This window comes from Mycobacterium sp. IDUB_37 (assembly GCF_055419245.1).
In genome coordinates this window covers 1-57,671 of the sequence record NZ_JBVAXG010000008.1, presented here as the reverse complement: position 1 = coordinate 57,671, position 57,671 = coordinate 1, and the positions used below count along the sequence as shown (strand labels likewise).

Annotated in this window: 50 protein-coding genes and 1 pseudogene (1 of these 51 running past the window's edge); 24 read left to right on the top strand and 27 right to left on the bottom strand. The window is 64.9% G+C overall.

Translation table 11 applies throughout. The features are described 5' to 3' along the window. The 6 genes from ACZY1I_RS23815 to ACZY1I_RS23790 all read right to left on the bottom strand — a co-directional run. A protein-coding gene (locus tag ACZY1I_RS23815) for a GntR family transcriptional regulator (protein ID WP_463758104.1) crosses the window boundary here: on the bottom strand, positions 1–126 show its 5' end (the start). It extends 588 nt beyond the left edge of the window; the window shows 126 of its 714 coding nt (coding positions 1–126); it begins with the start codon at positions 124–126; its stop codon lies beyond the left edge, outside the window. 111 nt (positions 127–237) lie between these two features. After that, on the bottom strand, positions 238–1,050 hold the full coding sequence (locus ACZY1I_RS23810; RefSeq protein WP_463758102.1) for an LLM class F420-dependent oxidoreductase: 813 nt from the start codon (positions 1,048–1,050) through the stop codon (positions 238–240). 16 nt (positions 1,051–1,066) lie between these two features. Beyond that, positions 1,067–1,969, bottom strand: coding sequence for an alpha/beta fold hydrolase (locus ACZY1I_RS23805; RefSeq protein WP_463758099.1), 903 nt, complete (start codon positions 1,967–1,969; stop codon positions 1,067–1,069). A gap of 57 nt (positions 1,970–2,026) precedes the next feature. Then, complete coding sequence (locus ACZY1I_RS23800; RefSeq protein WP_463758097.1) at positions 2,027–3,151, bottom strand: inositol-3-phosphate synthase; 1,125 nt, start codon at positions 3,149–3,151, stop codon at positions 2,027–2,029. 76 nt (positions 3,152–3,227) lie between these two features. Then, positions 3,228–3,770: a PadR family transcriptional regulator gene (locus ACZY1I_RS23795; protein WP_463758093.1), complete on the bottom strand. Its 543-nt coding sequence runs from the start codon at positions 3,768–3,770 to the stop codon at positions 3,228–3,230. Positions 3,771–3,955: 185 nt separating this feature from the next. Beyond that, positions 3,956–4,834: a DUF1707 SHOCT-like domain-containing protein gene (locus ACZY1I_RS23790; protein ID WP_463758091.1), complete on the bottom strand. Its 879-nt coding sequence runs from the start codon at positions 4,832–4,834 to the stop codon at positions 3,956–3,958. 136 nt (positions 4,835–4,970) lie between these two features. On the opposite strand from ACZY1I_RS23790, the gene ACZY1I_RS23785 reads away from it, so the two are divergent. From ACZY1I_RS23785 to ACZY1I_RS23740, 10 genes are all read left to right on the top strand, one after another. Further along, the gene (locus ACZY1I_RS23785; protein ID WP_463758089.1) at positions 4,971–5,405 is read left to right on the top strand and encodes a DUF5318 family protein; all 435 of its coding nucleotides are present in this window, start codon (positions 4,971–4,973) and stop codon (positions 5,403–5,405) included. After that, positions 5,398–7,920: a transglycosylase domain-containing protein gene (locus ACZY1I_RS23780; protein ID WP_463758087.1), complete on the top strand. Its 2,523-nt coding sequence runs from the start codon at positions 5,398–5,400 to the stop codon at positions 7,918–7,920. Before ACZY1I_RS23785 ends, ACZY1I_RS23780 begins: the two co-directional genes overlap by 8 nt. Beyond that, on the top strand, positions 7,917–9,578 hold the full coding sequence (locus tag ACZY1I_RS23775; RefSeq protein ID WP_463758084.1) for a glycosyltransferase family 87 protein: 1,662 nt from the start codon (positions 7,917–7,919) through the stop codon (positions 9,576–9,578). The genes ACZY1I_RS23780 and ACZY1I_RS23775 overlap by 4 nt, the downstream gene beginning before the upstream one ends. Continuing rightward, positions 9,575–10,216: a DJ-1/PfpI family protein gene (locus tag ACZY1I_RS23770; RefSeq protein ID WP_463758081.1), complete on the top strand. Its 642-nt coding sequence runs from the start codon at positions 9,575–9,577 to the stop codon at positions 10,214–10,216. Before ACZY1I_RS23775 ends, ACZY1I_RS23770 begins: the two co-directional genes overlap by 4 nt. Positions 10,217–10,327: 111 nt before the next feature. Next, positions 10,328–10,618, top strand: coding sequence for a 30S ribosomal protein S6 (gene rpsF, locus ACZY1I_RS23765; RefSeq protein ID WP_463758078.1), 291 nt, complete (start codon positions 10,328–10,330; stop codon positions 10,616–10,618). A 64-nt stretch (positions 10,619–10,682) separates the two neighbouring features. Continuing rightward, complete coding sequence (locus tag ACZY1I_RS23760; RefSeq protein WP_463758075.1) at positions 10,683–11,204, top strand: single-stranded DNA-binding protein; 522 nt, start codon at positions 10,683–10,685, stop codon at positions 11,202–11,204. Positions 11,205–11,245: 41 nt separating this feature from the next. Continuing rightward, complete coding sequence (rpsR, locus tag ACZY1I_RS23755) at positions 11,246–11,500, top strand: 30S ribosomal protein S18 (protein WP_463758072.1); 255 nt, start codon at positions 11,246–11,248, stop codon at positions 11,498–11,500. Positions 11,501–11,531: 31 nt separating this feature from the next. After that, complete coding sequence (rplI, locus tag ACZY1I_RS23750; protein WP_463758069.1) at positions 11,532–11,990, top strand: 50S ribosomal protein L9; 459 nt, start codon at positions 11,532–11,534, stop codon at positions 11,988–11,990. Between the two features lie 550 nt (positions 11,991–12,540). Further along, positions 12,541–15,171 (top strand): replicative DNA helicase, encoded by a 2,631-nt coding sequence (dnaB, locus tag ACZY1I_RS23745; protein ID WP_463758067.1) that lies wholly within the window; start codon positions 12,541–12,543, stop codon positions 15,169–15,171. Between the two features lie 17 nt (positions 15,172–15,188). After that, positions 15,189–15,548 (top strand): BTAD domain-containing putative transcriptional regulator, encoded by a 360-nt coding sequence (locus ACZY1I_RS23740; protein ID WP_463758570.1) that lies wholly within the window; start codon positions 15,189–15,191, stop codon positions 15,546–15,548. A 211-nt stretch (positions 15,549–15,759) separates the two neighbouring features. Here the strand turns inward: ACZY1I_RS23740 and ACZY1I_RS23735 are convergent, their stop codons facing one another. The 5 genes from ACZY1I_RS23735 to ACZY1I_RS23715 all read right to left on the bottom strand — a co-directional run bounded on the left by ACZY1I_RS23735 (position 15,760) and on the right by ACZY1I_RS23715 (position 20,170). Then, positions 15,760–16,395, bottom strand: coding sequence for a C39 family peptidase (locus ACZY1I_RS23735; RefSeq protein WP_463758064.1), 636 nt, complete (start codon positions 16,393–16,395; stop codon positions 15,760–15,762). A gap of 747 nt (positions 16,396–17,142) precedes the next feature. Continuing rightward, positions 17,143–17,511 (bottom strand): hypothetical protein, encoded by a 369-nt coding sequence (locus ACZY1I_RS23730; protein ID WP_463758061.1) that lies wholly within the window; start codon positions 17,509–17,511, stop codon positions 17,143–17,145. A gap of 857 nt (positions 17,512–18,368) precedes the next feature. After that, positions 18,369–18,689 (bottom strand): hypothetical protein, encoded by a 321-nt coding sequence (locus tag ACZY1I_RS23725; RefSeq protein WP_463758059.1) that lies wholly within the window; start codon positions 18,687–18,689, stop codon positions 18,369–18,371. Positions 18,690–18,726: 37 nt separating this feature from the next. Then, positions 18,727–19,146, bottom strand: coding sequence for an Hsp20/alpha crystallin family protein (locus ACZY1I_RS23720; RefSeq protein WP_463758056.1), 420 nt, complete (start codon positions 19,144–19,146; stop codon positions 18,727–18,729). A gap of 580 nt (positions 19,147–19,726) precedes the next feature. After that, a complete protein-coding gene (locus ACZY1I_RS23715) occupies positions 19,727–20,170 on the bottom strand; it encodes a DUF5990 family protein (protein WP_463758053.1) in 444 nt (147 codons plus the stop codon). 552 nt (positions 20,171–20,722) lie between these two features. Between ACZY1I_RS23715 and msrA the strand changes: the two genes are divergently transcribed. From msrA to ACZY1I_RS23700, 3 genes are all read left to right on the top strand, one after another. Further along, complete coding sequence (gene msrA, locus ACZY1I_RS23710) at positions 20,723–21,331, top strand: peptide-methionine (S)-S-oxide reductase MsrA (protein WP_463758049.1); 609 nt, start codon at positions 20,723–20,725, stop codon at positions 21,329–21,331. 395 nt (positions 21,332–21,726) lie between these two features. Beyond that, on the top strand, positions 21,727–24,327 hold the full coding sequence (locus ACZY1I_RS23705; protein ID WP_463758046.1) for a PE family protein: 2,601 nt from the start codon (positions 21,727–21,729) through the stop codon (positions 24,325–24,327). A gap of 248 nt (positions 24,328–24,575) precedes the next feature. Then, positions 24,576–25,436, top strand: a complete 861-nt coding sequence (locus tag ACZY1I_RS23700; RefSeq protein WP_463758044.1) for an ANTAR domain-containing protein — start codon at positions 24,576–24,578, stop codon at positions 25,434–25,436. A 62-nt stretch (positions 25,437–25,498) separates the two neighbouring features. Here the strand turns inward: ACZY1I_RS23700 and ACZY1I_RS23695 are convergent, their stop codons facing one another. From ACZY1I_RS23695 to ACZY1I_RS23685, 3 genes are all read right to left on the bottom strand, one after another. Beyond that, positions 25,499–26,260 (bottom strand): GAF and ANTAR domain-containing protein, encoded by a 762-nt coding sequence (locus tag ACZY1I_RS23695; RefSeq protein ID WP_463758042.1) that lies wholly within the window; start codon positions 26,258–26,260, stop codon positions 25,499–25,501. 263 nt (positions 26,261–26,523) lie between these two features. Further along, positions 26,524–27,204 carry a GAF and ANTAR domain-containing protein gene (locus ACZY1I_RS23690; RefSeq protein ID WP_463758040.1) on the bottom strand — a complete coding sequence of 227 codons (681 nt, stop codon included), beginning with the start codon at positions 27,202–27,204 and terminating at the stop codon, positions 26,524–26,526. A gap of 710 nt (positions 27,205–27,914) precedes the next feature. Next, entirely contained in the window at positions 27,915–28,694 is a 780-nt protein-coding gene (locus ACZY1I_RS23685; protein ID WP_463758037.1) for an alpha/beta fold hydrolase, read from the bottom strand. Positions 28,695–28,784: 90 nt separating this feature from the next. Here ACZY1I_RS23685 and ACZY1I_RS23680 point away from each other — a divergent pair, with 90 nt between their 5' ends. Beyond that, positions 28,785–30,551, top strand: a complete 1,767-nt coding sequence (locus ACZY1I_RS23680) for a GNAT family N-acetyltransferase (protein WP_463758034.1) — start codon at positions 28,785–28,787, stop codon at positions 30,549–30,551. An 82-nt stretch (positions 30,552–30,633) separates the two neighbouring features. Here the strand turns inward: ACZY1I_RS23680 and ACZY1I_RS23675 are convergent, their stop codons facing one another. Beyond that, positions 30,634–32,352 (bottom strand): CocE/NonD family hydrolase, encoded by a 1,719-nt coding sequence (locus ACZY1I_RS23675; protein WP_463758031.1) that lies wholly within the window; start codon positions 32,350–32,352, stop codon positions 30,634–30,636. Between the two features lie 62 nt (positions 32,353–32,414). Between ACZY1I_RS23675 and ACZY1I_RS23670 the strand changes: the two genes are divergently transcribed. Together ACZY1I_RS23670 and ACZY1I_RS23665 are read left to right on the top strand one after the other, a co-directional pair. After that, positions 32,415–33,056, top strand: coding sequence for a TetR/AcrR family transcriptional regulator (locus tag ACZY1I_RS23670; RefSeq protein WP_463758029.1), 642 nt, complete (start codon positions 32,415–32,417; stop codon positions 33,054–33,056). A gap of 109 nt (positions 33,057–33,165) precedes the next feature. After that, the gene (locus ACZY1I_RS23665) at positions 33,166–34,710 is read left to right on the top strand and encodes a phospholipase C (RefSeq protein ID WP_463758027.1); all 1,545 of its coding nucleotides are present in this window, start codon (positions 33,166–33,168) and stop codon (positions 34,708–34,710) included. Between the two features lie 6 nt (positions 34,711–34,716). Here the strand turns inward: ACZY1I_RS23665 and ACZY1I_RS23660 are convergent, their stop codons facing one another. Next, on the bottom strand, positions 34,717–35,415 hold the full coding sequence (locus ACZY1I_RS23660; RefSeq protein WP_463758025.1) for a FadR/GntR family transcriptional regulator: 699 nt from the start codon (positions 35,413–35,415) through the stop codon (positions 34,717–34,719). Between the two features lie 82 nt (positions 35,416–35,497). On the opposite strand from ACZY1I_RS23660, the gene ACZY1I_RS23655 reads away from it, so the two are divergent. The 3 genes from ACZY1I_RS23655 (at position 35,498) to ACZY1I_RS23645 (ending at position 41,176) form a co-directional block, all read left to right on the top strand. Beyond that, positions 35,498–36,373: a sterol desaturase family protein gene (locus ACZY1I_RS23655; protein ID WP_463758021.1), complete on the top strand. Its 876-nt coding sequence runs from the start codon at positions 35,498–35,500 to the stop codon at positions 36,371–36,373. A gap of 83 nt (positions 36,374–36,456) precedes the next feature. After that, positions 36,457–37,407 (top strand): alpha/beta fold hydrolase, encoded by a 951-nt coding sequence (locus ACZY1I_RS23650; protein WP_463758019.1) that lies wholly within the window; start codon positions 36,457–36,459, stop codon positions 37,405–37,407. A 271-nt stretch (positions 37,408–37,678) separates the two neighbouring features. Beyond that, positions 37,679–41,176 carry a PE family protein gene (locus ACZY1I_RS23645; RefSeq protein WP_463758015.1) on the top strand — a complete coding sequence of 1,166 codons (3,498 nt, stop codon included), beginning with the start codon at positions 37,679–37,681 and terminating at the stop codon, positions 41,174–41,176. Between the two features lie 553 nt (positions 41,177–41,729). Here the strand turns inward: ACZY1I_RS23645 and ACZY1I_RS23640 are convergent. Further along, positions 41,730–42,062, bottom strand: a complete 333-nt coding sequence (locus tag ACZY1I_RS23640; protein WP_463758012.1) for a hypothetical protein — start codon at positions 42,060–42,062, stop codon at positions 41,730–41,732. Positions 42,063–42,319: 257 nt separating this feature from the next. Between ACZY1I_RS23640 and ACZY1I_RS23635 the strand changes: the two genes are divergently transcribed. Together ACZY1I_RS23635 and ACZY1I_RS23630 are read left to right on the top strand one after the other, a co-directional pair. Next, the gene (locus tag ACZY1I_RS23635) at positions 42,320–42,442 is read left to right on the top strand and encodes a PE family protein (RefSeq protein WP_463758566.1); all 123 of its coding nucleotides are present in this window, start codon (positions 42,320–42,322) and stop codon (positions 42,440–42,442) included. Positions 42,443–42,624: 182 nt separating this feature from the next. Further along, entirely contained in the window at positions 42,625–43,845 is a 1,221-nt protein-coding gene (locus ACZY1I_RS23630; RefSeq protein WP_463758009.1) for a cytochrome P450, read from the top strand. Between the two features lie 27 nt (positions 43,846–43,872). On the opposite strand, the gene ACZY1I_RS23625 is transcribed toward ACZY1I_RS23630, so the two are convergent. The 4 genes from ACZY1I_RS23625 to ACZY1I_RS23610 form a co-directional block, all read right to left on the bottom strand. After that, complete coding sequence (locus ACZY1I_RS23625; protein ID WP_463758006.1) at positions 43,873–44,655, bottom strand: PE family protein; 783 nt, start codon at positions 44,653–44,655, stop codon at positions 43,873–43,875. Between the two features lie 112 nt (positions 44,656–44,767). Continuing rightward, complete coding sequence (locus ACZY1I_RS23620) at positions 44,768–46,918, bottom strand: DNA gyrase subunit A (RefSeq protein WP_463758004.1); 2,151 nt, start codon at positions 46,916–46,918, stop codon at positions 44,768–44,770. A gap of 10 nt (positions 46,919–46,928) precedes the next feature. Then, complete coding sequence (locus ACZY1I_RS23615) at positions 46,929–48,962, bottom strand: toprim domain-containing protein (RefSeq protein WP_463758002.1); 2,034 nt, start codon at positions 48,960–48,962, stop codon at positions 46,929–46,931. A 270-nt stretch (positions 48,963–49,232) separates the two neighbouring features. After that, positions 49,233–49,505 (bottom strand): hypothetical protein, encoded by a 273-nt coding sequence (locus ACZY1I_RS23610; RefSeq protein WP_463758000.1) that lies wholly within the window; start codon positions 49,503–49,505, stop codon positions 49,233–49,235. A gap of 119 nt (positions 49,506–49,624) precedes the next feature. Here ACZY1I_RS23610 and ACZY1I_RS23605 point away from each other — a divergent pair, with 119 nt between their 5' ends. Then, positions 49,625–50,152 carry a gamma carbonic anhydrase family protein gene (locus ACZY1I_RS23605; RefSeq protein ID WP_463757996.1) on the top strand — a complete coding sequence of 176 codons (528 nt, stop codon included), beginning with the start codon at positions 49,625–49,627 and terminating at the stop codon, positions 50,150–50,152. 16 nt (positions 50,153–50,168) lie between these two features. Here ACZY1I_RS23605 and ACZY1I_RS23600 read toward each other — a convergent pair whose 3' ends face one another. Then, positions 50,169–50,339 (bottom strand): hypothetical protein, encoded by a 171-nt coding sequence (locus ACZY1I_RS23600; RefSeq protein WP_463757994.1) that lies wholly within the window; start codon positions 50,337–50,339, stop codon positions 50,169–50,171. 247 nt (positions 50,340–50,586) lie between these two features. On the opposite strand from ACZY1I_RS23600, the gene ACZY1I_RS23595 reads away from it, so the two are divergent. Further along, a complete protein-coding gene (locus tag ACZY1I_RS23595) occupies positions 50,587–52,143 on the top strand; it encodes an MFS transporter (protein ID WP_463757992.1) in 1,557 nt (518 codons plus the stop codon). On the opposite strand, the gene ACZY1I_RS23590 is transcribed toward ACZY1I_RS23595, so the two are convergent. The 3 genes from ACZY1I_RS23590 to ACZY1I_RS23580 all read right to left on the bottom strand — a co-directional run bounded on the left by ACZY1I_RS23590 (position 52,136) and on the right by ACZY1I_RS23580 (position 54,056). Continuing rightward, positions 52,136–53,107, bottom strand: a complete 972-nt coding sequence (locus ACZY1I_RS23590; RefSeq protein ID WP_463758563.1) for a carbon-nitrogen hydrolase family protein — start codon at positions 53,105–53,107, stop codon at positions 52,136–52,138. The genes ACZY1I_RS23595 and ACZY1I_RS23590 overlap by 8 nt on opposite strands. A gap of 39 nt (positions 53,108–53,146) precedes the next feature. Continuing rightward, complete coding sequence (locus ACZY1I_RS23585; protein ID WP_463757990.1) at positions 53,147–53,398, bottom strand: hypothetical protein; 252 nt, start codon at positions 53,396–53,398, stop codon at positions 53,147–53,149. Between the two features lie 187 nt (positions 53,399–53,585). Continuing rightward, positions 53,586–54,056, bottom strand: a complete 471-nt coding sequence (locus tag ACZY1I_RS23580; RefSeq protein ID WP_463757987.1) for an amidase family protein — start codon at positions 54,054–54,056, stop codon at positions 53,586–53,588. Between the two features lie 72 nt (positions 54,057–54,128). On the opposite strand from ACZY1I_RS23580, the gene ACZY1I_RS23575 reads away from it, so the two are divergent. Next, positions 54,129–54,875, top strand: a complete 747-nt coding sequence (locus ACZY1I_RS23575) for a hypothetical protein (protein WP_463757985.1) — start codon at positions 54,129–54,131, stop codon at positions 54,873–54,875. Between the two features lie 234 nt (positions 54,876–55,109). Here the strand turns inward: ACZY1I_RS23575 and ACZY1I_RS23570 are convergent, their stop codons facing one another. Next, positions 55,110–56,354: an EspA/EspE family type VII secretion system effector gene (locus tag ACZY1I_RS23570; RefSeq protein ID WP_463757982.1), complete on the bottom strand. Its 1,245-nt coding sequence runs from the start codon at positions 56,352–56,354 to the stop codon at positions 55,110–55,112. Between the two features lie 905 nt (positions 56,355–57,259). Further along, positions 57,260–57,671, bottom strand: a pseudogene (locus tag ACZY1I_RS23565) (hypothetical protein); the annotation flags it as partial.

The window sequence follows — 57,671 nt, the reverse complement described above, 5'->3', positions numbered from 1 at the left end:
CCCGAGGCTCTGCGCAATCTCGTTGCGATCGACACGATCACCGCTGCGCAGTTTCCCCGTTAGCACCAGGTTGAGAATGTGCGTGACAACCTGGTCCTTCTCTTTGATCCCGTACTTCTTAGGCATCAGTTTATTGACGTCTCTTTCAGCCATCCCGAGTTGGCTCTAAGCGGCAAGTTTCTCATGCCTGACGGGCGCGTGAATACGTTTCTCGATGGATCGGAAACGGATATGAATCTAGTGGGCGTCCCGCCAACGACAGAGCGCTTCTGCGTCGGTGAGGTCGTAGTCGGGGCCGTCGCAGCCGACGGTCAGCAGCGTGACTCCGAGGCCGGTGAGAGCTTCGGCGTTGGCGATCAACTCGGCCCCGTTGCCGGCTGATGCCGACCGTTCAATCGTGGCGGGGTCGCGCCCGACTGCCTCGCAGTGGTTGCTGAGAATCGCGGACTTCGCCGGGAATTCGTCGGCCGAACTGAAGCTGTGCCAAATGTTGGCGTGCTCGGCGACCAGGCGCAGCGTCTTACGTTCGCCACCGCCGCCGATCAGTACCGGGATGTCGCGGGTCGGTGCCGGGTTCAGCTTGGCCAGCCGCGACTTGATCCGGGGCAGCGCGCCGGCCAGGTCGTCGAGCCGTCCCCCGGCGGTGCCGAATTCGTACCCGTACTCGTCGTAGTCCTTCTGCTTCCAGCCCGAGCCGATGCCCAGGATGAGCCGGCCGTCGGAGATGTGGTCCACGGTGCGGGTCATGTCGGCCAGGAGTTCGGGGTTGCGGTAGGAATTGCAGGTCACCAGGGCGCCGATCTGGATGCGGGACGTTTGTTCGGCCCAGGCCGCGAGCATGGTCCAGCATTCGAAATGTGCGCCGTCAGGATCACCGTAAAGCGGGAAGAAGTGGTCCCAGTTGAACGCGACGTCGACACCGATGTCTTCGCACCGGCGGACCGCGTCGCGAATTTGACCGTAGACGGGGGCCTGCTGTGGTTGCAGTTGCACGCCGATGCGGATGGGGAAATCGGGGAGCACTGGGTCAGGGAGTCCGGGAGAAGTCATACCACCACGGTAGGCGTCAGCCGGCGTTGACGACCCCCCGCAGCAGCTCGACCAGTGCGAGCGGCTGGTCACTCTGCACCGAGTGTCCGGAATTCTCGACCACGTGCGCACCTCGGAAATGCGTTGCGCGCCTGCTGAGTTCGGCTACGTCGTCGTCATTGACGAAGCCGGAGTTGCCGCCGCGTACCAGCGTCAGCGGGGCGGACAGCGCGTCGACGTCATCCCATAGGGTGCTGAAATCGGGGAAGACGCGGATGGCGTCGTAACGCCACGTCCAGTTGCCGTTGTCCAACTGCCGGGAGTTGTGGAACACCCCGCGGCGCAGCGCCTTCACCTCGCGGTGCGGTGCCGCGGCGATGGTGAGGTCGAGCATGGCCTGGAAGCTGGGGAACTCCCGTTCGCCCTGCATCAGGTCCACGGTGCCGCGTTGTTCCTTGGTCATCTCGGAGTGCCGCGCCAGCGCCGACGGCGTGACGTCGACCAGCACCAGGTCATTGACCAATTCGGGTGCCAAGGCACCCAACCGGATGCCCGTCAGCCCGCCGAGTGACATCCCGACCACGAACTCGGCGTTGGGGGCCAGTTCGCGAAGTACCGGCGCCAGGGCATCGGCGTTGTGCTGCGGTGAGTAGTCGCCGTCCTCACGCCAGGAAGAGTGACCGTGCCCGGGAAGATCGACGGCCAATGCCGGCTCGCCGAGGCCGACGATCACCGTGTCCCAGGTGTGCGCGTTCTGCCCACCGCCATGGAAGAAGATGACCCGCGGCTGCGAACCGCCCCAGCGCAATGCGCTGATTTCACCCGCGTGCACTCGCTCCACGGCAGGCAGTGGACCGGAAACACCGGCCTGCTCGACGTTCTCGGACAGCAGGTCGAACTCGGAGAGTCCAGTTAGTTCGTCATTGGAGTTCTCGGTCACCTATGTGACTTTACGAGCCGCTCCCGACGGGCTCTGCCTTAGCGCTGGCGATCTCGACTAGTCGGCGCCGATGATGAACTCTTCGAGCTGGGTGCGCGCGATGTCATCGGCGATCTGCTCGGGCGGGCTCTTCATCAGGTAGGCCGACGCCGGGATGACCGGTCCGCCGATACCGCGGTCCTTGGCGATCTTGGCCGCACGCACCGCGTCGATGATGATGCCGGCCGAGTTCGGTGAGTCCCAGACCTCGAGCTTGTACTCCAGGTTCAGCGGCACGTCACCGAAGGCGCGGCCTTCGAGGCGCACGTAGGCCCACTTGCGGTCGTCGAGCCACGCGACGTGGTCGGACGGGCCGATGTGGACGTTCTTGTCCTCGACCTTTCCGGCGAGCGAGCCGGTGAGGTTGGACGTCACGGCCTGGGTCTTGGAGACCTTCTTGGATTCCAGCCGCTCGCGCTCGAGCATGTTCTTGAAGTCCATGTTGCCGCCGACGTTCAGCTGGAAGGTGCGGTCCAGCGTGACACCGCGGTCCTCGAACAGCTTGGCCATCACGCGGTGGGTGATGGTGGCGCCCACCTGGCTCTTGATGTCATCACCGATGATCGGCACGCCGGCATCCTTGAACTTCTTGGCCCACACCGGGTCGGAGGCGATGAACACCGGCAGCGCGTTCACGAACGCGACGCCCGCGTCGATGCAGCACTGCGCGTAGAACTTGTCGGCCTCTTCGGAGCCCACCGGCAGGTAGGACACGAGCACGTCGACGTTGTTGTCCCGCAGAATCTTCACGACGTCGACCGGGTCGTCATCGGACAGCTCGATGGTGTCGGCGTAGTACTTGCCGATGCCGTCGAGGGTCGGGCCGCGCTGCACGACCACGTTGGTCGGCGGCACGTCGGCGATCTTGATGGTGTTGTTCTCCGAGGCGAAGATCGCGTCCGAGAGGTCGAAGCCGACCTTCTTGGCGTCCACGTCGAAGGCGGCCACAAACTTCACGTCGCGGACGTGGTACGGGCCGAACTTCACGTGCATCAGACCGGGGACACCCGAAGTCTCGTCGGCGTTGTAGTAATACTCGACGCCTTGGACCAGCGAGGATGCGCAGTTGCCGACGCCGACAATGGCGACCCGTACTTCAGTCGACGGCGCCTCGGGCGTTCCGGACGGCTGGTACTCACTCATTGGGCGTTTCTCCTTACCTCGTAAATCTGGGGGTGTCTCTGGTGTTCAGTTCTGCTGCGCGGGGATTTTGGGATAACTACATCTGCTCGACGGGATTGGGCGCTGCCCGTTCCGCGGCGATGAGCTCGTTGAGCCACTTGACCTCGCGCTCACTGGACTCAAGCCCGAGTTGATGCAGTTGGCGGGTGTAGCGATCGAACGAGCTACTGGCCCGCGCCACCGCTTCGCGCAGACCTTCCCGGCGTTCCTCGACCTGGCGGCGGCGACCCTCCAGGATGCGCATCCGCGCCTCCGCTGGAGTGCGGTTGAAAAACGCCAGGTGCACTCCGAAGCCGTCATCGGTGTAGTTGTGCGGGCCGGTGTCGGCGACCAACTCGCCGAAACGCTGGCGGCCCTCGTCGGTCAATTGGTAGACCCGGCGGGCCCGACGCACCGGCGTCCCCGCGGGAGCGGCGTTCTCGGCGATCAGACCTTCGGCTTGCATCCGCCTCAATGCCGGGTACAACGAACCGTACGAAAACGCGCGAAACGCACCAAGCAGGCCGGTCAGCCGCTTGCGCAGTTCGTAGCCGTGCATCGGCGACTCGATGAGAAGTCCTAGGATCGCAAGCTCCAGCATCCAGTCACCTCCTTTGCTCGGCTGGTTAGGTCAGTCGGTTACATCACTCGCTACGAAGTCCCGACGCGTCGGGCAATAGTATCGCGCCGATATATTAGCGACAACACGACTGCCGTTAATGCGCTGTTGATCACACGTTCGCCCAGTAGCGCGGACGAGAACTGCGGTTGAAGCGCAGGTGGCGCTCAGCTCACGTAATTGACCCGCTTGACGGTGCCGTCGCCGGCCAGTTCTACCTGGCCACTGCCGTAATCGCTCGAGACGTAGATAGTCAGAGACAGCGCCCCCGGCGTGGTCGGATCCTTGGCCGGATCCACGATCAAATAGATCGATTTGACGTCTTTTGTCTTGATGCCGACGGTTTCTGGCGCGCCTCGCAGGATGCCGACCACCGTCTTGACGTCGAACTTGCCCAGGTCGACGACGGCGGTGTCGGTGCTGCTGTTCCGCGCGCTACTTCTCGGGTCATCCCAGCCGCCGCGATAGGTGTAGTCCAGTACCCGGCGTTCGTCGGTGGGGTCCTTGCGGTCCATCGAGGCGTAGTCGGGATAGACCAGCAAGCGGTAGCCCAGGGTGTCACCGAACCGCTTGCGGGTCTGCTCCAGCAGGCCAGTGAGTCCGCCGAGGGACTGCAGCTGCTTGGGCGGGGTCAGCACCACGGGCGCGATGCCGTCGGACTTCGCCCCCGGGTCCGAGGTGAAGTCCAGTGGTGAAGTGGTGTTGCCATAGAGGCCCCAGCCGATGCCGACACCGAGCAGCACGGTCACCACGAAGGCCGCGATCGCCAGGCCGATCCCATTGTTCTTGAGCTGCTGGGACCGCAGCTTGGGCGTTTTCGGCTCGAGGGTTTGCAGGGGCAGGCTGTTGTGCTGCAGATCTGCCACCAGGTCCTGTAGGTCGCCGAGGGTCACAGCCAGGGTTGCCAAGCCGACCCGGTCGCGATGCTCCTCCATGGACAGCTCGCCGTCGTTGAGAGCGGTGTCGAGAATCCGGCACGCCTCCTGCCGGTCGGTGTCCTTGGCCCGGGTCGTCGCCGACCCGCCGCGAGCTTGCCATTTCGCCACCGCACGATCGTAGAAGTCCGCCGCCCGGCGTGACCACTCAATACCCCGCTACGCGCACGATCCCTACCCCAGTGCCTGCGCGACAACAGCCTCGGGTGCGTGTCGGTGCGGGCAGTCGCGACGTACTCTGGTCAGCGTGCGACTGCAGCGACAGGTAGTTGACTACGCGCTCCGGCGGCGATCACTGCTGGCCGAGGTGTACTCCGGACGCACCGGTGTGTCCGAGGTGTGCGACGCGAATCCTTATTTGCTGCGCGCGGCAAAGTTTCACGGGAAACAAAGCCAGACGATGTGTCCGATTTGCCGCAAGGAACAACTGACCATCGTTTCCTGGGTTTTTGGCGAGCACTTGGGTGCGGTTTCGGGCTCAGCGCGCACCGCAGAAGAGTTAGTGCTGCTGGCAACCCGGTTCTCCGAGTTTGCTGTCCACGTGGTGGAGGTGTGTCGGACCTGCAGCTGGAACCACCTGGTCAAGTCGTACGTCCTAGGTGCGGCACGGCCCGTCCGCCCACCGGGTGGGTCGGGCGGATCGCGGACGGCGCGCAAGGGCGCCCGCACGGCCAGTGAATAACGAAGGGCGCCATCACCAGTCGTCCAGCGACGAACCGGGAAAGTCGACGACTGCAGGCGGCAACCATCCTGGCGGTCAGACCGGCAGCAACGCACCAACGCCCCCGCGGCGTCCGGTAGGGCCCGACGACCGCAAGACCACCATCATCCCGACGGTGGCCGACGAGCGCGCGCCCCGCCAGGCCAGCCCCATCGATGAGGTCAAAGCGGCGCTCGACAACCCGCCGTCCACCCCGGCGCAGCGCGACCAACTCGACCAGGTCAAGGCGGCGCTGGAGTCCCCGCCGCGGCGACCCGGAGACGACCGGCTCAGCGGTGGGCGGCGTCCACCAGGCGGGCCGCCCCCGTCAGGACCGACCGGGCCGGCTGGTCCGGGGCGCGGCCGGGCGCCCAGATCAACACCCGCCTGGGCTCAGCGGATCAACTGGAAATTGGTCCGGCGCGGACTGTATCTGAGCATGGCCCTGCTCATCCTGTTGCCGATCGTCACCTTCACGATGGCGTATTTCATCGTCGACGTTCCGCGACCCGGCGACATCCGGACCAACCAGGTCTCTACGATCCTGGCCAGCGACGGCACAGAGATCGCCAAAATCGTTCCACCCGAGGGAAATCGGGTCGACGTCAATCTCAGTCAGGTTCCGGTGCACGTGCGGCAGGCGGTGATCGCCGCCGAGGACCGCGGCTTCTACTCGAACCCGGGCTTCTCGTTCAAGGGTTTCGCCCGCGCGGCGGGCAACAACCTGTTCGGTGGTGACCTGCAAGGCGGTTCGACGATCACCCAGCAGTACGTCAAGAACGCTCTGGTCGGCTCGGCGCAACACGGCTGGAGTGGTGTGATGCGCAAGGCCAAGGAATTCGTGATCGCGACCAAGATGGCGGGGGAGTGGTCCAAAGACGATGTGCTGCAGGCCTATCTGAACATCATCTACTTCGGCCGCGGTGCCTACGGGATCTCCGCGGCGTCCAAGGCCTACTTCAACAAGCCCGTCGAGCAACTGACCGTTGCCGACGGCGCGCTGCTGGCGGCGTTGATTCGCCGACCTTCCACGCTGGACCCGGCAGTGGATCCCGAAGGTGCGCTCGCCCGGTGGAACTGGGTGCTCGACGGCATGGTGGAGACCAAGGCGCTGACTGCCAATGACCGCGCCGGACAGGTGTTTCCACCGACCGTGTCGCCCGACATGGCCCGTGCGGCCAATCAGACCACCGGTCCCAACGGGCTGATCGAGCGTCAGGTCACCAAGGAGCTGCTGGAGCTGTTCAACATCGATGAGCAGACCCTCAACACCCAGGGGCTCAAGGTCACCACCACCATCGATCCGCAGGCCCAGGAGGCCGCGGTGAAAGCCATGTCGAAGTACCTCGAAGGCCAAGATCCCGACATGCGGGCGGCCGCGGTATCGATCGATCCGCACAACGGCGCGGTCAAGGCTTACTACGGTGGGACCAACGCGCTCGGCTTCGACTTCGCGCAGGCCGGATTGCAGACCGGTTCGTCGTTCAAGGTGTTCGCCCTCGTTGCGGCGCTCGAGCAGGGCATCGGACTGGGCTACCAGATCGACAGCTCCCCGCTGACCGTCGACGGCATCAAGATCACCAACGTCGAGGGCGAGAGCTGCGGTACCTGCAACCTGGCCGAGGCGCTGAAGATGTCGCTGAACACGTCGTACTACCGGTTGATGCTCAAGCTCAAGGGCGGACCGCAGGCCGTGGCCGACGCCGCACACCAGGCCGGCATCGCCGACAGCTTCCCCGGAGTTGCGCACACGCTTTCCGAGGATGGCAAGGGTGGCCCGCCCAACAACGGCATCGTGTTGGGGCAGTACCAAACCCGGGTGATCGACATGGCGACCGCCTACGCCACGCTGGCCGCGTCGGGCCTCTACCACCGCCCGCACTTCGTGCAAAAGGTTGAAAACGCCGAAGGCCAGGTCCTCTTCGACGCCAGCACCGCGAACAACAGCGGCGACCAGCGCATCCCCAAGGCGGTCGCCGACAACGTGACCGCCGCAATGCAGCCGATCGCCGGATACTCGCGGGGGCACAATCTGGCGGGCGGGCGGCAGTCCGCGGCCAAGACCGGCACCACCCAGTTGGGTGACACCACCTCGAACAAGGACGCGTGGATGGTGGGGTACACGCCGTCGCTGTCCACCGCGATCTGGGTGGGCACCGTCAAGGGCGACCAGCCGCTGACTACTGCGTCGGGCGGCGCCGTCTACGGTTCGGGCCTGCCGTCGGACATCTGGAAGGCGACCATGGACGGCGCCCTGAAGGGCACCCAGAACGAGACCTTCCCCAAGCCCACCGACATCGGCGGATACGCGGGCGTGCCCGTGGCACCGCCGCCGCCTCCGCCACCGCCGTCGGAAACGGTCATCCAGCCCACGGTTGAGATAGCGCCGGGAATCACCGTGCCCGTCGGTCCGCCCCAGACCATCACGGTGGCACCGCCCGCACCTGGTGTGCCCGGAGGTCCGCCGCCGCCCGGTGACATCCCGCCGCCGCCGTGAACGAGGCACGCACCGAGCGCGCCACCATATCGCCGCAGCCGCTGGCTGCCGACCGTCGTAGCGCCGACAGCCGCGATTGCCCCAGCCGCAACGACGTTCTGGGCGGCGCCCTGGCCAACCTGGTCGGCGGCCCGGTGGGCCGCCACGCGCTGATCGGCCGCACCCGATTCATGACTCCGCTGCGGGTCATGTTTCTCATCGCGCTGGTGTTCCTGGCGCTCGGCTGGTCGACAAAGGCTGCCTGCCTGCAGAGCACCGGCACCGGCACGGGTGACCAGCGGGTGGCCAACTGGGACAACCAGCGCGCGTATTACGAGTTGTGCTACTCCGACACCGTGCCGCTCTACGGCGCAGAGTTGTTGAGCCAGGGCAAGTTTCCGTACAAGTCGAGCTGGATCGAGACCGACGGCAACGGCAATCCGCAGGTGCAATACGACGGCCATATCGCGGTGCGCTACATGGAATATCCGGTACTGACCGGGGTCTACCAGTACGTCTCGATGCGTCTTGCGAAGGCATACACGTTGGCGAGCAAGGTCTTTCCGCTGCCGGTGGTCGCCGAAGTGGTGATGTTCTTCAACATCTCGGCGTTCGGACTGGCGCTGGCCTGGCTGCTCACCATCTGGGCCACGTCGGGATTGGCGGGCCGTCGGGTCTGGGATGCGGCGCTGGTAGCCGCCTCGCCGCTGCTGATCTTCCAGATCTTCACCAACTTTGATGCGCTGGCAACGGCTTTCGCGATGGGTGGCCTGCTCGCCTGGGCACGCCGAAAACCCATGCTTGCCGGTGTGCTGATCGGCCTCGGCGCCGCGGCCAAGCTGTACCCGTTGCTGTTCCTGGGGCCGCTATTGATATTGGGCATTCGCAGTGGGCGGGTGCGTGATGTCGCGCGTACCGCGTTGATCACCGCGGCAACCTGGCTGGCCGTGAATCTGCCGGTGATGGTGCTCTATCCGCGAGGTTGGTCGGAGTTCTTCCGGCTCAACACCCGTCGCGGCGACGACATGGATTCCTTGTTCAACGTGGTGAAGGCGTTCACCGGATGGGAAGGTTTCGATCCGGGGCTGCGTTTCTGGGAACCCCCGACAAATCTGAACGCGGTAATCACCACGTTGTTCGTATTGTGTTGCGCGGGAATTGCTTACATCGCCCTGACCGCGGCCCAGCGACCGCGGTTGGCCCAGCTCGCGTTCCTGGTAGTGGCTGCCTTCCTGTTGACGAACAAGGTGTGGAGTCCGCAGTTTTCGTTGTGGCTTGTCCCGCTGGCGGTGCTGGCCGTCCCGCACCGCCGGGTGTTGTTGGCGTGGATGACGATTGATGCGCTGGTATGGGTACCGCGGATGTACTACCTGTACGGCAACCCGAACCGGTCGCTGCCCGAGCAGTGGTTCAGCACCACGGTGTTGTTGCGCGACATCGCGGTGATAGCTCTGTGTGTGCTTGTGATCCGGCAGATCTATCACCCGGATGAGGACCTGGTGCGCTGGCGGGGCCGGGTCGACGATCCCGCCGGCGGAATCTATGACTGGGCGCCCGACGCCCCACCCGGCTGGCTGCCGAGGTGGTTGCGTCCGAACGCATTACGGCGGCCACTGCTGGCGGAGCCTGCCGAGATGGAATCGGAGCCCGAAGCGGAATTCGCAGGTGGGAAGACATGACGCAGGTTGCCATTCCGCTGTTCCCGCGGTTCACGGCATTGGACGCCGTCGGACCCTATGAGGTTTTGCAGCGGATCCCGTCTGTGGATGTGGTGTTCGTGGGACACCAGCACGGTGAGGTCCGCACTGAAAACGGCATGATGGGCGTCACCTGCGACGCCACCTTCGACGAAGTCACTGCACCCGACGTCGTCGTGGTTCCCGGTGGAATCGGCACCCGGGTGCTCGTCGGCGACGAAACCATCAACGGGTGGCTGCACGCGGTCCATCCGGGCACAACGTTCACCACCTCGGTATGCACCGGAGCGCTGCTACTGGCCGGAGCGGGACTACTCGACGGACTCACTGCGACCACGCACTGGCGTGCAGTCGACGAGCTGAACAAGTTGGGGGCGCGATACGTGCCCGACCGCGTGGTCGAGCATCTGCCGCAACGCATCATCACGGCCGCGGGGGTTTCCAGTGGCATCGACATGGCCCTGCGGTTGGTTGAGCTGCTCGAAGATCGCGTCTCCGCACAGGCCGCCCAACTGCTCATCGAGTACGACCCGCAGCCGCCGTTCGACTCCGGATCGCTCGCCAAGGCTGATGCGGCGACGAAGGCCAGAGCAGCGGAGTTCTTGCAGTCCCGGAAGTGAATTTCCAGCTCAGCCCGTCGTCCGGTACCCTAGGGCGGTTGCCGACGCAGGCGACTCTCCTGCCGTGGAATCGCCGCGGCCGCTAAGACCAGAGGAGGTGATGAGGTCCCTATGCGTCCATACGAAATCATGGTCATTCTCGACCCCACGCTCGACGAACGCACTGTTGCCCCGTCCCTGGAAACGTTCTTGAACGTTGTTCGCAAAGACGGTGGATCGATCGTGAAGGTCGACATTTGGGGTAAGCGCCGGCTGGCGTACGAAATCGCCAAGCACGCTGAAGGCATCTATGTGGTGGTGGACCTGAAGGCCGCACCCGCGACAGTGTCCGAGCTGGACCGTCAGCTGAGCCTGAACGAGTCGGTGTTGCGCACCAAGGTGATGCGCACCGACAAGCACTAGCCACCCCTGTCGGAGCTGTTGCCTACGCTCACCACAACACATCAGGCGGACCCAGGAGGAAATAATGGCTGGTGACACGACTATCACTGTCGTCGGAAACCTGACCGCGGATCCCGAATTGCGGTTCACTCCGTCGGGTGCCGCGGTCGCGAATTTCACCGTGGCTTCCACTCCGCGGATCTATGACCGTCAGAGCGGGGAGTGGAAGGACGCCGATGCGTTGTTCCTGCGCTGCAACATCTGGCGCGAAGCCGCCGAGAATGTGGCCGAGAGCCTGACCCGAGGGTCGCGGGTGATCGTCACCGGGCGGCTCAAGCAGCGTTCCTACGAAACCCGCGAAGGCGAAAAGCGCACCGTGGTCGAGGTCGAGGTCGACGAGATCGGACCCTCGCTGCGCTACGCCACTGCCAAGGTCAACAAGGCCAGTCGCAGTGGTGGCGGTGGCGGTGGTGGCGGCTTCGGCGGTGGCGGCGGGTCTCGCCAGGCACCTCCGGCGCAGCAGCCCAGCGGATCTGGCGAGGACCCGTGGGGCAGCGCCCCGGCATCGGGTTCATTCGCCGGCGGCGACGACGAACCGCCCTTCTGACCTAACGAACTTCAGAGCACAAGAACGGAAGAAAGACACACATGGCCAAGTCCACCAAGCGGCGCCCGGCTCCGGAGAAGCCGATCAAGGCCCGTAAATGCGTTTTCTGCGCCAAGAAGGGGCAGAACATCGACTACAAGGACACCTCGCTGTTGCGCACCTACATCAGTGAGCGCGGCAAGATCCGGGCCCGCCGGGTCACCGGCAACTGCGTGCAGCACCAACGGGACATCGCGGTCGCGGTGAAGAACGCCCGTGAGGTTGCACTGCTGCCCTTCACCTCCTCGACGCGCTGATCACTGCGCGCCCAACGAAAGTACTTACACGATGAAGCTGATTCTGACGGCTGACGTCGACCACCTCGGTTCCGTCGGCGACACTGTCGAGGTCAAGGATGGATACGGCCGCAACTTCCTGCTGCCTCGCGGGCTGGCGATCGTCGCCTCACGCGGCGCGCAGCGCGCGGCCGACGACATCCGCCGAGCCCGCGACACCAAGACGGTCCGCGACCGTGAGCACGCCAACGAGATCAAGACCGCCATCCAGGCGCTGGGTTCGGTCTCGCTGCCGGTGAAGACCGCGTCCGACAGCGGCAAGCTGTTCGGCTCGGTGACCGCCGGTGACGTCGTGGCGGCCATCAAGAAGGCCGGCGGCCCGAACCTCGACAAGCGGATCGTCCGACTGCCGAAGGCCCACATCAAGGCAATTGGCACCCATCCGGTGGTTGTTCACCTGCACCCCGAGATCGATGTCGAGGTCAGCCTCGAGGTTGTCGGCCAGAGCTAACTCACCACGCTTTACCCACCCGGTGTGGCCCATAAGGGCCACGCCGGGTTTTCGGCTTTGCTGACTGTGTGCGGAAGTTCCTGCGATCACGGTGGGCTGAAACACTGATCAGGTCACGCGCGGGTTAAGTGCTGGCGAACAAAATTTGCGGGGTTTGCGCGAAGGCCCTGTAACCGGCTATTTACGCACTGAAAATCTGGCCGAAAACCAACACGCCCGACACGATAACCTGCGCCGACACGCCGAGTGGATTCTTGTCCACATGTGTTGTTGGGCGTTATACCGTGCTCAGCAGCGGTGATGTCCCATTACGAAGCAGTGATCCACAGGTTCTCCACAACCATCTCAACACAGCCATCAGCGGATATGCACATTTGATGCACAGCTTCATGAACAGTCCCCCTTGGAGTACCCGCCAGCAACGCTTACGGTCATCGCGGCGCATGGATGATGCGCCGGATTGGGGACAGGGTGCCGGTGCCTCGACTTGCGGCCTCGATGTCAGAGGTCGAATGTATGTTCGGAAGCAAGTCAGGGGAGGTGAGTCTTCATGGCGGTCGTTGATGACCGGATGCACCCGGGGATGGATGGTCCACCGCCTAGTGAGGACTACGGTCGCCAGCCTCCGCAGGACCTTGTCGCCGAGCAGTCGGTGCTGGGCGGGATGCTGCTGAGCAAGGACGCCATCGCCGACGTCCTCGAGCGACTGCGTCCCGGCGACTTCTACCGTCCGGCCCACCAGAACGTGTACGACGCGATCCTGGACCTCTACGGGCGCGGCGAGCCGGCTGACGCGGTAACCGTGGCCGCCGAGTTGGACCGCCGTGGGATGCTGCGCCGCATCGGTGGTGCGCCGTATCTGCACACCTTGATCTCCACCGTGCCGACGGCCGCCAACGCGGGCTACTACGCCACCATCGTCTCGGAGAAGGCGCTGCTGCGCCGACTCGTCGAGGCCGGTACGCGGGTGGTGCAGTACGGCTACGCCGGCGCTGACGGGGCCGATGTCGCCGAGATCGTCGACCGCGCCCAGGCGGAGATCTATGAGGTCGCCGATCGCCGGACGTCGGAGGACTTTGTTCCTCTCGAGGATCTGCTGCAGCCGACGATGGACGAGATTGACGCCATCGCCTCCAACGGCGGGATCTCTCGGGGTGTGCCGACCGGCTTCACCGAACTCGACGAGGTGACCAACGGGCTGCACCCGGGGCAGATGATCATCGTCGCGGCCAGGCCTGGCGTTGGCAAGGCGCTGGGGTTGAAAACGCTGCTGGCGACGCCGACCGGCTGGACGACGATGGGTGACGTTTCGGTTGGTGACGAGTTGATGGGCCCGGACGGGCATCCGACGCGAGTGGTAGCAGCCACCGAGGTGATGCTGGGACGGCCATGCTTCGAAGTGGAGTTCTCGGACGGGACGGTGATCGTTGCCGACGCAGAGCATCAATGGCTGACCGAAACGCGCGCATCCCGGAAGTCCGCGCAAGCTGCGGCATCGGGCTATAACCGGTACAAGAATCAGCGCACTTTCGCGGCTGTGCGGACGACGGGCCAGATTGCCGGAAGCCTGCGTTGCGACACAAAGGACCGGCGGCTGAATCACAGCGTGGTCAATACGCGGGCACTCGAACTACCGACTCGCGAGTTCTTGGTACCGGCATACACGCTTGGCGCCTGGCTCGGGGACGGCACCACAGCCGCAGCCCAGATCACCACGGCCGACCCTGAAATCGTCATGCGAATCGAGGCGGAAGGTGTCGACGCTATTCCGTCGGCGTCCGCCCGATATCGCTACCAGCTGCGGCTACCGATCAATGTTGAGCGGGCCAGCCGCCAGTGTGCGGTGTGTGGCAAGTCGTTCGTACCCCAAACCAGTCAGGTGCGGACATGTGGCCGCTCCTGCGGCGGCCGGGCACGATTCGTCTCTGCTCCGGTGCCGAGTCCATCCTGCGTGCGTTGCGGGGGATCTTCGGCCGGGCTGCGGTTATGCCAGAGCTGCCATTCAGCGGTGGGGACATTGCAGGCCCGACTGCGAACACTCGGGGTGCTCGGCAACAAGCACATTCCGTCGGAATACCTCAGGGGGTCCGAGGCGCAGCGGCGCGCTCTGCTCGCCGGCTTGCTCGACACCGACGGGACGGTGACAGCGGGCGGTTCCGTTCAATTTTCGGTAACCAACCACCGGCTGGCTTGCGACGCAACCGAATTGATCGTCAGCCTGGGTTATCGCTGCCAGACCACGACCAAGCGTGTCCGTGGTCGCCGCGATTCGTCGAGTATCGCTTACACCCTGACCTTCTCGACCGACGACGTCGTATTCGGGTTGGAGCGAAAGGCCATGGTGCACAAGGAACGTCGGGCCAAGGTCGGTACCATTCGCTCTGAATCACGGTTCATCGTGAACGTCCGCCGGATCGAGACAGTTCCTGTCCGCTGTGTCGAAGTGGACAACGACAGCCACATGTACTTGGCCAGCGAGGCCATGATTCCCACCCACAACTCCACCCTGGGTTTGGATTTCATGCGGTCCTGCTCGATCAAGCACCGGATGGCCAGCGTCATCTTCTCCCTGGAAATGAGCAAGACCGAGATCGTGATGCGGCTGCTGTCGGCCGAGGCCAAGATCAAGCTTGGCGACATGCGTTCGGGGCGGATGAACGACGACGACTGGACCCGGCTGGCGCGACGCATGAGCGAGATCAGCGAGGCGCCGCTGTATATCGACGATTCGCCGAACCTGACCATGATGGAGATCCGGGCCAAGGCGCGGCGGTTGCGGCAGAAGGCGAACCTGAAGCTGGTCGTCGTCGACTATCTGCAGCTGATGAGCTCCGGCAAGAAGGTCGAGTCGCGACAGATCGAGGTGTCAGAGTTCTCCAGGCATCTCAAGCTGCTCGCCAAGGAGCTCGAGGTTCCAGTGGTGGCTATCAGCCAGCTCAACCGTGGCCCCGAGCAGCGCACCGACAAGAAGCCGATGCTGTCCGACCTCCGCGAGTCTGGATCGCTGGAGCAGGATGCCGACATGGTGATTCTGCTGAATCGTCCGGATGCGTTCGACCGTGACGACCCGCGCGGGGGAGAAGCCGACTTCATTCTGGCCAAGCACCGCAACGGCCCGACGAAGACTGTGACCGTGGCACATCAGCTGCACTTGTCACGATTCACCAATATGGCTAGGTAACGCGCTCCACCACAGTTCTGTCCTCCTCCGGCGCGGCCCTATGCTTCAGGCTCTGCGCGCGTTTTGACTTCGTCGAACCGTGGGCCACTGCGCTGGCGGAAAGCAGGCTACTAATTCAAACTGCAAGAGCAGAAGCCGAAATTGCATGCGGACGCGCTAATACCAGCACCGGTGAGCTTGAGAAGCTTGGATACGAACACCCCTATCGCGAACCGATCTGGGTACATGCCGTATATGGGCTGCATCACTTGGACAACCCGGGGGCGCTTTCGACGTCAGCGCCTCGTCGCCGTACTGCCGCCGCCGGTGACCGCGTCTTTGCGGAGGTGTCGAGGTGCCCCGACGCGATTCCAACGAACGGCCCCTCTGCTCCGTAGGCAGCTGAGGCCTATCCGTGACCGTCTATCGGCATCCGTGGATTTCTGCGGTTCGACCCGCAATATCGACGTTGACCTGCGGTATCAGTCAAACGAGGTTGATCGCGATACGAGGCTGGCAACTGTTTAGAACTAGCGCAGCAAGAATTAGTCCCGAGACACCTCACCGGAGTAGATCCACGGGTTGAGGCTTAGGGCTGACGGGCACCCGTCACTTGGCTATGACGGCAAAGTGGGCGCCGGTGGCCCACGACGCTTCGAAGACCGCGAAAGGAACCACCTCGTCACGGCCCAAGTCGACGCCCGGGTCGTTGAGGTGCACCACATTTGCGGCGGTATCGATGCCCGTGACGACGACGAAGTGGTCTTCGTGGGCATGGTCGCCAGGCTGATTCCACAGAGTCTCGCCGTTGACCGCGGCGAGCACTTTGTGGCCCGCACCCAACTCCGGTGCCAGCGTCCCAATGGTGAACTGGCCCCTGTTGGTCGGAATACCATAGTGCCCCAGCAGAACCGCGACGTCCCAAGGGTCGGTGCCATTGCCGTTGAAGATCGGTCCGGTCCCAGCCGAGTTCGGGGTGTTCGCAGCCACCGCTTTGACCTCGTCCTCGGTGGGCTCTGTGCCGGTGATTTCACCAACCACATCGGCCACCGCGACCAATGCGCAGGCCCTGTTGTCGGCTTGGCGGCGCCAGAATGGTGCTGCCGCTGCTGGGTCGCCATACATACGGCCGGCACCGCTGCTCGGATCAGCCTGGGCCGCGGCAGGAAAGGCTAGTACTGATCCGGTAGCCAGCGTTAGCAGCGCGCCTGCCAGCCCCAACTGTTTTGATGTCTTAGTTGTCATGATGTAAAGGATCGACTGACCCACTAACCAGACCTTTGGGAAATCCCTGCGAAATTCTTGCGCCTCAGGCTCCCCGCCTTCTACGAGCTGATCATCGTCAGCGCTCCACCGTTACCCCCAGGTGCCAGCCGGAATGCCCTCGGACACCTTGCCCGGTTGGTGTCTTAGCGCTGGCTATGCCCGCGGCATTTGAGAGTCCGCTAGGTGCAGCAGTACCAGTGGTCATGAGAAGGCGTCTAGGAAATGCAGTGGTTCGTGAGACAAACACCAGTGCAGCGGCCGTGAGACAAATCGGGAACTCGCAGATCAAGCCCACCGTCAAATGCAGTCGAACGTGATAACCTACACCTCTCCTCCTCCTCTGTCGAGATGCAACGAAGATTGACAAAGCGCACTTCGTTGTTAAACAAGACCAAGCAGGCAGGGCGGGGGATCAGCGCGTTGTTCCTGTTAGCGTCGACTTCGCGCGCCAGCGGCCGCAGAGACTTGTCAGTGTGTCGGTCAATCTAGGCTGCACCTGAGCCAAATTCCATGCCATTTCCTCCTATTTGTTCCCCGGCCCTGCACACCAATCGGGTATGCCTTGGGCACGTGTCCCGGCCCGGGCACCGAGGGGAACGTGACGTGCAAGGTCGGCCCGGGTGGCTACCGGATTTTGGAGCTTTTTAGCGCCAAGGCTATTAGGAGGTGGCCGGACCTCATTGGAGCAATGAGCAGGTCCAGGCGGCGCCCCTGCGGCGGGCGCGACTACGCCTGACCCAAACTGGGCCGGTAATCAGCCGCGTCGGCCTCGGCAGCAAGCAATGCACCCAGCTCACCCTCCTGCTGGGCAACAAACACACCGATCACCTGCCGGCATACCTCCGGCACGCTCACCCCACGCATATCCGCAATACGTTTCAGCCCGAACAGCATTGACGTAGACACGTGAAACTGCACAGCGAACTGACCGCACGAACCATCCTCAGGCGGCAACCCCGGACCGACCACCACAGCTTCATCCACCCCGTACTCGTCCACCTCAGCACCCCGAGCTCGTTCAACAACCCCACCACTAGCGCCGCCACCAACGCCGTCGGCCGGGTCCCGGAACTCCTCATGACTGAACAAACCCACTCCGCCCACGCTAGACCTTGCAGAATTTCCAAGGCCGCCAACTAACCGACGCCGTTCGCGAGAGACCTATGCAAGCGAAGCGGCGCTGAAGTCGCAGCGAGGTCGCGGTCGGGGCTCAGTCCGGCTGGGTGTAGGTCCTTGATGCGGCGTGGCACTTTGTCGGCCCATCTGTGGTCGAGGAAGTGGCGGCGGACCTACCCATGATGGTGGGAACGGCGGAAGAGCCGGATTCTGAACCGTTGTCGATGTCGTAGCGAGGAACTGCATTGACTAGACCCAGCCGAGCTACCTGGAGGAGGTCGCCGTCGCTTTCACCTCGGCCGCTGTATCGACACGCAATATGTCGGCGAACGGCAGGCAGCGCTGCACGATGAGATCTCGCTGCTTGCGATACGCGTGTGACTGCCGATCGAGGTTCTTCAACTGTTGAAGCAAGGCCGCGACGTCGGCGCATTCGCCCTTCGATCATCCGCTCCCTTGACTCGCTGGGATTGGCGGGCTCTTTGTTGAACTCGACCTTGACGTTGCCCGCGATTCGCACGGCGCGAAACGCGGCCCCGACTTATCGATCCCCACGGCCGACAGAAAGATACACACCCCACGGACGATCCGCGGCCGGTGTCATTCCCGCGACGGGTTCCCTGGTAGCTGCCGACGCCGAAAAGGGTTCTCGCGCAGAACCTACGGGCTGTGGTCAGCTGTGAGTTGCCGTGGCGGCCCGCCCCCGGCCGGAGTTGCCCGTTAGGCATTGGCGCGTCCCACCGTAGGAGGGAAGAGTGAGGTGGGTTGTGCACCCATTGGTGGCCGGGGTGGGCGGGCTGCGCGGCGGTCTGCGGTGACGCCATCACCTCCTTCCGTCAGAAAATTGTGGATCTAGTGATCGCCGGGCCCCTTGGCGGCGGCGGGGGGCTGCGTTGCACAGCTCGCATGGTCCGCACTGGTGGTTGGTGCGGGCGCCCTGAGGCGAGGTAAGACCGACCAGCCGACCGGGGCCCGATGAGGGCGCATCCGGTCGCTGGTGGCGCCGGCAGGGTGCGGGCGGGTGTGAGTGCGGCGCACAGGATGGCGTCGACCTCCGCGAACAGCGCGACAACGTCGGGATCGAGAGACACCATGTGCTGGGCGGTGTCGACGGTGTGGTCGTGCACCGGCGCCGCCATCATCTCGAGGTGTGTCATCGTCGCTACCCCCTCTGTGCCCGCACCCTGCGGCCGGTCAGGCGTTGGCGAGCCGGCGTCCGTTGCGGTGACCGACGGTGATCTTGCGGGGTTTTGCCTTCTCGGCCACCGGGATCCGCAGCTGCAGAACACCGCCGTCGTAGGTGGCGGCGATCCTTTCGGTGTCGAGGTTGTCACCGAGCACCAACTGCCGGCTGAAGATCCCCCGGGGACGTTCGGTAGCCAGCATCTCTCGGCCGGGATCGACGTCAGGACGCTCAGCGCGCACGGTCACTACGTTGCGTTCGATGTCGAGGTCCAACGATTCGGCGTTGATGCCGGGCAGATCGAACTCGACGACGAATTCCTCGCCCTCGCGCCAGGCATCCATCGGCATCACCGCCGGACGCGCCGCGGTCCCTGAAACCTGCTGGGTGAAGCGATCGAGATCACGGAACGGATCAGTTCGCATTAGCATGGTCGCCACCTCCAACTCTCCAATCTGGTGCTAGTACTACATGTCATCTATGCCAAGAGGCATAGATTTGGTATATCACTGAATAGGCTTGGTGACAAGCGTTCGGTGATGATTTCCTGTACTTAGCCGGATAGATATGACCCATCCCGCGCTACGAACCCCCGGCCACGCCAGGCAAGGGCGTTGTGACCCTACAGGCGGCGGCGACGTAGTCTTCTCGCTGCCACTGACAACCTCTCATTCGAGATGTTCTGTCTCGCAGGGGTATTCAGCAATTCCCTCGGGCATGCCTGGAGGAGTCATGGGCTTGCACGCGGCGTAGACCCTCCACGCCGGATAGCCCCTTTCCGGAGCGATTCAAGGTTGGGACCATTGCGAAGGCATCCGCGATCACTTCATCAATCCTGTTCGTGCACAACATGTCCCGGCGGTGGTACGGCTCAGCTGGCACGGTGACACCGAGTGCGAAGTCGAAATTCCCCATGCCGTGTTGGGCAAGACCGAGCATTATCAGGCCCGTTCCTTCCAGGTATCGCGCCATGGTCAAGCCGCCGACGTCTAGCGGTGGATCAGCGGCCTGCTACTCGACTGAGGTCCACCGGATCTGCTGAGGCCTCACCCGGGCGCAGCGGGGATGCCCTTTGGCGTCGGTAAGCCCGAGGCGGCCGACCAGAAGACCCGATCTGGCGGCTGACTGCAGGATGTCAGCGGGCACGTCGGCGAGCATCAGCTTGGCGCGGCGAAACATGTTGAAGAACCCGGTGTGGTCGATAGCGCCCCAGCTCAAATAGATGAAGCGTCCGCCCGGCGGCCCCTGGATGTAGGGCCCTCGCACGTCGGCGCCGTCAACCTCGCAGTCGAGCGTCCATGTTGCTTTGGCCGCGTCGCCCGGATAAAGATCCAGCAGCTCGGCTGGGCGATTCTTGCGTTGCACAGCCACGTGGATGTTCGAGTAGCCGGGGAATTTGTCGGCAGCGCCGCAGTTGCGTCCGGGCAGCTGCGTTCCTTCGATCCGAATTCGCACGGGTCCATCATCGTCCGCGTGCCGGAGCATTCTCGGCATGACGGCCGTGGGTGACCCGATTGACCGCGTAGCCGGGCGTGTCTTCTCAATCTTCGTTACAGCTCGACACTTAGTCCATACACCAGTCGCAATAGCAGCCTGAAATTCACACCCCGTGAGTCGACGGGGCTCGGGGCAGTCCCAATTGTGGCTAATCGGGGATCTCTGAATCATGGAATCGACACGCCGACAACGGAAATGCTCGACACCTGCGGTGGTGACGTCGTGCATCAGTTCTCGCATGAAGGTGAGTGCCCGACCGCGTTGAAGTTCGGCAGCCCCGCGGGCCGCCGCGGTTGGTCAGCGTGGACCGGAAACTTGAGCTTGAGTGGGGCACGACGGCAGTAGATCAGGAGTGCGAGATCCGGTTCGTTAGCGGTAGTTCGGGATTTGCTGCAGACTTGGTGCTCAGCGGTTGGAGGGGATATGCGAGTTGTGAACCCGCGTCGGGCGGTGCTCCTGACAGGCGTAATTGTTTTCGCCATGACGATGTTCGGAGGCTTGAATCTCCTCATGCAGCCCCGCAGTAGTGCGGCGGCGATTGCGATTCCGGCGCCGAGTGTCGATGAACCAAAGGTTCCCGGACTTGAGACGGCGGTTCTGGCCGGCGGCTGCTTCTGGGGTGTGCAGGGAGTGTTCGCGCATGTTAAAGGAGTGAGTCAGGCTGAGTCTGGCTACGCCGGCGGAGACCGCGCGACCGCCAACTACGAGACCGTCAGCAGCGGTTCTACCGGGCACGCCGAATCCGTACGCATCACATACGACCCGACGCAGGTGAGTTACGGACAACTCTTGCAGGTCTACTTCTCGGTTGTGCAGGACCCCACCGAGCTGAATCGTCAGGGCCCAGACGAGGGCGCTCAGTACAGATCCGCAATCTTCGCGCAGAACGCGACTCAGCAGCGAGTCGCGCAGTCGTACATCGATCAACTGGGCCAGGCTGCTGTTTTCCCCGGCCCTATTGTCACGACCGTCGTACCGCCCACGGCGCAGTTCTTTCCCGCCGAGGCGTACCACCAGAACTTCTTTAACTCGAATCCGACGAATGCCTACATCGTGGCGAACGACCTTCCCAAGCTGGACGGCCTCAAGCAGTTGTTCCCGGCGTTGTACCACAGCTAATAGCTGCTGCTGGGAGGCTTTCGTGTCGTGGTTGACGCCGCACAGACAACCGCGGGCACAGGCAATGTCACTACACACACCACGAGGCGACCTCCCGACGTCAGGGCAGTTCGTCAGAGGCCCAGCCGACATCTTGATCGCCCGCTAGGCACCTCACAGGGCAAGCGCAAGTACTTCACACATTATTAGCTGCGTGTCTAATGAGTGACATGCACCTAAACACTGTGGCGTCCGCAGTCGCCACTGGTAGGTAGCCTTCGTTCACAGATGGTCTATGAACGAAATATATGCACTGAGTTGGCGAAACGGGTGTCCTGGGTTGGCCCGTTAGGGGTAGCGTCAATATCCGCGCGGAGAGCTTGAAGACTCTCCGAGAATCCCGATCGGAGTCGCGGATGTCCTCCTTTGTCTTTGCTACACCAGAGGCTTTGGCCGCCGCGTCGCAGCAGTTGACCGGAATCGGCTCAGCGGTTCGCGGGGCGAATAGCGCCGCAGCGAGCTCCACGACGCAGATCGCGGCTGCTGCGGAAGATGAAGTGTCAGCAGCGATCTCGGGACTGTTCGGCACCTACGCGCAGCAATACCAGGCGGTCAGTGCGCAGGCGGCGCAGTTTCACGAGCGCTTCGTACAGACCATGACATCGGGTACGGCCGCATATTCGATCGCCGAAGCCGCGAACGTGTCGCCCCTACAAATTTTGGAGCAGGGCGTCCTGGGAGTGATCAATGCGCCGACCAACGCGCTGTTCGGGCGTCCGCTGATCGGCAACGGCACCGACGGCGCGGCGGGCACCGGGCAGGCCGGCGGGGCCGGCGGATTCCTTGTAGGAAACGGCGGCCACGGCGGGTCGGGCACAGCCGGCGGCGGTACCGGCGGAGCGGGCGGGGCCGCCGGCCTGTACGGCAATGGCGGGATCGGTGGTACCGGCGGCACCGGCGCTGCGGGCCTCATCGGTGGTACCGGTGGAGCGGGCGGCGCTGGTGGATTCCTCGGCGGCATCGGCGGTGCTGGCGGAATCGGTGGCGCCGGAGGAACCGGCACGTCGCTGCTCGGTGCCGGCGCGGGCGGGACCGGTGGCATCGGCGGCGCCAACAGAGCCGTGTTGTTCGGAGCCGCGGGTGCCGGCGGAGCCGGGGGAGTCGGCGGAACGGGTGCCGACGGCGCAATCGGTAGTGCGGGCTTCGCAGGCGGTATAGGTGGGGCGGGCGGAGTCGGGGGCAGCAGCTCCGCGCTGTTCAGTAGCGGCGGAACCGGCGGCGCCGGGGGTTACGGCGGAGCAGGCGGCGTCGGCGGAGATGGCACTTCCGGTGCGGGACTTGGCGGCAACGGCGCGACCGGAGGCGCCGGTGGTGCTGCCGGCGTCGGCGGCGCCGGCGGATCCGGCGGAATGTTCGGGGCCGGCGGACATGCGGGCGCGGCCGGTCTCGGCGGCACGGGTGGCACCGGCGGTACCGGTGGAGCAGGCGGCGTCGGCGCGGCCGGCCAAGCGTTCGGGACCGGCTTTGCCGGTGGTGCCGGCGGTCAGGGGGGCGTGGGTGGCGCCGGTGTCGGCGGCGTCGGCGGCGGCAACGGGGGAACCGGCGGTGACGGCGGCACTGGCGGCGACGGGATTGCCGGCACCACGGGAGGCGGTACGGGTGGCAAAGGCGGCGACGGCGGCGTCGCTGGAGCCGGCGGCGCCGGGACGGACGGCGGCAATGCCGGCAGCTACGGCACCGGTGGCTCGGGCGGCAACGGCGGTCGCGGAGGCGACAGCACCACCGCCGCGGGCGGCACGGGTGGTGGCGGCGGCACGGGCGGCTCCGGCGGCGTTAGTGGCACGGGCGGCAGCGGCGGCAACGGTGGGACCGGCGGCGATTCCAACATCATCTTCGGCAGCACCACCAAAGCCACCGGCGGAACCGGAGGTAACGGCGGGGTCGGCGGAGACGGCTACATCGGCGGTAGCGGCGGAAATGGTGGCGACGGCGGCCTCGGCGGGCAGAGCAACACCAGCGCTGCCGGCGGCACCGGCGGCAACGGCGGTACCGGCGGCGCCGGCACAACCGTCGGCGGTGCCGGCGGCAGCGGCGGAAACGGCAGCTACGGCGGCGCCGCAACGCAACCCGGCTCCGGCGCGCAGATCCTCAACGGCGCACCCGGGGGTAACGGCGGCACCGGAGGCGACGGCGGCACCGGTGGAACGATCGGCGGACACGGCGGCAGCGGCGGCTACGGCTGGATCAGCGGTGCCAACAGCAACAGCGGAAACGGCGGTGCTGGCGGCAACGGCGGCGCCAGCCCGCACACCGGCGGCGACGGCGGTCGTGGTGGCGGCGTGCTCGACGGTCTCAAGAACGGCGGAAATGGCGGGACGGGCGGCAACGGCGGCACCGCCAGCGTCGATTCCGGCACGGGTGGCCGCGCGGGCGACGGCGGCGATGGCGGAAACGGCGGGAACGCTTTCCCCAATACTGCGACCACCGGCACCGCCCCGAGCGGCGGCAATGGCGGAAACGGCGGCAACGCCGGCCAGGCCGGGATCGGCCACACCGCGGGTGCCGGCGGAACTGGCGGCAACGGCGGCAACGGCGGCACCGGCGCCGATGGCAATACCGGCAAGGCGGGCGGAGGAACCGGTCAAGCAGGTGGTGCGGGCGGCACCGGCGGCACCGGAGGCAGTGCCACCGGTACCGGCAGCGTCGGTGGCAACGGTGGCACGGGCGGCCTAGGCGGGCACGGCGGCACTGGCGGCAAAGCCGTGGCCGGGTCCGGACTTTCCGGGGGCACCGGAGGCGTGGGTGGTACCGGTGGGATGGGCGGCGGCGGCGGTTCGGGTAGCACCAGTGGTTCGGGCTCTGCGGGGGGTGACGGCGGCGCTGGCGGTACTGGCGGCATCGGCTCCAAGGGCGGGGCAGGCCAGGCTGGCGGCAGCGGCGGCACCGGTGGTTCGCCGGTCGGTACATCTGGTGGAACTGGCGGTACTTCTGGGCAGGGCGGCGCTGGCGGCGTTTAGCGGGGGGCCGCACTGTTGTTAACAAAGGTCGTTCAGGTCGCGAATAATTCGGGCTTGGATCGGCCAGGTGCCGGAGGCCCGGCTCGCGCGTGGCCCCCGGTGCTGCACCGTGAGAATGCTCAGTAGATCGCTAACGACTAGTCTTGAAACGTTGCGGCTCCGTACGCCTGACAGGCCTGGTTGCCGAGCGCAGCAGAGCTACTCCGCGGCAGGGGTACGGATTCACGGATATCCAGAGACATCGGAATGTGGTCGCCGTGCACCGATCTAGTGACGCTGATCGAATAATCGATGGCCGGACACTTCGCCGACCGGCCCACCCAGACGGGTCGCCCGACGGAGTCAGCTTCGTCCAGCGCCGGTCAGCTTTAGAGCAGACAAAAGGCATGCTGATGCTGCTCTACGCTATCGACGAGTCAAAAGCCTTCGAGATATTGACGTGGCGCTCTCAACGGACCAGCGTCCAACTGCATTCGCTGACCGAGCGGATCGGCATCGAATTACTCACCCTCGTCCGGGCGAACACGCTCCCGACTCCGTCCGATATCGACCACATTCTGCTGACCGCACACCTTCGTATCGATGCAGACGGGCCGCAGAGAAATTCGGCATTACCACCTCAATCAGATGACTCGGACACACTGAGTCGCCTGTTGCGCCGCGGCGGCGACAGCCACGATGTGATCGTCCCGGTCAAGCATGGTGCGGTGCGCACGATCCGCTCCGACAGCACACCGACACTGCCGACCGAGCGGGGAGACTATCCGCACGACGAAACCCCCATTGGAGTCGCCGCCGCCATCAACGGAGCCACCGACGCACCAATGGACGATCCGTCCCCGACCGCCGACCGCGGTACTGGTGAAGACCTCTGGGACGTCATCGCGGGGCAGCGAACGATCATCACAGACCTCCTCAAGAATCTGTACTCCCGGCAACAGGGTGAGATCGCGCCTCCCGCCCAGTTACCCGCCTCCGGCCGTGACACCACCGCCCTGCGCCGTCGACTAGCCACCCAGGTTGAGGAGATCGAACTACTCCGAGCCACCGTGGCGCGACAGCAAACAACGATCGAACTGCTCTGGGGAGAACTCGAGTCCGACGCCTGAACCCTGCACCACTGCCGGCACGAGGCGTATCCGCAGCAGGGCGCTGAGAGCGTCGCCGTCCTTCAGGCCTCTGGATCCGCAGTGGTGATGTTGGCCAGTGCCGCCAGGATGTCCTCTCGGGCTTCCGGAACGCTGATCAGGTCGCGGGCTATTCCAGTGAGATGCAGGCCAGACGAATGTGCGTGGTGGCGCAGCATGGCGAAGGCGTCCTCGACGGGGATGTCGAAGTATTCTCGCAGGTAGCCTTTCGCCTGCTCGACCACGATCCGACTGGTCAGCGCTGCGTGCAGATGGGGTTGGACCGTGGTTGGGGTGGGGGCGTGCTCTTGCAGGATCGCCACACACGCGACATGCGCGAGGGTCTGGGCGACCAGCAGGTCAGCTTTGTCAAGGTCACCGGCGTGGGTTCCGAACAATCCCAGCGCCCCTAGCACGGTGCCGGCGGCGCGCATGGGGACTGCGTGCACGGACCCGTACCCGGCTTCGGTCGCGGCGGGGACGAATTGCGGCCACCGGTGCTGTTGCTGGGAGAGATCAGCCACGGTGACGGGTTGGCCGGTGGAGTAGCAGTCCAGACAGGGACCTTCGTCGGTTTGGAGTTGGAACAGCTCCAACTCGCGGGACCGTCCGGAAGTTGCGGCCATCAGGTGCAGGTGCTGGCCCGGGTCGGCGAGCAGCAAGCCCGCTGCTGCGACGTCGAGCAGCTTGATACAGCGTTCAGTCAAGTCGGTGAGCAGCTCCACGACATCGAAGTCAGCGAGCAAACTATCGACCAGCGAGACGACCGCGGCTAGGACCCGCGTTTCTCGGGTTGTGTCGCTCATATCGGGTGTCCTTCCCCGCGCCGGGCCGTCCCGCAGTCGGCGGCGGGGCGGTCGTAGCGCATCAGTTGGGTTCCAGTCGTAGACGGCGCTGCTGAATGTCTCCGGCGCACCGATATGCATTTGCGCCATCATCATTCCGGTGGTCTGGCTGACTTCGACTCGAGTCAGGGCGTTCAGTTCGTTCCAGGCGCCGCTGCCCGGCGTCGCGGCCAGTTCGGTTGTTTTGCGTCATCGCGCCCGACCGCCATCGGGTGACGTCGGGTTCAGGGTTTGCGAATGTGCGCAATTTGCTGTTCGTGTTGTTGAATGAGCCAGCGTGCAAAGTCGGCGATCGTCATGCTGGTCTGCTCAGCGGCGCGCATCATCAGCTGAACTGCATCCAGTGCGGTGAGGTTATTGTGCTGCATCAGTAGCCCTTGGGCTTGGCCGATGACATCGCGATTGGTTAATGCGTCTTCGAAATGGCGCAGCGATGCGGCAGCTTGCAACGCCACGCAGGCATGCCGGGCAAGAATTTCGCCGAGGGCGACGGAATTGTCGTCGAGTGCGTTGGGTTCTGCGGCGTAGAGGTTCAGGGCTCCTTGTTTCCGGTCGTGCACGAGTAGTGGAATCGAAAGCAGGCTACCCACCCCACGCTCGTGCGCCGCTCGGGCAAACCGCGGCCAGTCCGGTGCTGTTTGCATGTCAGCGACCAGCACGCTGCTGTGTTCACCCAGCAGCCCACTCATGCATGGGCCCTCGTTCAGTTCAGACTGCAGCAACTCCAGTTCGGCGACCAGTGCGCTGCTCGACGCGCCCGGGCGAACCCGCCCGTTCTCAATCAACGAAACCCCGGCCCAGCGCACACCCCGCACGATCTTGGCTGCACTTGCCACGATCGTCTGCAAACTGCCTTCCGCGTCAGACTGGGCCTGCAGCTCGCACACCAAATTCCGCAAAGCCACGGCAAGATCGCTGGTTACGGCACGACTGGATTGCGCGACAGACCCGGGGTACCCCGGGGTGAGTAGGGCGTTGTCGATCACTGGTCGGGGCCGGCTGAGTTGAATCACCGTGCTGCGATCGCCACGTGCCGCGGCCCGGTGTCTCTCAGCTGCGTGTGCGTGTCCGAGCCTGGCGGCGTAGCCGCGAGCAGCATCGGCGGCGTGATCATGATGGTCGGCGGCGAGCTGGTGAATTGCCGCTGACCGCTCAAGTAGTTCGAGAAGGCTTTGACGGGTACTGGTAGCGCTTTCCCTAGCCGCAACTGCGGCTCGGCTCGCATGTTGCAGCTGTTGATCCGTCGCGTCAGGACGGTCGGCCAAATCCTCGTAGTGCTGCTGCAACGTGTCAGCGCGCTGGCTGGCCTTATCCGCGCGCTGCTCGGCCAGCTCGTTAATTGCTTCCATGTCAGTCAAGTGGAATCCGATCGCTGCGACGTCGCGACCCGACCGCATTGACGAGCCCGAACCAATGACACCTGAGCTTCGATTGATCGATCGTCGGCTCAGCACAATGGGATGCGCCCTCGTCATCCCGCGCCCGTCGAAGCGAGTACCCGCAAACGCGGCACTTCAATTTTGATACGGCAATGACATGACGCTGGCGCCCCGTTCAGGCCATTACGGCGTGTGGTTAATGGACATGCGGAACGGCCTGACCGCTGACGGTTCAGTCAGCCCCTGCGGGCGACGTCTTGGCTCAGGATGAAGGGCCAGGTCTCGACGTCGGCCGGGGTGTGCGCCACGGTGAGCGTTGACTGCGGCAATAGTGCAGCAAGTGATTCCGCGGTCGACAGCGGATGCGCCAGGTCGTCGATCCAGGCCAGAATCGTCGTCGGCACATCGATTCGGGTCAGGGCTTCACGAGCGGGAAGGTCACTGAGAGCCGCACCGCGAAACAGTGATGGCAGCAACGCATCGGCGACATCGGGAACTGTTTCGGGCGCGCCGACCGTGGCTGGCGGCGGAGTCAGCCCACGCGCCGACGCGATGAATGCGCCGACTCCCTCGTTTTCGATAAATTCGGCCGCAACCTGGTAGTTCACTGCTTGCGCGGGTCGGGTTTCCCACGCGGTGGCCGGCACCATCAGTGTGAGGCCGGCGAAGCGGTCCGGCTCGCGGGCAGCCGCGTGTAGCAGCGTGCCGGCACCCATGGATGGGCCGACTCCGTGTACCTGTTCGCCGGGAAACCATTTGTCGAGCAGTTTCAGAAGATCCTCGGCAAGGCTTTGCCACCGGTAATCCTGCGGGACCTTGCGCCCGGTCGACTTGCCATGGCCGCGTGCGTCATACCGCAGCAGTCGGGTCCCGCTGAGTCCCCTGCCGAGATCGAGATTGAGCACCCGGTCACGCGCGCGGCTCGAGGTGAGTCCGTGCAGTTGGACTACCGGATGACCGCCTTCGTCGCTCAGTTCAACCGCAAGCTCTGCTCCGGGAACCACGAAAGTGGACATCACGCAACTCTTTTCACGACCGGACGGCTCGCCTCGGAGCCGACCGCGCTGACCGAGCATTCAGGCTATCTGGGGCGTTAAGGTACCGCCATGCGACTGACCAACGTGGCGCACCTGCGGCTACCCTTCGGACGACTCTGGGGATACGACGTGTCGGTGTCTGACCTCGGCCAGCAGCTCCCGGTGTCTTTTGACCAGCGCATACACGTTGGTGCGGGCCCACGACCCGGCTCCTGGATGGCTCTGTCCATTCGGTTGCCGGCTGGGGTCAGCCGCCAATCGTTGGCAGATGCATGGCTGGCCGTGATCGCCCGCCACGGCAGCCTACGAACGGCATTCACACCCGGGGTGGATGGCGATCCGCAGCTGCATGAGATCGATATTCACCCAGGCAAGTGGGTGGAGCATGAGATCACTCCGGGCCAGGCGGTCAACGACGCACTGCGAGTGGTTCTCAACGCGATGTGCTCGCCATACCAGCGGCCCTCACATCGGTTATGTGTGTTGGAGACTGCTGCCGGATTGACGGTGGTGATCGCTGCCGACCACGCCCACGTGGACATGTGGTCGATGCTGGTGATTGCCCGGGACCTCTTGTCGATGCTCACCGACGCGCGGATTGGACGAACGTCGTCGCTGCAGCCGCCGCCGGCGTTTGTCGTGCACACCCGAGCACTGTTGGACCGTCCCGCGGCGCCGGACCGCGTCCGCGCGCGGTGGGCACAAATCATCAGCGACAGCGGTGGGGTGATGCCACGGTTCCCACTGCCGTTGGGTGAATCCGGTCCGCACCCGGAACGCGTTGAAGTGCGTGACGTGTTCGATGTCGATGACGGCGCAGCGTTCGCCGCGCAGGCACGCAATGACGGTGTTTCGACGCTGGCACTCGCGGTGGCGGCCATGACTGCGGTGACCCGCGAGTTGGCCGGGGCACCGCTGCGCGCGGTCTTCCCCGTGCACAGCCGATTTGAAGACAAATGGCACGATTCGGTGGGCTGGTTCATCACCAATTCGGTCCTGGAGTCGGCGGTCGCCGAGCCGCACGCCGCAGCCGCCGCTGTCAAAGAAGCAGTGCAGCTCGGCTCCTGGCCACTGGCCGACGTACTGGCTCCGTGGGGTGGAATGCCTATGGCGCCAGGCATGTTCGCGATTTCCTGGCTGGACCAACGCAGACTTCCGGTGCGCATCGACTCGGTCGGACTCGACGCCCAATATGTGAGCGCGAGCATCCACACCGACGGTGTCATGCTCTGGTTCATCCAGGACGAGTCCGGGCTACATCTGCGATGCCGCTACCCCGATACCGCGGAGGCACGAACCAACGTGGGGGCGTGGCTGGACCTGTTGGTGGCGCGGCTACAGGCACTGGCGCAGTCCTCGGTTCGAGGACTGCTGCGGGTAGCGGGCCGCACATTCCGTGTCCAGCGCGCGACGCGCGAGCACGTGGGGGTGATTGCCACGCTGCTCTCGGACGACGAATTCGGTCAGGATCGCGAAGGCGCCGAGCTCGAACGCTACGAGGCGGCCTACGACATCGTCGTTCGCAACCGATCCAACTATCTCGGAGTCGTCCTGAACGGTTCCGATGTGGTCGTCGCGACTGTGCAATTGACCATCATTCCCGGTCTGTCCCGCGGCGGCGCCACCCGGCTGCAGATCGAGGGATTGCGGGTCGCCAAAGCCGAACGCGCACAAGGTCTAGGTACAGCACTCGTCGAGTGGGCACACAGCTACGGACGAACTCACGGGGCAAAGCTGGCGCAGGTGACCACAGACGGGGCTCGTGAAAGGGCGCGCGCGTTCTATAGCCGGCTCGGGTACCACGCCGCCCACGTCGGGCTGAAATGCGCCATCTGAGTGCGGACCGTTGGGGTCCGCGTTTGCCGGTGGGAAATCGGTTGCGGCACATACTGTTTCGATAGTTGGTTTCCTCTTGGTTCTAAAGGTACTGGCGTTGTGGGATTACGGGGATTTCCAACGTGGATGGTTGATTGCGGCAGCAGGAGATGGTCGCTTTCCCCTTGGCGCTGGGCTCGTAGTGAGTGGGAAAGTGACCGAAGAGCGGGTTGCGGGGTTCCAGGTACCGGCCCGCGATGATGAGGCGAAGGCTGTCGCCGGCGCGAAAGAGGGTCGCGGAGGAGCTCAGGGGTATGACGACTTCGATCTGCTCGTCGTCGTGGACCGGTTGCACGGTGCGGAAGCTGTGTTCGGGCTGGTGGGTTCTGCTGCGTTCGGGGTCAAGGTCGCGCAGCGTCAGTCGGAGCCGCCCTTGGGCGACGCGGTCGCGCCCATATCCGTAGGAGCCGTTGAATGGAATGGGGACGCCGTTTGACCATTTCTCGACGCCGACGAACAACCGCGGGTCGTCGGTTCCGGTGACCTTCACGTGCAGTCGGAGGGTCATGGGGCCACTGAGTTCAGTGTCTTCCTGAAACCGGTAATCGAAGGCGGCGGCGTTGCGTCGCAGATCGAAGGTGAGACTGCCGTGTCCACTGTCGGTGTCGTCTGGCTGATCGCTGAGCCTGCCGTCGGCGCGCAGGCTCAATTGACGCCAATTGGTGCGCGCCAGCGGCCATTCCTGCTCGTCGCGGACCTCGACAACGTGGCCGGCCCGGTCCCGGATCTCTAGCCGAATCGGAGGCAGCGGGGTGACGTCGCGTTCGCGCAGGTGCCGGTCGAAGAATGCGAGCTGAGCCCCTAGGGCGCGCTCGCCATAGAACGCTGCCCATTTGGGGCCACGGTGGGCGTAGGCGTGGCGTTCGGTCGAGCCGGTCCGCTGGAACGCCCGCATCGATCCGACGCTGTGAAGATTGTTGTCGGAGAAGCTGGTGCATACCAGCATGGGCACGTTGATCTTGGACAGATCCGGTGTCAGGGCATCCCACCAGGCGTCGCGCAGAGGATGCTTGCGGCGCTCGGCGGCGAGGTCGGTATTGAGCCGAGCAAGTCGCTTGGTCATGAATAGCCAGATGCGGGCAAACCCGTCTTCGGCGATTCCGCCGGGGGTGAAGAAGTCGCGGTAGGCGTCGGTGAACCCTTCCCACGGGCAGATGGCCTTCAGGGCAGGAGGGTTGAGTGCGGCGACTTTGTACTGGGACAGCGCCAGGTAGGACACCCCGAGCATCCCGACGCGGCCTGTCGACCAGGGCTGCTCGGCAACCCAGGAAAGAACCTGGCAGATGTCGTCTGCCTCCTGATCTGACAGCAGGTCGCCGCGCCCGTCGGAACGGCCGCCACCCCGGGTGTCCAGGTTGATCACCGCGTATCCCTTTGGTGCCCACCAAGCGGGATCTGGTGCCTCCCAACTGGTTTGGTCGGAGATCTGCAGTGGTTCGGGCTGGTTCATGATTCGGAACTGTTTGTTGAGCGACCAGCCGCGACGCTTCTTCGTGGGGATACGGTCCTTGCCGTAGGGGTGTGCCGAAAGGATCACCGGAAACGGTCCCGCACCGGCGGGACGGAACAGGTTCAGCCGCAAGACGGCGCCATCGCGCATCCTCACCTCGAGGTCTTCGTCCTTCGTAACGTCGGCCGGCATCGGATACACGGTGATCGGCGGGTGCAACGCCGCGCGCCACCGGGTCCGCGCGTAGGCAAATCGCCCGGGACGGTGCCAGGGACGGTCGAGGCTGGTGGATTGCACGGGCGGATCTCCCATGGTTTTGAGTGACGTTCTAATGCATTAGAGCGTCACTCTAAACCATCAGTAGGATGCTGTCTATGAACACACCCCGGTCTGCGGAATCCATGAGCCGGAGTCGGCAGAAACAGGTCGGCGACGCCCTGCGATTGGACACCCGCAATCGAATTCTGACGGCCGCGGCGGGGGAGTTTGCGGCGCACGGCTACGCGGGGACAACCGTCAACCGACTCGCGGCGGCCGCTGGCGTTTCCGTCCAGACCCTCTATTTGGCGTGGGGAAGCAAACGCGCACTACTGCGTGGCTACATGGAAAGCGTCATTGCGGGTGACCTCAGATCGCCTGAAGACGCAAGCCGACGGTTCACGGGCTTGTCACCCCAGCAACGGCTTTCAGAACTCGCGACTCTCGTCACAGAAGTAGCCGAACGCGCCGCGACCGGCTGGAAGCTGTATCGGGACGCTGCCGCCGTCGATCCCGAGATAGCGGCGGACTGGCACGAACTCCAGATGCTGCGTCACCGGCTGTTCTCCCGGATTCTCAGCGACATCCCGGCCAGCGCGCTCGCCGGCGGAATCGCCATAGAGAAGGCCGTCGATACCGCCTGGGCCATCGCGAGTCCCGAAAGCTATGACCTACTCGTGCACCACCGCGGCTACACACTGCATGAGTTCGGGGTCTGGATGCAGCAAACCCTGAGTGCGGCCGTACTGACCTCCTGAGCGTGACACGCCGTTTGGTTCGTGATTGACCCGTGATTGGGGACCCTGGGTGCTCAAATGGGCATAAGGAAGAATGGGAGTGGGGTTGCGCGCAAAATCGATCGACGGAATGTCTCGCAGACAGTTTTTGGCGAAGGCTGCGGCGGCGACCACGGCGGGCGCTTTCATGTCGTTGGCCGGCCCGGTGATCGAGAAGGCGTTCGGTGCCGGACCCTGTCCGGGTCATCTGTCCGACATCGAGCACTTCGTGCTGCTGATGCAGGAGAACAGGTCATTCGACCATTACTTCGGCACGCTCTCCGGCGTGAACGGCTTCAATGCCGCAACGCCACTGTTCGCACAAAAGGGCTGGAGTCCCCAGACGCAGTCGATCGACCCGAACGGCGTCACAATCCCGTTTCGCTACGACACCACCCGGGGTCCGCTGCTCGGCGCTGAGTGCACCAATGACCCCACCGAGGGCTGGGTCGCGATGCATACAGCGTGGAACAACGGCGCCAATGACAAATGGCTGCCGTCGCAATACCCGCAACTGCTGGCAGGAAACGTCCCCGGGACGATGGGCTATTTCACCCGCGCGGACCTGCCAATTCATTATTTGCTCGCAGACACGTTCACCGTTTGCGATTCGTACTTCTGTTCGCTGATGGGTGGAACCGACCCCAACCGGCTGTACTGGCTCAGCGGGACTATCGACCCGGATGGACTGCAGGGTGGGCCGGTGTTGGTGAACCCCCCGCTCACTTCCATACCGACGGCGTTGTACAGCTGGACCATCATGCCGGAGAATCTCAGCGCCGCCGGAGTGAGTTGGAAGGTCTACAACAACAGGGCGCCGGGAACTCTGAACAACACGCCGCTGGGTGACAGCGGCATGGTTGAGACCTTCAAGCAGTCCAGAGATCCCAGGTCAGACTTGGCCCGCTACGGTATCGTCCCGAACTTCCCGGTGGGCTTCGCAGCTGACGTTGCCGCTAACAAACTTCCCAGCGTGTCCTGGCTGGTTCCGGCGATCACGCATTCAGAGCATCCAGCTTTCCCGGTCGCGATCGGTGCTGTGACACTTGTCGACACGATACGGATATTGCTGTCCAATCCTGCGGTGTGGGAAAAGACCGCGCTGATCATCATGTATGACGAATGCGGCTCTTACTTCGACCATGTCGTTCCGCCTACTGCTCCGCCGGGGACCCCCGGCGAGTGGGTTCCCAACAGCGTGGACATCAACAAAGTGCCCGGGTCCGGCGGCATACGTGGGCCGATCGGTATGGGCAACCGCGTGCCCTGCATCGTCGTTTCTCCATACAGCCGAGGCGGCTTGCTGTGCCACGACACGTTCGACCACACGTCTCAGCTTCGGCTGCTGGAAACGCGGTTCGGGGTACCGGTGCCTAATCTCTCGGCCTGGCGCAGAAGCGTGACCGGAGATATGACGTCGGCATTCAACTTCGCTTCCCCGCCGGACCGGTCGAAACCCAATTTGGACATTCCGCTTCTGCATGCGATTCCGAAGTTGCCGCAGTGCGTTCCCAATGGCGTGCTGGGATCGTTGGGGGATGCGGCGATAGGAATTCCCTATCGAGTGCCTTTCCCGCAAGCGATGCCGACCCAGGAGACCTCGCCAGTTCGCGGAACTCCGAGTGGTCCGTGCTAGCGCTGGTCAGCCGGCTCCGAGCGAAGCAAGCACCAATCCCAGATGATCCGCCGCAAGCCGGTGCGCCTCAACCGCGTCGCCGTTGCTGATGGCCGTCGCGAGCGCGGTCAGCTGCTCCACCCGTCGATACTCGTCGTGCAGTAAGGCCATGAGCTCTGCTCCGCCTGCCGACCGGCCGATGGAGTCGATGACCGCCATCAGGGTGTTGAGCGATAGGCGATAAGCCAGATTGCATGATCCGTCGATGATCGCCGACCAGAACTCGAGGTTGCCTGCTTCGAGATCGGCGACCGACGCGGTGGGCGATGGGACTTGCGTCGAGAGCCGGCCTCCGACCGCGGCTGATCGCAGGGCGCACAGGCGGGCGGCATCTGCGCCGACGCAAGCGCGCAGTTCCAATACCGCCCGCGCGACGCCGTCGTCCAGCACGCCGTTGCGGACGATGACATCGGGCAGCAGATCCAGTCGCGCGTTCTGATCGACCGGGAGCACGCGGGTCGCGCCGCCCTGATTGACCTCCACCAGATTCGCCTGTTGGAGGCGCTTGACTGCCTCGCGTACTACGTGGCGATTGACCTGGAAGGAGGCCGCCAGCTCCCGCTCCGGCGGCAGGGTGCCGATCAGTTGGCCTTCGATGATCGAGTTCAGGAGTTGTCGATGAACCTGCTCAGACAGCGGAAGCGCGCCGACGGGACGCCAGGACATGGGGCTGAGGGTAACACCGGGTTCAATAATTAACTGGTCCAACCACTAGACAGGTTGGACCAGTGGACCTATGGTGGGGGCCATGGATCTCTCCTCGCTGCTGTTGCTGCTCTCCGCTCCGGTCTTCCTGCTCGGTATGGGCGCTGAACTGCTCGTCCTCCGGCTGCGCAGAGGGTCCAGTTACGACGGGCGCGATTCGGCCGTCAGCATCGGAACCGCTCTGGTCAACCAGGCACTGACCGCACCATGGGCATTCATCGAAATCGCGGTGCTGGTGTGGATGTGCGGTGCCGTCCCCTGGCACCTCACCGGATGGATTGCCTGGGTGGTCGCGATGATCGCGGTGGACTTCGTCTTCTACTGGTACCACCGGTTGCACCACGAGATCCGACTGCTGTGGGCCGTTCACGTGGTTCACCACAGCAGCGAGCAGTACAACCTGTCGGTCGCGTTGCGTCAGCCGTGGGCTGTGTTCACGACTTTGCCGTTCCTGATCCCGGTGGCACTGCTGGGCATCGATGCGCGCATCATTCTGGCCTGCTACGCGTTCAACCTGCTGTACCAGTTCTTCCTGCACACCGAACTCATCGAAAAGCTCTGGAAGCCAATCGAATTCGTTTTCAACACGCCCAGCCACCACCGGGTGCACCACGGTTCGCAGGTCCAGTACCTGGACACCAACTACGGCGGCATCCTCATTGTCTGGGACCGCATGTTCGGAACCTTCGAAGCCGAAGGCGAACGTGTGCGCTACGGCCTGACCAAGAACATCAACACCTACAACATCGCCAAGGTCGAGACCCACGAGTTCGTGGCGATCTGGCGCGCGGTACGAGCGGCGGGCAGCTGGAAGGATCGATTCGGACACATGCTCCGGGGGCCGGGCTGGACGCCTGCCTTGGCCGGCTCAGCGAGTGTGCCCGTCTCAAGTCCCCTGCCGGTCGCCGTCAGCGGCTAGACCTCGACGATAAGGTCCGGGCCAAGAATGTCGCACTGTCCCACGAAGCTGCCGCGGCCGGGCCCGCACTACGATCGCGGTTCATGACCCAAGGAGCACGTGGACCGGATTCGGCGCAGGCACAGGCCGGTGAGATTGCCCCACTCGACCTCGTCGGCTCCGGAATCCTTCCCCCGGTCGATGACCGAGTGCGCCGACTCTTTTGGTGGCTCGAGCGCCTCGCGCCCACTCTGGGATCACGGTGGGCAGTCGAGTTGTGGTGCACTCCGCCGGTTCTCGAGTCGAGTCTGCGCATGCCGCCGGGCGTGTCTCCGGGCAGGCCGATAGAAGCGTTTTGGGATGGGCACCGAGTCGCTGGTGAGGAATGGGGCGAGGGGCCGCCGATATATCTGGTCCACGGCTGGGGCGGCCAGCGCCCGCATATGGCGATGTTCGTCAAACCGCTGGTGGAGGCGGGTTATCGGGTCGTCGCCTTCGACTTGCCCAGCCACAACGAATCCGAACCGGGTGCGCTGGCGCCCGGGCGTACCACCGCAATCGAGTGCGCCAACGCGATTGCAGCCATGATCGATGCCCACGGGGCCGCCCACGCGGTGGTGGCTCACTCACTCGGGGCGAACGCGACCGCATTGGCAGCGGCCGACGGCGCACCGGTAGGGCGCTTGGTCTTCTTCGCGCCCATGGGCGATTTCCCGCTTTATCTCGACTGGTTTGCCGCGCGCCACGGCTTCGGCCGCCGGATCCGCTCGGGCCTGCACCGTCGGCTGGAAAAGCGAATCGCCATGCCGCTGCAGGAGACGAACATGACGCGGATCGGTCGACGAGCCAACTACCCGCCCTTGCTTCTCATCCACGACCCCGAGGACCCGGACAGCCCCTATGCCGCCACCGAACGACTGGCGAAGTCATGGGAAGGCGCAAGATTACTGACCACAAAGGGGCTCGGCCGACTGGCTCACTACCGAGTCCTGCGTCACCGCCCCGCTATTCGCGCCGGACTCGAGTTCATCGGCGACCAAGCGTCGGAAAGTTGATCTCAGGCGCCTTCGCGACTCTGCGAGGGTTGGCGTTCTCGGCCCGGCCGGCTATGGATCTGAGCCGTAGTGGCTCTGGTGTAGAAAGTCGCCGACACCCCCGTCGGGTGCGCCGACCGGGATAGATCGCGCCTCCCCGAAAGCAGGCACGACTTCGTTTGATTGACGCCCGGGTCAATATCTGAAAGATGTGTCGGTCTTTCTGTACTGCGGTATCAGCTGCGAACTACGGTTCTCTCGCCGAGGGAGGCTTTTGGGGAGGGGGACCCTAGTGTCTTTTTTGATCGCGTCACCGCATGTTTTGGCGGCAGCATCTGCTGATGTGTCAGGGATCGGTTCGACACTGGGGGCTGCGAATGCGGCGGCAGCGTTGTCCACGACGCAGGTGGTGGCGGCGGCCGGTGATGAGGTGTCGATTGCGGTCGCAGGCTTGTTCGGCGCGTTCGGCCTGGACTACCACGCGCTCAGTGCGCAGGCAGCGGTGTTTCATCAACAGTTTGTTCAGACGCTGTCTGCGGCCGGTGGCGCGTACGGGTTGGCCGAGGCGGCCAACGTTTCGCCTTTGCAGCTAGTGGAGCGCGAAGTGTTGGGGGTGATCAACGCCCCGACTCAGGCCCTGTTCGGGCGCGGGCTGATCGGTGACGGCGCCAACGGTGCGGCGGGGACGGGGCAGGCCGGTGGGGCGGGTGGGTTCCTGTTCGGCAATGGCGGCAGAGGTGGGTCTGCGGCGCCCGGCGGCATCGGCGGGAGCGGCGGAGAGGCTGGAGTGTTCGGTTCGGGTGGCGCTGGTGGGGCCGGGGCGGTGGGCGCGTCGGGCCAGGCCGGCACCGCTGGTGGTCATGGTGGTGCCGGCGGCTGGCTGGGCGGTTTTGGTGGCGCCGGTGGTGTCGGCGGGGCGGGTGGCGCCAACACGTCGGCCGCTGGCGGTATCAGTGGTGCGGGTGGTGCCGGCGGCAACGGGGGTGTGGCGCGGGCGTTGATCGGTTGGGCCGGCGGCGCGGGTGGTGCCGGGGGTGCTGGTGGGGTCGGTGCTGCGGGGTTCTCCGGCGGTACCGGCGGTGCGGGCACTACCGGGTTTGCCGGGGGCGCCGGTGGTACGGGTGGGGTAGGTGGCGCCCATCAGGGGTGGTTGGGTGGCGGCGGACTGTTGGGCAGTGGTGGGGCCGGTGGTGCCGGGGGTTTGGCGGGCGACGGCGGAACCGGCGGTGGCGGTGGTACCGGTGCGTTGGTCAACGGTGTCGCGCTTGCGGGTGGTTCCGGGGGCGTGGGCGGGGTCGGCGGGCATGCTGGTGCCGGCGGTGCTGGTGGGTCGGGCGGGTTGTTCGGGTCCGCCGGTGCGTCGGGGGCGATCGGTACCGGCGGGGTCGGTGGTCATGGCGGCGTCGGCGGCCAAGGGTTTATCGGTAGCGCGGGCAGCGACGCGGCGGCACCGACTGGCGGCGGTCAGGGCGGTCTGGGCGGCGGTGGCGGCAAGGGCGGTGCCGGTGGCGCTGGTATTGGCGGGGTCGGCGGGGGTGCTGGCGGGCAGGGTGGTGCCGGTGGCAGCGGTGGCGGGGGCGGTCAGGGCGGCTCTAATACCGGTAACAGTGGCGGTGACGGGGCGTTGGGCGGCAAGGGCGGTACCGGTGGCGCGGCAGGCTCGGGGGGCCTGGGTACCGACGGCGGTAGCAGCGGTGCTCTCGGGCTCGGTGGCAACGGCGGCAAGGGCGGTGCCGGCGGCAACGGTGCCGCGACGAACGGCAGTGGGTTCAGTGGCGATGGCGGCGCGGGCGGTGCGGGTGGGGCCAGCGGCGGTCTGGGCGGCACCAGCGGGACCGGCGGTAAGGGCGGCAACGGCGGCCTCGGCGACAACACCGCTGCCGGGGGCAACGGTGGCGTTGGTGGCGCCGGTGGCAGCACCGCCGCTGGCGGTACAGGCGGCGCCGGCGGGGCCGGCGGCAGTGGCGGCGGCGGGGCTGGCACGGGCGGTATCCCCGCCGGTCAAGGCGGTAGCGGCGGCAACGGCGCAGCTGGCAACGGCGCGCTCACCGCGGGCGGCGACGGTGGCGCTGGTGGCGTGGGCGGTCAGGGTTTGAACACCGCGAGCGGCGGCGCCGGCGGGACGGGCGGCGACGGCGGAAACGCGGGCCTCGGTGGTTCGGCTGGCGTGGGCGGCGCGGGCGGCCAAGGCGGCGGCGGCGAGTCACCCGCTGCACAGGCTGGCGTCGGTGGCAACGGAGGTCAGGGTGGCAGCGGCTTCGAGAGCGCGGGTGGGAATGGCGGTGCGGGTGGCGGCGGCGGATCGGGCACCGCAAAAGGCGGCAGCGGTGGCGTAGGCGGCAAGGGCGGTGCCGGCGACACGGGCTTCAGTGGTGGCACTGGCGGCAACGGCGGGGGCGGCAGCGGCGGCCGCACCGCGGGTACCGGTGGCTCTGGTGGTGACGGCGGCCAAGGTGGCACCGCCGGAAAGGGTGGGTCGGCCGGCGCTGGCGGCCAGGGCGGCGCAGGCGCCATCACCTTCTCCGGAGTGAGCGGTAACGGGGGCGCTGGGGGGCAGGGCGGCGACGGGAACGGCAGCAGTGGCGGCACGGGCGGCAATGGCGGCGCGGGCGCCCTCAACAGTTCCGCCGCTGTAGCAGGCAAGGGTGGGGCCGGTGGCCAAGGCGGTACCGGCGACACCGGCTTCAACGGCGGCAACGGCGGCAACGGTGGCAACGGCGGTTCCGGCACGAGCACAGCAACAAACGGCGCCCAAGGCGGCCGCGGTGGCAACGGCGGCACAGCAGGCAGCGGTGGAAACGCTGGCAATGGAGGCAACGGCGGCAACGCGGGCAACGGCGGCAGCTCCGCCAGCGGTGGCCTCGGCGGCAGCGGCGGCGACGGCGGCACCGCCAATGGTGGCAATGGTGGCAATGGCGGCAATGGCGGCAATGGTGGGTCAACGGGCAGTAATGGAAATGCCGAAGGCGCTGGCGGCAAGGGCGGTAACGGCAGCGCCGGCAACGGCACGGGCACCGTCGGCGGCAACGGCGGCAATGGCGGCCAAGGCGGCGGCAATGGCAAGGATCTCGGCAACCCTGCGATCGCCGGGGGCGCCGGGGGCGCCGGAGGAAACGGCGGCGAAGCCGGCACCGGTGGCACTGGCGGCAGCGGCGGCGATGGCGGTGCCGCCGGCCAGGGCAGCCAGGGTTCTATCGGACCTGCCGGCCAACAGGGTCGCGGTGGCGGCGTAGGCGGCTTTGGCGGCAGCGGGGGCACCGGCGGCGGCGGCAACGGCGGAACCAACGGCAATGGCGGTGCGGGCGGCACCGGCGGCAACGGCGGTGGCGGTGGCAAGGGCGGCAGCGACGGGATGGGCGGCACCGGTGGAAACGGCGGCCAAGGCGGCACAGCAGGTGCCGCCGGATCGGGTGGCACCGGCGGCATTGCAGGCGCCGGCGGGGCCGGCGGGGTTGCCGGGGCGGGTGGCACCGGCGGTACCGGCACCAGCGGAAACAACGGGGGCACCGGCGGACTGGGCGGCAAGGGCGGCGCCGGCGCAGACGGTGCGGCGCCGGGCGGTCAGGGCGGCGCAGGAGGCGCGGGAGCCGCGGGCGGTCAGGGCGGCGCAGCGGGCGCCGGTGGCAGTGGCGGTAACGGCGGCAGCGGCGGTGATGGCGGCGACGGCGGCGACGGCCAAGACGCCCCCGGCGGCAAAGGCGGCAGCGCGGGCCAAGGCGGTCTAGGCACAGCACCTGGCGGAAGCAGCGGTAACAACGGTGCCACCGGCAGCGACGGAATCAATATCTAATACGCCGACCCACCACATAGCTGAACGGCGCATACGAGCTGCGCCAGAAGATCAACTTGGGATCGGCAGCGACGCTGGCGAAGTCCAAATGAACCGCACAAGCGGCAAGAATTCCCGACTCACCTAATGAATGAATGCCTAGGTCAAAAGTATTCACCGGGCAGGGACGAACCTCGAAAAACAGGGACCGCTACACGTCGACACCAGAGTGCTGCATGATGCAAAACTCATTGCCATCTCATGGGTTATTCCTATTTATAGGAATGGCCCTGAGATTTATCGATGGGATTCGTCTCAACAGAGGCGTCGGGGTGCCGAAACAACCCATTGTTGATTAGACGTGCGTCGAATATCGCGATGGCAGTCACCGGAGAACTTTTGGCAGCCGCCGTGGTTGCCGATCCCCGCGAGAAGCGGTGGTCCGTGTGCCCTTAGAAGGCCCGCCGCAGGAGGAGTTCGGGCAAGTCTGCCTGTCGATGCCCTAGTCAAGGCCGGCCAGGGCTAGGTACGAGCTACCGCCCTGAACTGCATCTATGGGCACATTTGGACATACTCAGCCGTGGGAACCTGGCCCATTAGGTCCGAAGACGTGGCATCCAATCGGGTTGACTACGCAATAGTCCGGATTGGTGTATCCACCTTGAGACGGTGGAGCACCGGGTGGATTATGAGTGGCAATCGATTCCGCGTAGCCAGAACCGTCGATCTCGTAGTCGTGGCAGAGTTGCATATCCCCCCAGTCGACGGTGGGAGTAGGCAGGGGTTGGCCCGGGCACCAAACATGAAGCGTTGCATGTGCCACCCCCGCTCCCATTCCGGCGGCCGTAATGCCGCCCGCAGTCAGCGCCCCGACGGCGAAGTGTCTGATGATCTTGGTGGTGTTCATGATCCCCCTTGTTCACTGCGACCCCCCGGGGGTTGCTGATCATATTGTGTGTGCGGACGTGTGAAGTATCAAGAGGGCCGTCCAGCGAAATACTATTATTCAACGAATGCCTAACAGTAGTGCAGATCTGAGGCCACTGTTAACAGTTAAGAAACAAGGCTGAACTCCCGCAGGAGATATCAGGTCGCCGGTCGTGACGAATTGGCAATCCAGCGTTACGATCCTGCAATTGGGAAATTGATTCGTAGCAAAGGCGAATCAATGGGGGCGCGGCGCTGTTTTCGGCGCACGGGCAGGACTATCAGACGCTCAGTACGCGGGCCGCTGAATTTCAGCGACAGTTTGCGGTGCCGTTGACTTCGACCGGCGGCCTCGACTAGCGAGTAGCGGTTCCACGGGACGGACAACGCTGCAACCGCGGCAAGAGCCAAAGCTGCCGCAGCCACCATGCATCTGAGGGGCCTCATGCGTAGCCGGCGGGGCGCCGATCGCCCGGATCCGTTTGCGCCATACCAAAAAGTATGGAAGCGTCCGACCCATTGCTTCGTGGGAAGGCGGACCGTTGCAGACCCATATCGACCCTGCGCCGAATCCGGCGGGCTTGAGTCCGTTCTGGGACAACGACATTGCCGACCGGCTGCAGGATTTTCATCTGGTCCGGGACCGCAGCGGGGGAGTGGAGTTCCTCGAGGTGGGCGACGGCCGGGGGTTCTGGTCGGTCACGTCCTATGCCGACGTGCGAGCCGTGACGCGCGATCCTGCACGCTTCACCAGCACCAGGGGCTTTTCCATGGATGACATGCCGCCGCAGATGCTGGAGATGCTCGGCTCCATCATTGTGATGGACGATCCCAAGCATCAGCAGTACCGCAGTCTGGTCAAAGTGGCGTTCTCGCCTCGGGCCATCCGGCAGATGACCGATTATGTCGGCGACCTGACCGATGCGATCGTGGCGGAGATTCGAGAGTTGACGGAGTTCGACTTCGTCCAGACCGTGGGTGCCCATCTGCCATTCCAGGTCATCTCTGACTTGCTCGACATCCCCGTCGCGGACCGCCCGCGCCTTCGCAAGTTGATCGACCTCATTCTTGGGGTGAGCGACAGCGAAGTCAGCGACCTGGAAACCAGCGCACGGGCGGTCCTCGAATTCTTCGAGTACACAATTGATTTGGGCAAGCAGCGGCGGCGGCGTCCCGGCGATGACGTCACATCGCGGCTGATGCTCGCCGAGGTCGACGGCAAACGCCTGACTCCGCAGGAGTTCGGCTCGTTTGTCATCCTGCTGGCCGCCGCCGGAAACGACACCACCCGGACCGGGCTGGCATGGGCCATGCACTTGTTGAGCGCCCACCCCGAGCAGAAACACCAGCTGACTTCCGCCGACGAGAAGACATTCGCGAACGGTATCGCGGAGGTCCTGCGCTGGTCGTCGCCAGTTCTGCACATGCGGCGAACCGCCACCGTCGACACCGTGCTGGGTGGGCAGTCCATCGCGGCCGGCGACAAGATCGTGGTGTGGTACCTCGCCGCCAATCACGACCCAGCGGTGTTCACTCGGCCCGACTACTTCGACATCCGACGTTCCAACGCCAACGAACACTTCGCGTTCGGCGCCGGCGGACCCCACTTTTGCCTGGGCGCACCTCTGGCGCGGATGGAGATGCGCGTCGTGCTCGGCAAGCTGCTTTCGGCGTTTCCTGATTTGCACACGACAGCGCCGCCCGATCTGCTGCGTTCGGTTTTCGTTCATGGCATCAAGAAGCTGCCGTGCGCAACGGGTTGATGCGCGTCAATCCTCAAGCAAGCGAACCTAAATGAAAAATAGCGGTAACAGCAGCAGTGCAATGGCCACTGAAGGTGCGTCGCCCTGCACCTCGGAAACGATGCCGCCGACCTCGAACGGCATCGGAACCGTAACCGGCTCCTGGCCCGCGAACTCGCCCCCGAATGTCACCGTCGCGGTCATGGGTTGGACGGGAGCCAGCACACCGCCGAACGGCACGTTGAGCGCCAACGTCACACCCGGGATGTTCGACGGCAGCGGAATCGACATCGTGCTTTGGCCGTAGAGGAACGCGTTGCCGACGTTAGGGCCGGCATCACGGAGTGCCGCTACGGCCCCGCCCGGGTTGCCGGCCAGCACCGCACTGAAAAAATCTGTTCCACTCTGTCCGAGCGCGGAAGTTGACGTGAGTACCGGACCAAGAACGTCGAGCGGAAGCTCGATGTACTCCGCTTCGGCGCCGATCAGCATGCCCAGGGGGCCGTCGCCGTAGAACTGGGTGATTTCGCTGGACGCGGCGGCGTACGTATTGGCGGTCTCGGCACTGGCGTACGCACCCGCGCCGTTGTTCAACAAGTCGACGAACTGGCTGTGAAAGTTCGCCACCTGGGCGCTGACGGCTTGATATTCCTGGGCTTGCGCGTTCAGTAGTGAAGTGATTGCCGCAGACACCTCATCAACGGCCGGGGCCGCCATCGCGGTGGTAGCGGAGGCCGCCGCGGCATTGGCCGCGCTCAATGTCGAGCCGAGGCGATCCAACTCGCCGGCCGCCTGAGCGATGAAGTCGGGCACGACGCTGACAAACGACATGGCTGCCGGATCCTCTCTGCCCGCCTTTCTGGCGTGTCTTTCGAGAGTTCACCGGACGTGCCTGGCTACCGATCCCAACACTGACCGCTACACCCACCCCGGTGGTCGACGGTCACGCCGTCGTCGCAGGCGTCACGTCGGTGCCAGCGCCCTTGACCGATGCCTTGGCACGCTTCTCGGCACGCACCGTTTTTCCGCGACGCACGAACCCGGCCGCGGAGATCGATGCCGACAGCAGCGCGTCCTCGCCATTGACGAACGGGTGGAACCCGACTCCGGCGCCGCCGCGGCCCTTGACGGGGATGTCGGCGACTTCGGTTACCTTCCAGCCCTTTTCGGAGGTCGACAGGATGGCCTCGCCGTTCGCGCAGGAGACCGGCAATGCGGCAATGACCTCGTCACCAGGGTCACCGGCCGTCAACTTCACGCCGGCCACGCCGTTACCGGCCGCGCCTTGCGGATTCACCGCGGCGGGGTCGATGCGCAGCACCTTCCCGCGCCGGGTCACCAACGCCAGATGCGTCCCGGGTGCGAGCACCCCGGACCGCAGAAGCCCCGTGATGTCCGGCGCGACGGGGATATCGCGGGTCTTGAACGGCAGACCGCCGCCGTTGGTGAACTTGACGCGCCCGTCGGTCCACACCGCCCAACCCAGGCCCGACGTCAGCAATTCGCCGTGGCTGTCGGAGAACACGCCGCGGTCATCCAGGCGCCACGAGGCGTTGACCTTGCGCTCTCGGTTGCCGTCCTGGTCGGCGCTCGAGGCTACCGGGGTGGCTGTTGCATCCAGCACGGTCCGGCGGTCGAACTCGGGGCCGTCGAACAGCTTCGCCGTCTCCTTGAGTTCCTGGTTGATCACCTTGCGGCGCGCGTTGGGATTCGACACCAGTTCGGTCAACACCGCGAACTCGGCGTCCAGCCTCTCCGCTTCGGCCTGCAATTCGATCACGTCGAGCTTGGTCAGTCGGCGCAGCTGCAGTGCCAGCACGTAATCGGCCTGCTCGGCGTCGATCGCGAACCTGGCCTGCAAGCCCTGGCGGGCCTCGTCGACGGTGTCGGATCCGCGGATCACGGCCACTGCGGCGTCGATGTCCAAGTGAATGGTCATCAGGCCGGCCACCAGGTGGCGCCGAGCGGTCACCTTCTGCAGCCGATACTCGCTGCGCCGCAACACTACTGAGTCCCGCAGGGACAGGAACGCGGCGATCAGCTCGCGTACCGACCACCAGCGTGGGACGCGGTCCTCGTCCAGGGCGACGAGGCTGGCGGCGAACGTTGACTCCAGCGGTGTCAGCGCGAGCAGCTGATCCCGGATCGTTTCGGCACTGTGGCCGCGCTTGGCGGTGACCACGATGCGCAGCCCGTTCCGCCGGTCGGTCAGATCGGACATGTCGGCCACGCCGGACATTTCTCCGGATTCGACGAGGGCCCGGATCCTTTCCTGCACAGTCGAACTGGCCACGCCAGGCGGAAGTTCGGTAATGATGCAGTTCTTCCCGTCGACCGATACCGTGCCGCGCACGGTGAACGCTCCGCGGCCGGTGGTCATGTAATCCCGCAGCCCGGCCGTGCCGACCACCGTGGATCCGCATCCCCAGTCGGGGCCGGGAATCAGCTCGCACAGCGCGTCGTCGGACAGGTTCGGCTTGGCCAGCAGTGTCCGGCAGGCCGTCATGATCTCGCGAGGGTTATGTGCAGGCACCTTGGTGGCCCAGCCTTCGGCGATGCCGACAGCGCCATTGCAGAGCAGCACCGGCCACCGCGCCGGCAGCACCGTCGGTTCGGTCCATTCGCCGTCGAACGTCTGCACCATCGGCACGGCGTGGTCGTCGAGTTCGGCGGTCAGCGCGGCCCCGGGTGCTGACAGCCGCATTTCGGTGTAGCGGTCGGCCGCGGGAATGTCACCCTGGATGCGGGGGAACGCGCCTTGTCCGTCAATGACTTTCACGCGCTGGAACTCCGCGGCCATCAGCGCTGCGGCGCCGTACATCGACGCGCCACCGTGCGGGTGCAGGTTTCCGGTGACTGCCGAACAGACTTTGGACGACTTCTGCGGTTTGTTGCCGGGCAGCAGTCGCGATTCGTGCATCTGATAGAGCAGGCGTCGCTGGCCGGGCTTGAGACCGTCGAACGCCGAAGGGATCGCGCGGTCGCTGACGCTGTAGAGCGCGAAGGTCAGCTGGTAGTGGTTCCAGTAATCGTCGGCGCTCTGGTCGAGCACCAGGTCAGGGTTCTGTTCAGGAACTTCCAGGGTGGCGGTCACAGTGTTTCTCCTACGTCAGGTCCAGCGCTGCGGTGTCGACGCGGGAAGCGACCTCGGCCATCCACGTACGCCGGCCCTCGGGCGGCCCGCCGAACAGAATGTGGTGCAAGTTGGTCTTGCCGTCATCGAGATGCACCCGAACCACAGTGCGTCGCTGCGGATCCAGAACGGTGTTCCAGAAGTCGTCGGCGTCCATCTCGCCGAGGCCCTTATTGCGCTGCACCTCTACCTTGCGTTTAGAGGTGGCGCGTAGCTGGGCCACCGCGGCATCGCGCTCGGACTCGTCCTGGCAGTAGATGCGCTGCGTGCCGTCTTTGACGACGAATAAGGGTGGCAGCGTCACATAGACCATCCCGGCCGCGATGAGCGGCCGATAGAAGTCCAGGAACATCGAGATGAGACTGGAGTTGATGTTGCCGCCGTCGGGGTCGGCGTCGGAGGCGAACAGGATCCGGTCATAGCGACACAGTTCCGGGTCGCAGTGGTCTCGCACTCCGCAGCCCAGGATGCGTTCGATCGAATCGAACTCGTCTTTGATCCGCGCCTTACTGAGGGTGAACCCGTAGACGTTGGGCGGCTTGCCTTTCAGAGGGAAGGCGGCCTGAAATGTTGCGTCGCGCGCAGCCTTGATGGTGCCCAGTGCGGAATCGCCCTCACACAAGAACAACTCCGCACCCGACCCGCGTCCGGTCTCCCGGCTGGGCAGCAGTTTCGGCGGCAACGACAGATTGGTGCCCAGCCCTTTGGCCTTGGACGCCGCGCGGGACCGGGCCTTCGCGCCTTCGGCGCTGCGCCGCGCCCGGGCCGACTCCAGCGCCAGCTTGGTCCACAGCGACAACGTGTCGCCGTTGGCAGGGTTGGCCGCCCAGACGGCGACGCTGCGCGCCACGTCCGGGGCCATCGCCACATTCAGTGACCGCGACGACACCGCGGTCTTTGCTTGCGAGTCCCATCCCACATCCGGGGCGCGGGTGTCCACGGCCAGAGCGGTGACCGCGGCGAAGTCCTGTGCCTCCGGGCCGTCTTCGCCCTTCGCCAGGCCCAGGTCACGGATCCGGGAAACACGATCGGCCAGCGCTTCGGACAGGCCTTTGACGGCGGCGGTCAGGTGGGATCCGCCGCCGGGGGTGCGCACGGTGTTGCAGAACGCGGCCACGGTGCCAGGCTCGGCCGGCCCGGCCGTCAAGGACCAGCGGAATGGAGTCGGGCCGCGCCCGGTGGTGTATTCGCCGCGGCCTTCTACGACGGCGCGCACCCCAGGCAGGGGTGTGCCGGCAGCGGTGCACATGAGGTCCAGCAGGGCATCGGTGCCCCATGGGCCACTGAACGGCTCGGTCAACGCGGGCGCGACTTCCTCGCCGGGCCAGCCTTCGTCGACGACAAGCAGGTGCACCCCAGGCGACATCCGCGCAGCGGCATGTGCCCGCAGCAGGACCTCGCCGATATCCACGGTGGAATCGGGCACCACGGCCGGGTCGAACAGAATGCGCACCGTGGTGCCGTGCGCCTCCGGCTGACGATTGCCGGAGCCGCGCAGTCTCTGGGTATCGGAGCGGGTGAATTCGGCGTTCGGATCGAAGTCCTTCCCGTCGAACACACCGGGGTAGCCGCCGCCGAAACTCTGCAGGAAGGTCTTGCCGGCCCGGCGTACGGTCACGTCGGTCCGCGCGGAGATGAACACCGCCGCCGCAGCGCCGATCCCATTCAGACCGGCACCTGTACTCGTAGCGTCCTGATGCGCGGAGAACTTGCCGCCGGCCCGGGCAGTGCCCAGTGTCTTGACGATGCCGTTCTTGCCGGTGACCGGGTCGGAGTCGACGGGCAAGCCGCGGCCGTCGTCGGCGACACTGACCGATCCGTCGGCGTGCAGAGTGATCGTCACCGCGGACCCGCCGTGGCTGGGGTCGGCGACCTCTTCGATCGCGTTGTCCACCAGCTCGCGCAATGCCGTGTTGAGCACGTCGAGACCCAGGTTCACTGCCGGCCTCAGGCGCGTGTGCTGGACATCGTCGAGTTCGGTGATGTCTGCGGCGTTGTAACTCACTGCTGGTCCTTTCCCCCGAGGCCGATGCCGCAGCATTCGGGTCCCGTCAGGGTCTCAATCTGCTCGGCGAGCTCGCACCAGCCGTCCGCTGTGCGTGGGCGGCCTGCGTATTCTGCCTTGAACCTCTGACATCCGGCTGGCGCGAGGGAGCGGACATCACTCTCGAGAAGCCGACGGCAGGATAGTTCCGCTCGTGTTCCGGCAGCAGCATACAGGTCCGGCAAACCGCGGCGGAGTTTGACGAAAGTTGGCTGACTCAAGGCAGATTCGCTAAGTTCGTGAACACGCTACCCAAATATTACGGCGCGCGTCGCGCAGAGTCCGTGATGACACACCCGCTGGCCTGGAGAAGCCCAGCGAGTAGACGCCGACCGCTACGCCCTTGCCGAGCGGATCAGCTACCGCCCCGCGATGTTCGATATCGAACGTCTCGATCAGGCCGGCGGCTTGCCACACACATACCGGGGATCCGATCGCCGAGCTCGGGCAGCGCGCGGCCGCCGCCGGACTGCGCACTGCGACCCTCGACGAGGTGTTCTGCATGGGGCCACGATAGCGAATCAGCCACCCGCGCAACCGATTCAGTGGTGACTGATCAGGCAGCGCGGTCGGGGCGATCTCCCGAATGTCTTGGTCGCCCGCTCGTTGGGCACAATGTGCCCATGGCCCAGCCCGTGATTCTCGCCCTGCCCGACAATGCTCCGACGTTGCATCCCGAAAGCTGGGTGGCTCCGCACGCGTCGGTGATCGGCAACGTGACCCTTGGTGAACGGGTGAGTGTCTGGTACTCCGCGACGTTGCGCGCGGATTTCGAATCAATCGTGGTCGGAGCCGGGTCGAACGTCCAGGACAGTGCGACCGTCCACGCAGATCCGGGGTTTCCCGTCACCATCGGCTCGCGAGTGACGGTGGGACACAACGCTGTACTGCACGGATGCACGATCGAGGACGACAGCTTGATCGGAATGGGTGCCGTGATCGGCAATGGCGCCACGATCGGAGCCGGTTCACTGGTGGCGGCAGGCGCGGTAGTGCCCCAGGGCATGACCGTTCCGCCCAGATCAATGGTCGCCGGAGTGCCGGCCAAGATTCGCCGCGAACTCAGCGAGGACGAACTCGCACAGAACGGCGTCAACGCCTCGGCATACGAATACTTGCTCGGAGTGCACCGCGCGGCGCTTGAGGGCTGACGAGCCCCAATTTCCGCTATCCGGTGTTGCGGGCTCGAAGACGATCGGCCACCTCGGCGCGGCGGACCATGCGCTCCGACAGTTCAATGAACGGGTTCTCGTTCCATCCAGGTGACGAGTAGCCCAGCGCCCTTACCTCGGTCGCGAATACCCGCATGTCACTGGCGAACTGCTCCAACTCATTCATGCTGTCAACCGCTCTTCCGGGTGAGTCTGCTGACCCTCATCGGCGCCCTTGTACCCCCTCCCAGACGTCGGTAAACGCGCAAAACTCTTCCTCGCCATCGGAGCAACTGATCCACGTCGAAACCATGCTTGACTGCCTGAAGCAACACAGGAGCACGAGCAAACCAGCAACGAGAGACACTCTGAAAAGTGCAATTCAGCGCATCGCAATGTGACACCACCGTCGAGCAACAGAAACCGCGCCCGGCATGAGCTCGCCGGCCACCGAAATACCCACGGAGGCATCGGGTCTGGCGGCCACCATGACGGTGATCGCCATGGGGCTGGGCTACAGCATCACCGCGGCCGACCCGACGATTCTGTCGGCCAACATCTCCGAAGTGCGGGCCGGGCTGGGCATGTCGCCAAGCACCGCCAGCTTCGTCGCCAGCTTGGCGCCGCTGACGCTGGCGGCAGCGGTGCTCGGCGCGGGTGCGCTGGGCGACCTGTACGGCATGAAGCGGATGTTCACTGGCGGTCTGCTCGGCGCGATGGGGTTCGGCCTGCTTGCCGCGGCCGCGCCAAGCGGAGCGGTGCTCATCGCGGCCCGCGCCGGATCCGGAGTCGCGTTCGCCTTCCTGTTGGGGCTGTCACTGGCCACGATCAACGCCGTCTTTCCGCCGCAGCGCCGCGCCGCCGCGATCGCGCTCTACCTCGGTGCTGGCATCGCCCTCATGACGCCGATGCCCGTCCTGGGCAGCCTGCTCGCCGAGCACGTGGGATGGCGAACCGGCTTTCTGGTGACTCCCGTCGCCGCGGTCATCGCGCTGGTGATCCATCTGCGTTTCGTGCCCGAGACACCACGCGCACCCGGCCGCCTCGACGTACCCGGCCTGATGCTCGTCGCGGTCGCGTTGCTCGGCCTGGTGTACGGCATCTCCCAGCTGCAGCGCGGTCTGCACTCTGGCGCGTTGATTCCCATCGCAGTCGGCGTTGTCGCGGGCGCGGGGTTCCTGATCCGCGAACGTTGCACTGCTGATCCGGCTTTGGACCTCCGCATCTTCCAGTCTGGCCGGTTCAACGCCGCGGTCGTCGCGGGCGTGGTCTTCAACTTCCTCACTGGTGGCTCGACCATCCTGTTCGCCTACTATCTGGTGACCGTGCGCGGCGAGTCACCGGCACTGCTGGGCCTCTTGCTGGTGCCGGCGACAGTTCTGCAGGCGCTCGCCGCAACCGCGTCTGGCAGGGCGGCAACCCGATTCGGTGAGCGCAGTGTCCTGGTGACCGGCCTGCTCCTGCTTCTGGCGGGTCTGCTCATGCTGACGACCGTGGACGCGCATTCGTCAATGTGGCTGTTGTTCGCTTCGGTGGTGCTCAACGCCGTCGGCGGCGCGGTGGTGCAGACACCGCAGTCGACGATCATGATGTCAAGTGCCCCAGCCGATCTCGGCGGCTCCGTCTCGGCGGTGAAATCAGCAGTCGGGCAGGCGGGTTACTCACTCGGGCCGGCGGTGTTCGCGCTCGTCGGCACCATGTTGTTCGTGCACGACGGCAGGCAGGCGCTGGCCGGCTCAGGCATCACCGTGACGCAGGCCCGCGAGGCGTTGCAGGTCGCGCACGGCGTGTCGGTGTCGTCGACGGGGGGCGCCCACGTGCTCGACCCGCAACGCGCGAGAGAAGTCGTCGAGGGCGCCGGCGTGTGGATGATCCACGCCATCCACACGCTGAGCCTGATGATGTCGGCGGTGCCGGTCGCCGCGATCGTGCTGGCGCTGATTCTGCTGCGCCCGCGACGGGACGACGCTGTGCCGCAGGAAGCTACCTAGCGGTTTCCTGGTCTTCGAAGCGGTTCGGGGTGCGATTCACTGTGAGCGCGAAGACATCTGGGCGGTTGTAATGGCCGCCATAATCTTGAAGCATCTTCAACCGCACCCAGAGGTCCAGATCCAGCTGCGCGTAAATGATGTCCTCGACGCCGCCGGCAACTGGGCCTGCGAGGACTACCGAACCCGGCGAGACTATGACTGATCCGCCGTCTTCGACGCCGACAGTCAAGTCGGCTTGAGGGGCACCCGTCATGGCCGCGATCTCGCGGTAGAACTCCCGGTCCATTACGCCGCAGGCGCTGATAACGAACGCTTTCGACATCAGCGCGAAATGCCGTGCGGTCAGCTGGGAGATATCGGGCAGACCCGGCGCGCCGTTACCGGCCATCATGAAGTGCGGAGGCCAACTCATCGCGTGAACTCGTAGGCCACGCGCCACGAGGTCGAAGCCCGCCAAAGGGTTGGAGTTCTCTGAACACAACAAGCCACTCAGCGGGCCGAAAGGCGTGTCGACGACACACAAGGTGTCGCCGCCGCCGCCCCAATGGACCAGACGCTCATAGGTCGTCGGTGTCAGTTTCTGGTGCTTGCCCAATAATTGACCATCCGGCCCAAAGAACAATTGCGTATTGAACAACGACCCCGAGTTCGATGATGCACGCTCGGTAATGCCCATCACCACAAAGCAATTCGCGGTGCGAGCGGCTTCACCGATTTTGGCCGTCTCGGGTCCGGGCACGTCGATCGAAGTGTTGTACAGCCGCACGTTGAGATCGGTGAGTTCCTTCGACGTGGGCGGCAAGAATTGGAACCACGACGGATGTCCTGGAATGAAGCATTCGGGAAAGACGACGACGTCGGCCGAATTGCGCCCGGCTTCACGTATCAGATCGCACGCTTTGTCGGTGGTTGCCAACGTGTTCAATGTGATCGCTGAAGCCTGAACAGCCGCGCCCCGAATCACGTTGTTCAATCCTGCCCCCCAAGATCGATGAACTGTGCGCTAGGCGATGGTGCGGCTGTCCAGATAGAGGGGGAAGAACGTCTCCCACATCACCAGGCAGCTGAAGAACCACGCCTTCGGCGTATTGAGTTCAACCGATCCCACCGCCGAAACAATCGGACGGCCGCGATCCGCTGACGCTTTGGCGTCCGCGTACACCCACGCGGCGGTGATAAGGATGAGACCTAGTAGCACCAAAACCGCGAGCAGCGCACCGCTGACGGCACTTCCCGCCGGAACCGAATAATGCATCTGCGACCTTTCCTGCGTCCGGCCGAGGTGTTGCCACCTGAGCGCGGAGCGCCGAATTATTTCTGCCCCCGGCCGCACCAATACACGGCCTCGGTCGAACTCCGCGATGAGGACGATTAGGCCGATACTTTAGCCCAGGATCAACCGTGCCGGAATATATCTTCGGCCCGTGCGCCGCGTTGTTCGGTCACATCACAAATTCCGGGCGGCGCTGACTCGCGCCGGTGGCCTGTTCGAGGCAATGCGCGACGCTCAGCGAGCGCATGTCGTCGCGCGGCGGGGCGACCACCTGAACGCCGATCGGTAATCCTTCGCTCGAGAATCCGACCGGTACCGCGGTCGCCGGGCATTCGGTAACCGATACGAAGTACGCCGCCTTCATCCACGCCAGGTAGTTGTCCATCACGACGCCGGCGATGCTGGGGGGGTACTCGAGGTCGGCGTCGAAGGGCAGCGCCTGGCAGGCGGGCAGCACCAGGGCGTCGTACTCGCCGAAGAACGCCAGTGCCCGGTTGTAGATCGCGCCGCGCAACCCGATCGCGCGGGCGATGTCGGACCCGGTCAACGCGCGTCCGTCGGCGACGTTGCCGCGAATCGCCTGCTTGACCAGGTCCGGCGCCTGGTCGACCAGTTGGCCGAACAGCTGTACGTAGTTCACTGCGCGAAGTGTGGAAAACACCTCGTCAGCACCGTCGCCGAGCGCATCACCCAAGGGCGGGACACTTCGATGGTGACCGGGGCCCGCTGCCACCACATCGGGGTCGAAGACATCATCATCACCCGCCGCAACGACCCCACCATCACCGTCTACCAGCCCCAGGACCGCACCCAACCGCTGTTGGAGGCGCCGGTGCGCAACGGGCAACGCTGGCAGGTGGTCAACGTCGATGACACCGCCGCACACCCGCGTCTGGCGGCCCGCCGCCTCGGCGACGGGGCCTGGGCAGTCTTTCGTGGCGATTACCTACGCGAGCAGGTGCAGCTTGGGCATGCGGTCACCGTGCACGCCGCTCAAGGTGTCACCGCTGAGACCACCCACGCCGTGCTGGCCGACACCGCCAGCCGCAACCTGGCCTACGTCGCCCTGACCCGCGGCCGCGCGTCTAATCACGCCTATCTCTACCAACGCGACCCGGCAGAAGCCGACCACGCCCACAGCCACGACCTGGCCGGCGCCGAGGGGGTGCACCTGGCCCACCGCGGCACCCCTACCCAAGCCGCGCGAGCGCTACGGCACGTCATCGGCCGCGACGAGACTGCCCGCACCGCGCACCAGACCGCGGCCGAGTCCCCCGCGAAATTGCTACCCGATCGGGTAGCCTCCCTGGTCGCCGAGCACCAACGCACCGTCACCCGACGTCGCAGCATTTATCAGAAAACCCAACGCGCACAACGGGATCAGGCACTAGACCAACACCTCGGGATCGACCGCAGCCACACCCGAGACCAGAAGCAGGGTTATGACCTCAGCCTCTAGCGTGTCGATCCGACTGGGGTGAGCAAGGTGCATCCGTAGGCGCCCCACCCAGACATCATTACCGGGCGCAGCGCCGGTCGCTGGACCAACCAGCGCTTGTAGGCCCCGACATGGGAGCGCCCGAGGTCAGCGACGCACAGTGCGGCCGGGTCGTGTTCCGTGACGAAGCTAGGCGAATTCGCGCAGCGTGGCCTCGCGCCAGTCAGGTCACCCTGACCAGCGGGCGCGCACCGATCATCTTCCGGCGCTGCTCAGCACAGAATCGAGCGCGGGTTGCGGCGGGGTCCTGACTGCTTCGATGGGACCTTGTTGCTGAACCGCCGGCACTGCGCTGTCGTGAGCAGCGTCCACGCCGTCTCTGGGCTGTACTTGGGCGGCTTCTGATTGCGCTACCCGCTTCCGCTCGGGGGCCGCCGGGGTTGCTACGCGGCTGCTGTATTCGGCGTCTCGCTGACCGATGATGCCTATTGCCCGTACCTCAGTCGGTTGGGCCACCGCCGAGCCGCCACCGGTTACGTCCAGGCCAAACCGATCCTCACCACTCGCCCTCGCCAGGTCCACTGCTGGTGGCTGAACCCCGCTGCCCTGCGCTTCATCAACCGCACGGTCGCGCACACCGCCTGAGCCCGCAACCGCAGACCCCGCCACCGCATCAGCACCGGCTGGCGCCGCTGAACCCGCCACCGCCAATCCTGCCGACTCACGGTACTGATCGCCCAGTTGATCCGCCAACGAAGCTACCTTGGATGAAAACAGAACCGAAACAGTTGTCGCCGCGACAATAGCCCCACCCGCCGCAACAGCCGCGGCGGCCGCGAAGACATAGCCCTGGCCAATATCACTCATTTCGAAAGCTAAGACGATCGGGATGGCCACGACCAGCCAATCCTTCAGAATCCCAAAGCACAAACGTACGACGGTGACTTTCTCAGCTTGATCTTTCATCAGTGCTGCCAGCTTCACGTCGAGTTCACTTGTGGCCTGCGCCATTTTCTGCAGTGCCGCGTCGGCTAACCTGTACGATTGTGCCGCCGCGCCCTGCCAACGGTCATCGGGCGCCGCCGAAGCCAATTCCTCGGAGAGCGCGGTGAACTGTTGAGCGCCCGCTGTGAACTCATCGCCCTCTGCGGGAATGAGGAAACCCCACAAAGTGCTGACCGCGTCCACGACGCTGATGGTCCACAAGACGATGCTCACTGGACCTGCGGCATTCGCTTTGATCCCGCGGATGAGATCTTTGGGAGGAACGCCGCCGGGCCCAAATTGCGACGGATATTTGCGAAACGCTGACCTGATCGTGCTGTCGACTGCACGACGGCGGGCCAGGTAGCTGACCGGTGCCGCGCCCAAGACTCCCGTGTTGGTGGTACATGCCGCGATGTACGCTCCCGAAAACTTGGGGTCAGAACCGAGGTAACCGAACTGCGCACCCACATTGCCCAACGCGAACAACACCCGGCCCGCATCAACGAACGACATCAAAAACCCCCGTCCCAACCCTCACCGATCGCGCGCACAGTCCGCCGAACTGTCACCGTAACATCGCCGCAAACACCCACCACGCACCACTTTTCGAGCATGCGCACCGCTGCGCAACACACTCAACGGCATCCACCAATCCATCGGAATCGGCGAATCCGCCATCAACTCCAATAACTCCACCACCGACAACGCAGACAAAATCACACTGAACGTACTATTAGACGTCAGCCTTTCAGACTTCCCCTTAGCATTCGTTACCTGGGAGTCAGCACTTGAGATTTGAGCATTTTGTCGGTTGCGCCTTTGTTGGCGGTCCATGCCTCGTGGTAAGCCTGCTTGTATGCCTTATTTAAGGGATATTTGTCGTGTTGAAGTTTCGCTTGGTATTCGGCATAACCCGTAGTATCCGTCGTCTTCGACGGCCAGCCGTACTTGTTTAGACCTGTGGCCTGTTCCCGCAGTAGCGCGTGGTTGGCCTTCGCTTTATCAAACGCCGCTTGTTCGTTACTCAGGTGCTCTAAGGACGCTGTGCCCAGTTTTGCGATGATGGAGGGTCCAGCGACGCTAACCGCATTTCCAGTCAAGCCGATAGCAGTGGCGGCGGTGTTCTCCGGCCGTGGCGGGACTCCACCGTCAATGTCACGACACAGGCCGGGCGGCCATCGTGTGGTAATGCTTGGCCCATGCGTCGGCGTTGTCCGGGTTGTTCTTCGAGACCAGTCCCAACGCGGTAAGCATGCCTGCGGCGATGGAGAGGCCCGCTGTCGCGCATAGGGATGCGAAAGCATCCGACCATTCTGTCGGCGGCACGTGAAATCTGACCCCGGCGCGGCAACTGAATTTTGACCCCCTGGTCCGGTGGCCTGGCTGTAGTGGCCGGGGACATCCCTGACACGTTGTTGTCAGGACATCGCTGACACTACTTTCGGTGGTGCGGTTTCGGGGTTCTTGCGTGGTCGGCCGCGCTTCTTACCGTTGCCGTGATATGTGCCTAGGGGCCCGAGGACGAGTTCTCGGAGGACGGCACCGGTGGTGCGGTCGAGGACCACGACGTGATCGGTTGTGGTCTCGATGAGGGTGACCCGTTGGCCCTTCCAGTGCTGCCCGATGCCGATCTTGCGTTTGCGGTAGTTGATGCTGCCGGTTGGCCCCACCATCAGTACCCGTGGTCCGGTCTTGCGTCGTCGGGGTCGTGGGTCGCCGGGTCCTACCTTGGGCAGCGCCTGGTAGACCTCGGCGGGAAGCTGGTCGTCGATAGCCTGGTGGGGCCGTTGATGGTTGTAGTGCCAACGGAATTGGTCACACAGCGCTTGG

Bases quoted from the DNA above. Each gene is read 5' to 3' on its own strand.
- ACZY1I_RS23665 (WP_463758027.1), top strand. From the start codon at position 33,166: ATGTCTCGCAGACAGTTTTTGGCGAAGGCTGCGGCGGCGACCACGGCG.
- ACZY1I_RS23680 (WP_463758034.1), top strand. From the start codon at position 28,785: ATGCGACTGACCAACGTGGCGCACCTGCGGCTACCCTTCGGACGACTC.
- ACZY1I_RS23725 (WP_463758059.1), bottom strand. From the start codon at position 18,689: ATGACACACCTCGAGATGATGGCGGCGCCGGTGCACGACCACACCGTC.
- ACZY1I_RS23625 (WP_463758006.1), bottom strand. From the start codon at position 44,655: ATGTCGTTTGTCAGCGTCGTGCCCGACTTCATCGCTCAGGCGGCCGGC.
- rpsF (WP_463758078.1), top strand. From the start codon at position 10,328: ATGCGTCCATACGAAATCATGGTCATTCTCGACCCCACGCTCGACGAA.
- msrA (WP_463758049.1), top strand. From the start codon at position 20,723: ATGCAGCCCCGCAGTAGTGCGGCGGCGATTGCGATTCCGGCGCCGAGT.
- ACZY1I_RS23675 (WP_463758031.1), bottom strand. From the start codon at position 32,352: ATGGGAGATCCGCCCGTGCAATCCACCAGCCTCGACCGTCCCTGGCAC.
- ACZY1I_RS23600 (WP_463757994.1), bottom strand. From the start codon at position 50,339: ATGAATGAGTTGGAGCAGTTCGCCAGTGACATGCGGGTATTCGCGACC.
- rpsR (WP_463758072.1), top strand. From the start codon at position 11,246: ATGGCCAAGTCCACCAAGCGGCGCCCGGCTCCGGAGAAGCCGATCAAG.
- rplI (WP_463758069.1), top strand. From the start codon at position 11,532: ATGAAGCTGATTCTGACGGCTGACGTCGACCACCTCGGTTCCGTCGGC.
- ACZY1I_RS23800 (WP_463758097.1), bottom strand. From the start codon at position 3,151: ATGAGTGAGTACCAGCCGTCCGGAACGCCCGAGGCGCCGTCGACTGAA.
- ACZY1I_RS23660 (WP_463758025.1), bottom strand. From the start codon at position 35,415: ATGTCCTGGCGTCCCGTCGGCGCGCTTCCGCTGTCTGAGCAGGTTCAT.
- ACZY1I_RS23770 (WP_463758081.1), top strand. From the start codon at position 9,575: ATGACGCAGGTTGCCATTCCGCTGTTCCCGCGGTTCACGGCATTGGAC.
- ACZY1I_RS23610 (WP_463758000.1), bottom strand. From the start codon at position 49,505: ATGCAGAACACCTCGTCGAGGGTCGCAGTGCGCAGTCCGGCGGCGGCC.
- dnaB (WP_463758067.1), top strand. From the start codon at position 12,541: ATGGCGGTCGTTGATGACCGGATGCACCCGGGGATGGATGGTCCACCG.
- ACZY1I_RS23595 (WP_463757992.1), top strand. From the start codon at position 50,587: ATGAGCTCGCCGGCCACCGAAATACCCACGGAGGCATCGGGTCTGGCG.
- ACZY1I_RS23670 (WP_463758029.1), top strand. From the start codon at position 32,415: ATGAACACACCCCGGTCTGCGGAATCCATGAGCCGGAGTCGGCAGAAA.
- ACZY1I_RS23705 (WP_463758046.1), top strand. From the start codon at position 21,727: ATGTCCTCCTTTGTCTTTGCTACACCAGAGGCTTTGGCCGCCGCGTCG.
- ACZY1I_RS23650 (WP_463758019.1), top strand. From the start codon at position 36,457: ATGACCCAAGGAGCACGTGGACCGGATTCGGCGCAGGCACAGGCCGGT.
- ACZY1I_RS23810 (WP_463758102.1), bottom strand. From the start codon at position 1,050: ATGACTTCTCCCGGACTCCCTGACCCAGTGCTCCCCGATTTCCCCATC.
- ACZY1I_RS23720 (WP_463758056.1), bottom strand. From the start codon at position 19,146: ATGCTAATGCGAACTGATCCGTTCCGTGATCTCGATCGCTTCACCCAG.
- ACZY1I_RS23695 (WP_463758042.1), bottom strand. From the start codon at position 26,260: ATGAGCGACACAACCCGAGAAACGCGGGTCCTAGCCGCGGTCGTCTCG.
- ACZY1I_RS23685 (WP_463758037.1), bottom strand. From the start codon at position 28,694: ATGTCCACTTTCGTGGTTCCCGGAGCAGAGCTTGCGGTTGAACTGAGC.
- ACZY1I_RS23760 (WP_463758075.1), top strand. From the start codon at position 10,683: ATGGCTGGTGACACGACTATCACTGTCGTCGGAAACCTGACCGCGGAT.
- ACZY1I_RS23795 (WP_463758093.1), bottom strand. From the start codon at position 3,770: ATGCTGGAGCTTGCGATCCTAGGACTTCTCATCGAGTCGCCGATGCAC.
- ACZY1I_RS23570 (WP_463757982.1), bottom strand. From the start codon at position 56,354: ATGTCGTTCGTTGATGCGGGCCGGGTGTTGTTCGCGTTGGGCAATGTG.
- ACZY1I_RS23655 (WP_463758021.1), top strand. From the start codon at position 35,498: ATGGATCTCTCCTCGCTGCTGTTGCTGCTCTCCGCTCCGGTCTTCCTG.
- ACZY1I_RS23605 (WP_463757996.1), top strand. From the start codon at position 49,625: ATGGCCCAGCCCGTGATTCTCGCCCTGCCCGACAATGCTCCGACGTTG.
- ACZY1I_RS23640 (WP_463758012.1), bottom strand. From the start codon at position 42,062: ATGAACACCACCAAGATCATCAGACACTTCGCCGTCGGGGCGCTGACT.
- ACZY1I_RS23585 (WP_463757990.1), bottom strand. From the start codon at position 53,398: ATGCATTATTCGGTTCCGGCGGGAAGTGCCGTCAGCGGTGCGCTGCTC.
- ACZY1I_RS23735 (WP_463758064.1), bottom strand. From the start codon at position 16,395: ATGACAACTAAGACATCAAAACAGTTGGGGCTGGCAGGCGCGCTGCTA.